General features: G+C 38.1%; 48 protein-coding genes and 6 pseudogenes (1 of these 54 running past the window's edge). 9 read left to right on the top strand and 45 right to left on the bottom strand.

Going from position 1 to position 57,671, the window contains the following annotated elements; genetic code table 11:
* The 3 genes in view from IC621_RS06760 to IC621_RS06750 are tightly spaced (at most 37 nt apart) and all read right to left on the bottom strand, a layout consistent with a single transcriptional unit that may run on beyond the window.
* Positions 1–415, bottom strand: the 5' portion of a protein-coding gene (locus IC621_RS06760) for an acyl-CoA carboxylase subunit beta (RefSeq protein WP_224752376.1). The gene continues 1,118 nt to the left of window position 1, outside the view; the window shows 415 of its 1,533 coding nt (coding positions 1–415); its start codon is at positions 413–415; its stop codon lies off the left edge, out of view.
* 37 nt (positions 416–452) lie between these two features.
* Positions 453–674, bottom strand: a complete 222-nt coding sequence (locus IC621_RS06755) for a biotin/lipoyl-binding carrier protein (RefSeq protein ID WP_191157000.1) — start codon at positions 672–674, stop codon at positions 453–455.
* 19 nt (positions 675–693) lie between these two features.
* Positions 694–2,034 carry an acetyl-CoA carboxylase biotin carboxylase subunit gene (locus IC621_RS06750; protein ID WP_191156998.1) on the bottom strand — a complete coding sequence of 447 codons (1,341 nt, stop codon included), beginning with the start codon at positions 2,032–2,034 and terminating at the stop codon, positions 694–696.
* Between the two features lie 272 nt (positions 2,035–2,306).
* On the opposite strand from IC621_RS06750, the gene IC621_RS06745 reads away from it, so the two are divergent.
* A complete protein-coding gene (locus IC621_RS06745) occupies positions 2,307–2,792 on the top strand; it encodes an N-acetyltransferase (protein WP_191156996.1) in 486 nt (161 codons plus the stop codon).
* A 137-nt stretch (positions 2,793–2,929) separates the two neighbouring features.
* On the opposite strand, the gene gerR is transcribed toward IC621_RS06745, so the two are convergent.
* The 5 genes from gerR to IC621_RS06720 all read right to left on the bottom strand — a co-directional run bounded on the left by gerR (position 2,930) and on the right by IC621_RS06720 (position 10,864).
* Positions 2,930–3,541, bottom strand: coding sequence for a sporulation-specific transcriptional regulator GerR (gene gerR, locus IC621_RS06740; protein ID WP_191156994.1), 612 nt, complete (start codon positions 3,539–3,541; stop codon positions 2,930–2,932).
* A gap of 391 nt (positions 3,542–3,932) precedes the next feature.
* Positions 3,933–8,906, bottom strand: coding sequence for a 5'-nucleotidase C-terminal domain-containing protein (locus IC621_RS06735; protein ID WP_191156992.1), 4,974 nt, complete (start codon positions 8,904–8,906; stop codon positions 3,933–3,935).
* Between the two features lie 163 nt (positions 8,907–9,069).
* A complete protein-coding gene (locus IC621_RS06730; RefSeq protein WP_224752365.1) occupies positions 9,070–9,837 on the bottom strand; it encodes an enoyl-CoA hydratase/isomerase family protein in 768 nt (255 codons plus the stop codon).
* Positions 9,838–10,091: 254 nt separating this feature from the next.
* Positions 10,092–10,265, bottom strand: a complete 174-nt coding sequence (gene rpmF, locus IC621_RS06725) for a 50S ribosomal protein L32 (protein WP_191156989.1) — start codon at positions 10,263–10,265, stop codon at positions 10,092–10,094.
* 74 nt (positions 10,266–10,339) lie between these two features.
* Positions 10,340–10,864, bottom strand: coding sequence for a YceD family protein (locus IC621_RS06720; RefSeq protein WP_191156987.1), 525 nt, complete (start codon positions 10,862–10,864; stop codon positions 10,340–10,342).
* A 139-nt stretch (positions 10,865–11,003) separates the two neighbouring features.
* Between IC621_RS06720 and IC621_RS06715 the strand changes: the two genes are divergently transcribed.
* A complete protein-coding gene (locus IC621_RS06715) occupies positions 11,004–12,233 on the top strand; it encodes a nucleotidyltransferase (protein ID WP_191156985.1) in 1,230 nt (409 codons plus the stop codon).
* A gap of 149 nt (positions 12,234–12,382) precedes the next feature.
* On the opposite strand, the gene IC621_RS06710 is transcribed toward IC621_RS06715, so the two are convergent.
* From IC621_RS06710 to IC621_RS06700, 3 genes are all read right to left on the bottom strand, one after another.
* Positions 12,383–12,925, bottom strand: a complete 543-nt coding sequence (locus IC621_RS06710; protein ID WP_191156982.1) for an NADPH-dependent FMN reductase — start codon at positions 12,923–12,925, stop codon at positions 12,383–12,385.
* Between the two features lie 335 nt (positions 12,926–13,260).
* A complete protein-coding gene (locus IC621_RS06705) occupies positions 13,261–14,298 on the bottom strand; it encodes a SepM family pheromone-processing serine protease (protein ID WP_191156980.1) in 1,038 nt (345 codons plus the stop codon).
* Positions 14,270–15,082, bottom strand: coding sequence for a patatin-like phospholipase family protein (locus IC621_RS06700; protein ID WP_191156979.1), 813 nt, complete (start codon positions 15,080–15,082; stop codon positions 14,270–14,272). The genes IC621_RS06705 and IC621_RS06700 overlap by 29 nt, the downstream gene beginning before the upstream one ends.
* 251 nt (positions 15,083–15,333) lie before the next feature.
* Here IC621_RS06700 and ylbJ point away from each other — a divergent pair, with 251 nt between their 5' ends.
* Complete coding sequence (gene ylbJ / locus IC621_RS06695; RefSeq protein WP_191156977.1) at positions 15,334–16,560, top strand: sporulation integral membrane protein YlbJ; 1,227 nt, start codon at positions 15,334–15,336, stop codon at positions 16,558–16,560.
* A gap of 202 nt (positions 16,561–16,762) precedes the next feature.
* Here ylbJ and IC621_RS06690 read toward each other — a convergent pair whose 3' ends face one another.
* The 9 genes and pseudogenes from IC621_RS06690 to IC621_RS06650 form a co-directional block, all read right to left on the bottom strand.
* Complete coding sequence (locus IC621_RS06690; protein ID WP_224752364.1) at positions 16,763–17,986, bottom strand: hypothetical protein; 1,224 nt, start codon at positions 17,984–17,986, stop codon at positions 16,763–16,765.
* 608 nt (positions 17,987–18,594) lie between these two features.
* Positions 18,595–19,803: a sialidase family protein gene (locus tag IC621_RS06685; protein WP_191156973.1), complete on the bottom strand. Its 1,209-nt coding sequence runs from the start codon at positions 19,801–19,803 to the stop codon at positions 18,595–18,597.
* Positions 19,804–19,819: 16 nt separating this feature from the next.
* On the bottom strand, positions 19,820–21,175 hold the full coding sequence (locus IC621_RS06680) for an Nramp family divalent metal transporter (RefSeq protein WP_191156971.1): 1,356 nt from the start codon (positions 21,173–21,175) through the stop codon (positions 19,820–19,822).
* A gap of 219 nt (positions 21,176–21,394) precedes the next feature.
* Entirely contained in the window at positions 21,395–22,714 is a 1,320-nt protein-coding gene (locus tag IC621_RS06675; RefSeq protein WP_191156969.1) for a four-carbon acid sugar kinase family protein, read from the bottom strand.
* Between the two features lie 773 nt (positions 22,715–23,487).
* Positions 23,488–23,600 (bottom strand): annotated as a pseudogene (locus IC621_RS06670) (transposase); the annotation flags it as partial.
* A 99-nt stretch (positions 23,601–23,699) separates the two neighbouring features.
* The gene (locus IC621_RS06665) at positions 23,700–24,920 is read right to left on the bottom strand and encodes a sugar efflux transporter (RefSeq protein ID WP_191156967.1); all 1,221 of its coding nucleotides are present in this window, start codon (positions 24,918–24,920) and stop codon (positions 23,700–23,702) included.
* Positions 24,921–25,104: 184 nt separating this feature from the next.
* The gene (locus tag IC621_RS06660) at positions 25,105–25,443 is read right to left on the bottom strand and encodes an ArsR/SmtB family transcription factor (RefSeq protein ID WP_191156965.1); all 339 of its coding nucleotides are present in this window, start codon (positions 25,441–25,443) and stop codon (positions 25,105–25,107) included.
* A gap of 408 nt (positions 25,444–25,851) precedes the next feature.
* Entirely contained in the window at positions 25,852–26,523 is a 672-nt protein-coding gene (locus tag IC621_RS06655) for a DUF4405 domain-containing protein (protein WP_224752363.1), read from the bottom strand.
* 217 nt (positions 26,524–26,740) lie between these two features.
* Positions 26,741–27,430, bottom strand: a complete 690-nt coding sequence (locus IC621_RS06650; RefSeq protein ID WP_191156963.1) for a cytochrome P460 family protein — start codon at positions 27,428–27,430, stop codon at positions 26,741–26,743.
* A 726-nt stretch (positions 27,431–28,156) separates the two neighbouring features.
* Between IC621_RS06650 and IC621_RS26980 the strand changes: the two are divergent.
* Positions 28,157–28,284, top strand: a pseudogene (locus IC621_RS26980) (AraC family transcriptional regulator); the annotation flags it as partial.
* Between the two features lie 195 nt (positions 28,285–28,479).
* Here the strand turns inward: IC621_RS26980 and IC621_RS06645 are convergent.
* The 4 genes and pseudogenes from IC621_RS06645 to IC621_RS06630 all read right to left on the bottom strand — a co-directional run bounded on the left by IC621_RS06645 (position 28,480) and on the right by IC621_RS06630 (position 31,935).
* Entirely contained in the window at positions 28,480–29,331 is an 852-nt protein-coding gene (locus tag IC621_RS06645; protein WP_191156961.1) for an aldo/keto reductase, read from the bottom strand.
* A gap of 70 nt (positions 29,332–29,401) precedes the next feature.
* Positions 29,402–30,080: pseudogene (locus tag IC621_RS06640) on the bottom strand (SDR family oxidoreductase).
* A gap of 99 nt (positions 30,081–30,179) precedes the next feature.
* Positions 30,180–30,761: an MFS transporter gene (locus IC621_RS06635; RefSeq protein ID WP_318153014.1), complete on the bottom strand. Its 582-nt coding sequence runs from the start codon at positions 30,759–30,761 to the stop codon at positions 30,180–30,182.
* 190 nt (positions 30,762–30,951) lie between these two features.
* Positions 30,952–31,935 (bottom strand): aldo/keto reductase, encoded by a 984-nt coding sequence (locus IC621_RS06630; protein ID WP_191156957.1) that lies wholly within the window; start codon positions 31,933–31,935, stop codon positions 30,952–30,954.
* 195 nt (positions 31,936–32,130) lie between these two features.
* Here IC621_RS06630 and IC621_RS06625 point away from each other — a divergent pair, with 195 nt between their 5' ends.
* Positions 32,131–33,048: an AraC family transcriptional regulator gene (locus tag IC621_RS06625; protein WP_191156955.1), complete on the top strand. Its 918-nt coding sequence runs from the start codon at positions 32,131–32,133 to the stop codon at positions 33,046–33,048.
* A 459-nt stretch (positions 33,049–33,507) separates the two neighbouring features.
* On the opposite strand, the gene IC621_RS06620 is transcribed toward IC621_RS06625, so the two are convergent.
* The 9 genes and pseudogenes from IC621_RS06620 to IC621_RS06585 form a co-directional block, all read right to left on the bottom strand.
* Positions 33,508–34,770: a SulP family inorganic anion transporter gene (locus IC621_RS06620; protein ID WP_191156953.1), complete on the bottom strand. Its 1,263-nt coding sequence runs from the start codon at positions 34,768–34,770 to the stop codon at positions 33,508–33,510.
* A gap of 178 nt (positions 34,771–34,948) precedes the next feature.
* Positions 34,949–35,317 (bottom strand): SulP family inorganic anion transporter, encoded by a 369-nt coding sequence (locus IC621_RS06615; protein ID WP_224752362.1) that lies wholly within the window; start codon positions 35,315–35,317, stop codon positions 34,949–34,951.
* A 38-nt stretch (positions 35,318–35,355) separates the two neighbouring features.
* A complete protein-coding gene (locus tag IC621_RS06610) occupies positions 35,356–35,952 on the bottom strand; it encodes a beta-class carbonic anhydrase (protein WP_191156951.1) in 597 nt (198 codons plus the stop codon).
* Positions 35,953–36,189: 237 nt separating this feature from the next.
* Positions 36,190–36,357 (bottom strand): hypothetical protein, encoded by a 168-nt coding sequence (locus tag IC621_RS06605; RefSeq protein ID WP_191156949.1) that lies wholly within the window; start codon positions 36,355–36,357, stop codon positions 36,190–36,192.
* 9 nt (positions 36,358–36,366) lie between these two features.
* Complete coding sequence (locus IC621_RS06600) at positions 36,367–36,711, bottom strand: PepSY domain-containing protein (protein ID WP_191156947.1); 345 nt, start codon at positions 36,709–36,711, stop codon at positions 36,367–36,369.
* A 47-nt stretch (positions 36,712–36,758) separates the two neighbouring features.
* Complete coding sequence (locus IC621_RS06595) at positions 36,759–38,105, bottom strand: sensor histidine kinase (RefSeq protein ID WP_191156945.1); 1,347 nt, start codon at positions 38,103–38,105, stop codon at positions 36,759–36,761.
* A 6-nt stretch (positions 38,106–38,111) separates the two neighbouring features.
* The gene (locus IC621_RS06590; protein ID WP_191157277.1) at positions 38,112–38,819 is read right to left on the bottom strand and encodes a response regulator transcription factor; all 708 of its coding nucleotides are present in this window, start codon (positions 38,817–38,819) and stop codon (positions 38,112–38,114) included.
* Positions 38,820–39,521: 702 nt separating this feature from the next.
* Positions 39,522–39,666 (bottom strand): annotated as a pseudogene (locus IC621_RS27150) (CAP domain-containing protein); the annotation flags it as partial.
* 37 nt (positions 39,667–39,703) lie between these two features.
* Positions 39,704–40,606, bottom strand: coding sequence for an AraC family transcriptional regulator (locus IC621_RS06585; protein WP_191156943.1), 903 nt, complete (start codon positions 40,604–40,606; stop codon positions 39,704–39,706).
* Positions 40,607–40,797: 191 nt separating this feature from the next.
* Between IC621_RS06585 and IC621_RS06580 the strand changes: the two genes are divergently transcribed.
* Positions 40,798–41,778 (top strand): aldo/keto reductase, encoded by a 981-nt coding sequence (locus IC621_RS06580; protein ID WP_191156941.1) that lies wholly within the window; start codon positions 40,798–40,800, stop codon positions 41,776–41,778.
* A 249-nt stretch (positions 41,779–42,027) separates the two neighbouring features.
* Here the strand turns inward: IC621_RS06580 and IC621_RS06575 are convergent, their stop codons facing one another.
* From IC621_RS06575 to IC621_RS06565, 3 genes are all read right to left on the bottom strand, one after another.
* Positions 42,028–43,254, bottom strand: a complete 1,227-nt coding sequence (locus IC621_RS06575) for a CAP domain-containing protein (RefSeq protein WP_191156939.1) — start codon at positions 43,252–43,254, stop codon at positions 42,028–42,030.
* 310 nt (positions 43,255–43,564) lie between these two features.
* Positions 43,565–43,747 carry an aspartyl-phosphate phosphatase Spo0E family protein gene (locus tag IC621_RS26975; protein ID WP_191156937.1) on the bottom strand — a complete coding sequence of 61 codons (183 nt, stop codon included), beginning with the start codon at positions 43,745–43,747 and terminating at the stop codon, positions 43,565–43,567.
* 38 nt (positions 43,748–43,785) lie between these two features.
* Complete coding sequence (locus IC621_RS06565) at positions 43,786–44,013, bottom strand: DUF2187 family protein (RefSeq protein ID WP_191156935.1); 228 nt, start codon at positions 44,011–44,013, stop codon at positions 43,786–43,788.
* A gap of 845 nt (positions 44,014–44,858) precedes the next feature.
* Between IC621_RS06565 and IC621_RS06560 the strand changes: the two genes are divergently transcribed.
* The gene (locus tag IC621_RS06560) at positions 44,859–45,503 is read left to right on the top strand and encodes an SDR family oxidoreductase (RefSeq protein WP_191156933.1); all 645 of its coding nucleotides are present in this window, start codon (positions 44,859–44,861) and stop codon (positions 45,501–45,503) included.
* A gap of 394 nt (positions 45,504–45,897) precedes the next feature.
* Here IC621_RS06560 and IC621_RS06555 read toward each other — a convergent pair whose 3' ends face one another.
* The 7 genes from IC621_RS06555 to IC621_RS06525 all read right to left on the bottom strand — a co-directional run bounded on the left by IC621_RS06555 (position 45,898) and on the right by IC621_RS06525 (position 53,912).
* The gene (locus IC621_RS06555; protein ID WP_191156932.1) at positions 45,898–47,055 is read right to left on the bottom strand and encodes an MFS transporter; all 1,158 of its coding nucleotides are present in this window, start codon (positions 47,053–47,055) and stop codon (positions 45,898–45,900) included.
* Positions 47,056–47,422: 367 nt separating this feature from the next.
* The gene (locus tag IC621_RS06550) at positions 47,423–49,357 is read right to left on the bottom strand and encodes a beta-glucoside-specific PTS transporter subunit IIABC (RefSeq protein WP_191156930.1); all 1,935 of its coding nucleotides are present in this window, start codon (positions 49,355–49,357) and stop codon (positions 47,423–47,425) included.
* 462 nt (positions 49,358–49,819) lie between these two features.
* Positions 49,820–50,560, bottom strand: a complete 741-nt coding sequence (locus IC621_RS06545; RefSeq protein WP_191156928.1) for a RibD family protein — start codon at positions 50,558–50,560, stop codon at positions 49,820–49,822.
* A gap of 156 nt (positions 50,561–50,716) precedes the next feature.
* Positions 50,717–51,472, bottom strand: coding sequence for an SDR family NAD(P)-dependent oxidoreductase (locus IC621_RS06540; protein WP_224752361.1), 756 nt, complete (start codon positions 51,470–51,472; stop codon positions 50,717–50,719).
* Positions 51,473–51,731: 259 nt separating this feature from the next.
* Positions 51,732–52,565, bottom strand: a complete 834-nt coding sequence (locus IC621_RS06535) for an SDR family NAD(P)-dependent oxidoreductase (RefSeq protein ID WP_224752360.1) — start codon at positions 52,563–52,565, stop codon at positions 51,732–51,734.
* A 282-nt stretch (positions 52,566–52,847) separates the two neighbouring features.
* Positions 52,848–53,594, bottom strand: a complete 747-nt coding sequence (locus IC621_RS06530; RefSeq protein WP_191156924.1) for an SDR family oxidoreductase — start codon at positions 53,592–53,594, stop codon at positions 52,848–52,850.
* Between the two features lie 24 nt (positions 53,595–53,618).
* Positions 53,619–53,912, bottom strand: coding sequence for a carboxymuconolactone decarboxylase family protein (locus tag IC621_RS06525; protein ID WP_224752359.1), 294 nt, complete (start codon positions 53,910–53,912; stop codon positions 53,619–53,621).
* A 247-nt stretch (positions 53,913–54,159) separates the two neighbouring features.
* On the opposite strand from IC621_RS06525, the pseudogene IC621_RS06520 reads away from it, so the two are divergent.
* Positions 54,160–54,237: pseudogene (locus IC621_RS06520) on the top strand (TetR/AcrR family transcriptional regulator); the annotation flags it as partial.
* 239 nt (positions 54,238–54,476) lie between these two features.
* Here the strand turns inward: IC621_RS06520 and IC621_RS06515 are convergent.
* Together IC621_RS06515 and IC621_RS06510 are read right to left on the bottom strand one after the other, a co-directional pair.
* Positions 54,477–55,928 (bottom strand): GMC oxidoreductase, encoded by a 1,452-nt coding sequence (locus tag IC621_RS06515; RefSeq protein WP_318153013.1) that lies wholly within the window; start codon positions 55,926–55,928, stop codon positions 54,477–54,479.
* Between the two features lie 241 nt (positions 55,929–56,169).
* The gene (locus IC621_RS06510) at positions 56,170–56,964 is read right to left on the bottom strand and encodes a sugar phosphate isomerase/epimerase family protein (RefSeq protein WP_191156920.1); all 795 of its coding nucleotides are present in this window, start codon (positions 56,962–56,964) and stop codon (positions 56,170–56,172) included.
* 90 nt (positions 56,965–57,054) lie between these two features.
* Between IC621_RS06510 and IC621_RS26370 the strand changes: the two are divergent.
* Positions 57,055–57,471: pseudogene (locus IC621_RS26370) on the top strand (IS3-like element ISBth8 family transposase); the annotation flags it as partial.
* Positions 57,472–57,671 lie beyond the last annotated feature (200 nt).

The raw sequence follows: 57,671 nt of genomic DNA, 5'->3' as shown, positions 1-57,671 counted from the left end.
CTCCGCGTCTATTTGGAAACATGTCAATTTGATCTGTTATTCTAGCCCCAGCCGAATCGACCAAGTATAAAAGAGGCAGCTTTAATTTTTCTGCCGTTTCTTGGATGCGAATGATTTTTTCAACTGTTCTCGCACCCCATGATCCCGCCTTAACAGTAGAATCATTTGCCATCACACAGACCTTTTGCCCATTTATATGACCTATAGCTGTAACAACACCATCAGCAGGCAATTCTTCCGCTTGGTTGTTTGCAAATTTTCCATCCTCTACGTATTGCCCTTGATCAAATAATCGATTTAATCGGTCTCTGACGAAAAGCTTGTTTTGCTGCTTTAATTTTTCGTGGTATTTATTAGGACCGCCCGCTTCAATTTTTTTTATTTTCTCCCGCAATTGCTGCTCGAGTTCTTTCATTTTCAACACTTTCTTCACCTGCCTTGTTAAGGATCTTTTAGGAGTTTGGCGCAACTGTGAAAAGGGTGTCTCCTTCATTTACAAAATCACCAATTGATACCTTTATTTCTTGAATCATTCCATCGCATTCACATTCAACTGGAATTTCCATTTTCATCGATTCTAATATGATGACTTCCTGACCTTTAGCCACTTGATCATTTTGATTTGCTAACACATTTAATACAGTTCCGGCCATACTCGCTTTCATTTCTTCCATTCACATTTCCCCCTTAATGTTACCCAACAATTGATTTATTTTGTAAAAACCCTGTATGATAATTTCCTTCTATAAAATCTTTATCTTTTAAAATGGATTTGAACAAAGGAACATTTGTCTTTATACCTTCAATTTTTACTTTATCGAAATAGGCTTTAGACTTTACGATTACTTCCCTGCGAGTATTTGCATGTATAATGACCTTTGCTATCAAAGGATCATAAAAAGGTGTAACAGTATTTCCAGCTTGATAAGCAGCATCTATAATCACTCCCTCTTCCTCTGGAGTATAGAAGACTTTCAGTTTCCCAGGTGAAGGAGTAAATGTTATGGGATCCTCTGCATAAAGCCTAAATTCCATTGCATGACCGTGTTTTGGAATTTCCTCTTGAGTTAACGGAAGCCTCTCCCCATTTGCAATTAATAACTGCCACTTTACAAGGTCTATTCCGGTGAGCATCTCAGTCACACGATGTTCAACCTGCAGTCTTGTATTCATTTCTAAAAAATAAAATTGTTCGTTTTCGTCGACAATAAACTCAATTGTCCCCGCATTTACATATTGCACATGCTTTGCTGCCTTGATCGCTGCATCAAACATTTTTTCCCTTGTTTCTGCAGAAAGAAATGGGGAAGGGGACTCTTCAATGACTTTTTGATTTCTTCTTTGTATTGAGCAATCTCTCTCAAACAAGTGCACCACGTTCCCTTCTTCATCTGAGAAGAGCTGCACTTCAATGTGTCTGCCATTTTCGATATATTTTTCAACAAACACTTCATCATTACCAAAATAGGCTTTTGCTCTATGTTTTGTTGATTGATAAACTTTCATTAATTCAACTTCATTTATACATTTTTGCATCCCGATTCCGCCGCCCCCGCCGCTTGCTTTCAGCATGACAGGGTAGCCAATTTCATTTGCCAGGCTGCATGCTTCTTCAATCGTTTGAATAGCGTCTTTGCTTCCAGGGACAGAAGGAACGCCTGCTTCTTCCATTGCTTTTCTAGCTGCTACTTTATCTCCCATTAATTCTATAATAGAGGCATTTGGACCAACAAAATGGATCCCCGCATTTTCTACCTTTCTTGCAAACTGTGCACTTTCTGATAAAAATCCATATCCCGGATGAATTGCATCTACCTTTTCCCTAGTTGCAACATTAATGATTTCTTCTGACTTCATGTAAGATTTAGGTACTGGCGGTTCACCTATACGATATGAGGATGTTGCTTCCTTAACATACGGCAATTCTTTGTCCGCATCAGAATAAATCGCTACAGTTTTAATTCCGAATTCATTGCATGTAGCAATAATTCTTTTCGAAATTTCTCCCCGATTCGCGATTAGAATTTTTTTCACGCGTCCCCCTCCTTATAACGCTTTATAGTAAGATCCCTTGTTTGCTGGAGATAAGGTCTAAGATTGAAGCGAAAGTAATGAAGACCTATCTTCTTTTACTTTCTTCAACAATATAATGAAATCCTGCATTTTTTGTAAGCGTTTGCTTATTTTCACTTTTTTAAATTCATGATAAAATATAATCAGTATTAAAAGATTTTATTAACATTTTGTCTTTTTTTTATTAAACGTTTACAATAATTATAAGTATTTTGCTTCAAGGAGGATTTTCCATGTTGAAAGTTGAAAAGCTTCTAATTAACTACAAAACATTAGAGGAGTTCAAAAAATTTAAGGAGTATGGTCTTCAAGAGCTATCCATGCATGAAGACCTGCAGGAAAATATTATTGAGAATGACAGTGAATCTCCATTTTACGGAATATATTTTGGGGATAAATTAGTAGCACGAATGAGTTTGTATCGGGTTGATAAGAAGCAGGACCGCTACTTTGATCCTCAGCAAGACTACTTGGAGCTATGGAAGCTTGAAGTTCTGCCTAACTATCAACGAAAGGGCTATGGGCAAGCTTTAGTAGAATTTGCAAAATCCTTTGCCTTACCAATTAAGACAAATCCAAGAATTAAATCAGCTGATTTCTGGTCAAAAATGGGTTTTGAAAATGTAAAATATGATGTAGAGCGTGACAAAGGGGAAAACCCGTTAGTTTGGTATCCTAACGGTGTAACAGAACAACACAACGAAACAGCTTCTGCCTAATTTTTAAGCGCAAGCAGCAAGTCAAAAGCTCTGCGCTTTTCGTGCAAACAAAGGCTGCTGACCTACTGGTCAATAGACAAATACAGTTTATTCAAACGCCAAATAGCAGAAAAACCGGTCGCACCTAGCGACCGGTTTTACTTTTCGATTCTTTCTAAATTACCATTTCGATCCATTTGGAATTTCACTTTTTTATTTCTTTCATCATCTTGTAAGACCACCATTTTTCTTGCCCTCTCCATAATTTCGATAAGAGCTTTATAGTCTTCCTCCACTACCCTAAGTTGGTTCATAAGGGATTGTTTTTCATGCTGCAAGGAGTCGATTTTCCTCTCCATTTCACCCAGTTTCTGAAGAAGAGTATGATTCTCATTCTGCAAATCTTTTAAACTAGTGGTATGGTCATAATGCTTTAAAAACTGGATGACCTCTTGCAAGGTCAATGCTTGAGACTCTTTTTCAGAGGATGGTAATGCCATATTCGTCTTATCAAATTCATCACCAGCTTCACCCTGATGTTTACGCAATTCTTTTCTTTGTTTTTTGGCAAGTTCTATTCCTGTTTTATATTGTTTTCTAACAAACGAATTCCAGCGGAACCCACAGGCTGCAGCGGTTCGCGATAATTTTCGTCCTACTTCTTCAAATGCGGCAAGCTGGGTCCCCGCTTCGCGAATATGTCTTAATACAACCTCAGCTAAAAGTAAATCCTCATCCTGTGTCCAAGCATCTTGACGAGTTGTTGTCATCATAGTCCCCCCAAAAAAGTCAATTTTGTAAATACATATGCGACTAATAGAGTAAGTAGACTATGTTCACCTTATAACTAAAAGTATTTATTATTTTCTAAGAAAAAATTTACATTTGATCCATCTAACTGCTGGAACAAACAATTATCAACCGGTCGCAATAAGTATATAGGTTACTTGGTGCCAGAAATTTGATCAGAATGAATGAAAGAACAATTTTTAAGAAGGATAGTGAACGAAAATCATAAAAATCGCACTAAAGTTGTATATTTCCTCAATCTTCTCGCAAAAAACAGAAGGCAACTAAGCCTATCTCGACAGCTATAAAAGGCCTTCTGTATTTAGCAGAAGGCCTTAATTTATTCCTTTTACAGCGAAACTAATAAATTTTTCACTTTACTGATTTCTTTTTTCTTATAATGGTTAGGATACCGCCTAAAAGAAGGAAAACCGTTCCCCATGCAAGGAAGTTGTATGAAGAGGTAGCAGTATTAGGCAGCTCATTATCTTGTTGATTTCCATTGTCGTTGGAATCGTCTGAATCTCCAAGCTGGCCATCATTGTCATTGCCATCGTCTGGATCCCCTGGCTCACCATCGTTGTCATTGCCATCGTTTGGATCACCTGGCTCGCCATCATTGTCGTTGCCATCGTTTGAATCCCCTGGCTCGCCATCATTGTCGTTGCCACCGTCTGGATCCCCTGGCTGGCCATCATTGTCGTTGCCACCGTCTGGATCCCCTGGCTGGCCATCATTGTCATTGCCATCGTCTGGATCCCCTGGCTCGCCATCATTGTCATCGTCTGGATTCTCTTTAGGTGTTTCTGCTGCAACAATTCGTCCTTCTATCTTCGGTGAAATGGTTCCTCGCTTTTTAATGTAATCCATCACAGCTTCATCAAGTGCAGGGTAGTCTCCAGTTACAGGATAATTTGCAAGAACAGTGTACTCGTCCCCTCCAGCTGCAAGGAAGTCATTAGTTGCTAACATATAAGTTGCATTCATATCAATTGGTTCACCGTTTATTTTAATGGAATGAACTCGCTCACCAGCCGGCTTTGATGCGTCAATTGCGAATGTCATTCCTCCGACGTGAGGGAATGCACCTTTAACCTCTGGATAAGCGCTGACCCCATTTTCTAAAGCTTCCTTAATGGCTGATCCAGGTACATCTATTGTTTGAATGTAGTTACCAAATGGAAGGACTGTAATAACTTCCCCCTTTGTAATGACACCTTCGTCAATTGATGCTCGAATTCCTCCGCCATTCGTTAGGACGACATCGGCACCTGTTACCTCTAACATCGAATCTGTAATTAGGTTACCTAGATTGGTTTCACCAGCACGAACATGCTCTCGTTCACCATCAAGCTTTACAGTCGTTGTTCCAATTTCCTCTGCTAAAATTTCTTTTTGAGCTTCTTCAATTTCTTTTATAACAGCTTCCACTGCCGGGTCCGGCTCAATATTTGCTGCGTCTTCTTTTGTAATAAGGGCTGCTTCTCTGCTAATTAACTCATTGTTTTCATCAAAAGTTAATTCAACAGTCCCAAGGTTTTTCAAATATTCTCCTGCACTCACGATTAATGTACCGCTATTTTCAATGTCATCAACTGTATGACTATGACCATCGACAATTAAATCAATCCCAGGTGCACCTTGTGCAACCTTTAAACTCGTATCTGTACTAGAGGCATCAGTCCCTAAATGGGTTAGCGCGATAATTGCATCAACATCCTGTGCCTGAAGCTCTTTCACCATTTTATTTGCGGCTTTGACAGGGTCTGTAAATTTAAGCCCTTCAACATTTTTCGGATGTGTTTTGTAATGTGTTTCAGGAGTTGACAGTCCGAAAATACCGAGCTTTACTCCGTTAACGTTTTTAATCGTATACGGATCAAGGACTAATTCACCTGTTTCCTCATAGATAACGTTCGCACTTAACACAGGGAAATCAGCCATTTCCTCTAACTCTAGTAAACGCTTGTAACCATAGTTGAAATCATGGTTTCCGGCAGCCATACTGTCATAGCCGATTTTGTTCATGATTTCAACGATGCTGCTTCCTTGTTCTAACGTAGCGAAAGTTGTGCCATGGAATGTATCACCGGCATCCAATAATAGAGAGTGCTCGTTTTCAGATTCAAATTGTTTAACCAATGTAGATAGTTTTGCAAAGCCCATTCCGTCAAATCCGCCTTCAAACACTCGGGCATGAGAATCATTCGTGTGTAAAATGTTAATTGTGTTTGGAGGTGTTAGGTCTACTTGAACTAAAATTGGGTCATGGTCACTTGCTCTGCCGTGTTCCTCCATAAATGGTGAATTAATATTCACGATATCTACTTCAGTGTACTTAGCAAGGCGATTGTTTACTAAAATATGATCAAGTGTTTGCGAATTCCCGCGGTAATTGTAAGTCCATCGTTCTTCCTCCGGCAATTGCTCAATCATGTTTTTCAGCTCTGATCCTTTTAACGCTTCAAGGGGCTTTGAGAATTCGAAATCATTCATATCACCAAGTACGACAACATTCGCATCTTTATTCTCAGCCATAATATTTTTAATAAAGCTGTTTACTTCTGTCATTAACTTGATACGTTCTGCTTCACTTCCTATTACAGGAGGCTGGTTTTGACCAAATAACGGTGAATCACCTGTTTTTGAATTGAAGTGGTTATTAATGACAATGACTTCTTCTCCGTTAAACTCAAATTCAGCTGCCAGCGATTTGCGAGTATCAGGAAATTTATCAGGTGCGATCCTTCCAGGGTTTAATGTTAAATCTCCATTCTCATAGTTTACTGCCTCTGTTGCTGAACCTTTTTCTCCATCTGCTAATGATACACGTTCGGGATTATATAAATAACCTACACGGATATTTCCACCCGGTGCTCCGCCGTCTTGTTTATCTTCTGGAGCAATATCTGTAAACTCATATGCAGGACCGCCTAGTTCTTTAATTTTATCAACGAGCACCTTGTATGTTTCATCAGCATTTGTAACACCGCTGTCTGTTCCGCCGTCATTATCTTGAACTTCAACCAACCCGATGATATCTGGTGTGTTTAAGTTTTCAATAATGGACTTTGCAATGTTTTCAACTTTAGAGGAAGGTGACTTTGCTGAAAAATTCTCCATATTGTATGTGGCAACAGATAGTTTATCTTCATCTTTTTCAATCGTTGTATTTTCTTGTTTTAATCCGCCGTCAATTAATTCTGGAAGCTCTTCACTTGTGTCACGGTACAATTTATATGTTCCATAATCATAGCTCATAACTCCCGTGATTGAGCCGTTGAACGAATCGCCTACCTTCGTTACAAAGTCTTCACCTGCTTGAACATAGACAATTTCAGGGTTTGGATCTTCCTTCGTTAATTTGTAACCGCCAATTTGTGTTAGCTCCTGGTCTGAGCCGTTATCTACAACAACAGCTATATCACCGTATTCCTGTGGACCGACCACCTTGGGACTGTTAAGCTGGGTACGCATTCCTTCCAAGCTCTCATAAAAATCAATAGCATCTTCTTCCGGATCAAATTCACCGAAAGAATCATTGTCAATGATTTGGGAAGGGATTACACGTCCGTCTTTTCCTAGAATAATAGGTTCAGGAAGCTCGTTTTCATTTGATAAAACCTCTACACTTGCAGCATTAATTTCTGTGAAAGCTAAATCTGTTTCAGCCTTTTCAGCATAGCCCTCAAGAAAATATTCTTTTACCTGACCTGCTACGTTTATATGGTCTCCTACTTTTGCACCATGGTTCCGTTTATAGATAAGCAGACCTTCAGATGTTTTTGGATTCTCATCTGGATTCGGTTCTTGAATATAGATATTTGCCCCATCTATATGTGTCACAATCCCGTCTATATTTGCTACTGTTTTTCCTTCGTATGGGGACGTATGGCCAGCTCCTTGAATATCATGGATTTCTAATTCATTTAAATCTTTTCCGATTTCATACGGAAATGAAGCAACATCACTATTTTCTAATCCCCCTTTTATTGCTACTGCTTTAATGGTTACTGCTTCTTTAATTTCTATAGGCTCAGAGTATTTTGCAGAGGAAGAAGACGGTTCAGATCCATCTGTCGTGTAATAGATTGCTGCACCTTCAGTAGAAGTGGTAAGCTCTACCTTTGTACCTTCAGCAACGAGCCCTGATTCAGGGGTTGCTGAAATGGAGGAGACCTTGCTGTTGTCTTCCATAACATCAGCAGAATTTCTTGGGACTAGTCTATATGAACCAAAACTATAATCTACAACACCAGCTACCGCATCATAGCTTTTATTAACCTCAACCAATTCTGAATCAATGATAAATGTTCCATTTTCGTCATGGGCTGTATGTTCTCCGTAACCATTTACTGAATCAATTTCAATATTCTTTATTTGGACGTATTCTCCTTCAACAGCTTCTGTTAAATCTGTAGAGGTAATGTCTTGGGGAGATGGAGTGCCGGCGTTTTTTTCAATGATAGTTACTTTATCTGAGGTAGCATTTAGCTGCGCCATGTCGTAATATTGAAAGGTTTCGCCTTCTGCACGAATTTTGTCGCCTACTTGCACCTTATTCTCAAGTCCGGCTCCTCTTACAATAATTCCAGCTGTATCATCTTGAATGTAGACATTAGCTTGTCCACCCGCTACAAAAATCGCAGTTACGGTACCTTCTACAGCTGCCTTTCCACCATTTGTAACACGAATATCTTGAATGGCTTTAACTGTAACTTCTTCTGCTGGGGGTTCTTCTGATGGAGGTTCTTCTGAAGCTTGATCATCAATTGTATGTAAACCAATATTAGTAAAAGTATCTTTCCCAAACTGCTCCCAATCTCCTAGAGTAAAAGTTTGATTACCTTTAAGTATAGAAGATTTTCTTACTAGAGTTAGATCCTTAATGATCTCCTCGTTACTTCCGACAGTATGAATAGTATCGATCACTTGATTATTTTTCTTTAAAACAAGAGCATCATCTCCGTTAAAGTTAGCGACTCCGCTCTTTGTATCCGCTTGTCCAGCTATCGTCTCATTCGCTTGAGCGTGGGCGATAACATATACATCGTTGTTTTCAAGTGTACCTTGCAGTTCCAACGTGCTCCCAGCTTCTGTCTTTCCATTGCTGTAAAGCTCAATAACATACCCATTTAAATCTACTGGTTTTCCGGTCACATTATAGATTTCAATAGCTTTGTTGTTACTTGAACCCTCTATGTACTCAGAAAAGAATAAATCCTCTCCTTTTTCTGTTACTGCCGCGGCAATTGAACTAGTAGCGCTTAAAAATGGAGTGACCAGCAATAAAAAGACGATAACCACAATAAAAGGCTTTTTTGCACGATTAGATAAAAACGACATTACACTTCCCCTTTCGTTTACAATGAATTTATTACCATTAATATTGTACTAAAAGAATATTTAGTAAATGTAAACATATTGTAAAATTATGAATTATTTTATCAAAAAATAGCAAATATATGAATGAGTTAACTGAAAATTAATAAAATTTAAGTCGAATTACTCATTTGGACTTTTTTATGAATTGATTGACTGCCTGGAGATGGCTTTCTCCTTCCCACAGCTGAGCACACGCCTCTATTTCAGCTAGCATTCTCTCTTTTAGTTTCGATTGCTCCCATTGTCTAATTTTAATCTTTTTATAAGCACTCAGAACTGATGAATATGGAACTAAATTTACATCAATTTGGTGATAGGCATGATCTCTAAAATTTTCTTGTGCGATTATTTGTTGAATAAATCCCCATTCTTTTGCAATCTCTGCATTTACTTTCTTAGCAGAAGTAAGGAGCTGCATAGCATTTGCGTGTTGAAGCTTTTCAAATAATAAAGTTCCCCCTCCCCACCCTGTCGTAATAGCTTGATTACCTTGGATAAATCCTATCATTATGTCTTTTTTTGCGATTCGAAAGTCACAAGCAATCGCCAATTCTGAGCCCCCTCCGACAGCTGCACCATTTAATAATGCATATGTCGGGAATGGAAGCATTGCTAAATCATAGAGAATGTTCCCCATTTTAGAAAGCATCTTGAATGCTTCTTCCTTTGTATGCAATTGATGAAAAGCAGCTAAATCTCCCCCTGAGCAAAACGCACGATCCCCCTCTCCCGTTATAATGACTGCCCTGGCTGATTTATTATCGGAAATGTCCTCCAGGAATAAGCTGAGTTCTTCCATGACATCAAAATCGATTGCATTTCGGATTGGTTCACGGGTGATTCGAAATTCGTAAATTCTATCTACGGGCTCAAGAATGGCTGTCTTCTTCAAATGACATTCCTCCATTTTGCATTTTATCAGTTTATGGTCTCTGAACTACTGCGACTGGTTGGATATCAATCACAATTTTATGATTCATTGCTTTTCGTACCATCATTTTATTTCTGAATTTAACTAATATGGAAGCGTATTCACAATCATGGCCAATAGGACATAAAAGCTAAAACACACCTATCAAAAACCTTTTGAACAACAAAAAAGCACAAGGATCCACCTTCCTTGCGCTTGTTCGTTTCAAGTCTAGATTATTTGCTTAGAACATCTTTACCTTTGTATGATCCACACGCTTTACAAACGCGATGAGCAAGTTTACTCTCACCACAGTTTGGGCATTCTACCATACCAGGTACTTGCAATTTGAAATGTGTACGACGTAGTCTTTTTCTCGTTTTAGAAGTTCTTCTAAAAGGTACAGCCATTATTCCCACCTCCTTACAGAGCTATTTACAACTATCCGTAAAAATTTTTTCACTGATTTTACAACTACATTGAGTTAGCTTTTTTTGTCATCATCAAAAAAGTCTGCGAGTCCTGCAAGTCTTGGATCGATCTTATTCTGGTTTTCTTCTTCAGAAACGACTTGCCAATCTTTTCCTTCTTGCGGTGCAGCATCTTCCTTGTGATCACTGTCATCACTAAAGACTTGCATCGGGATCTCAAGGAGGATGTTTTCTTTAATAATTGGGATTAAATCAACCAGATCTCCCTCGATATGATGAGTATCTTCTATATCCATTTCAAAATCATTTGAATTGAACAAAATGGTTTCAATTGTCTCAATTTCAAATGGATAATTTACATCAACTAATGTCCTGGCACAGGCCAAGATCAATGTTCCGGAAATTTTAAGATGGAAAGTTACTTTATTTGAACTAATGTCTGCTCGTCCGACTACTTTAACAGGAGAAATACCCTGAAGATCTGCATGAGCTTTTGTCAGCTCTGATAAATTTACCGTCTCGTCAAATTCCAGTCCTTTATTTTGAAGCTGATGTAATTGATTAATTGTCCATTCCATTTGTGATCACCTCAAGGCAACAAAGGTAATTATAGCTTTCTCGATATTATTTGTCAATATTTTTTCTTTACACTATAATTGAATCAAATTCACTTTAACTTTATCATGTTTTTAAGTTAAATCAAAATGGGGGAAACCTATGAAGGCGGTTGGAATCGTAGTTGAATATAACCCTTTCCATAATGGCCATTTATATCATCTCCAGCAATCCAAAGAGACTGCCGGCGCTGATATTGCCATTGCTGTCATGAGCGGGAATTTTCTGCAAAGAGGGGAGCCTGCGCTTGTTTCTAAATGGTCTAGAACGAAAATGGCTCTGCAAGGAGGGGTAGATATTGTGGTTGAGCTGCCCTATGCATTTGCCACCCAAAAAGCAGAAACGTTTGCAAATGGCGCCGTTTCGATTTTAGAAGCCCTTCATTGTGACAGTCTGTGTTTCGGCAGCGAGAGCGGTTCAACAGAATCTTTCCATGAGGTGATAGATTTTCTTGAATCAAATCAAGAGGAATATGACCGATTCGTGAAAGAATATTTGAAAAAGGGATACAGCTACCCTAAAGCCACTTCCCTTGCGTTTCATCAATTATCCGGCTCAGAGCAGTTGGTGGATCTGTCAAAACCTAATAATATTCTTGGAGTCCAATATGTAAAGGCAATAAAAGATCAAAAAGCAGCAATGGTTCCTAAAACCATTCAACGAATCTCAGCAGACTATCATGATGAAGAATTTTCTTCACAAAGTATTGCAAGCGCTACAAGTATTCGTAAATCAATCTTCACAAACAAGGAAACCAATGAGTTGAAACCGTTTGTTCCAAATACAACTTGGATTCATTTGAATCAATATTTATATGACTATAACCAGTTTCACCATTGGGAAACCTATTTTCCCTATTTAAAATACACGATCTTAACGATGAGTAAAGAGGAATTAAGGGGAATTTATGAAATGGAGGAAGGCCTTGAGAACAGGATATTTTCAAACATCTTACATAGTCCCTCCTTCCAAGCGTTCATGACATCCATTAAAACCAAGAGATATACGTGGACAAGATTGCAACGTTTAGCGGTACATATCTTAACTCGGACAACGAAGAATCAAATGAATGATGTTATACAAGCCTCTTACATACGACTGTTGGGATTGTCAAAGGGCGGACAAAAATATTTGAATCAAATGAAGAAAACAGTTCCTATCCCTATAGTTAGCAAATTGTCTTCATTTGAAGACCCGCTTATCACTTTGGATATCAAGGCGGCTTATGCTTATTCAATGGCCTATAATGAACCAGTTACCTCAGCGGAAATAAAAAATGAATTTTCCATTCCACCAATTCGTTTTGATGAATCTGAAAATATCTTTCTGTGAAACAAAAACAATAGGTGTATATTACAAAATTGTCTACTTTAACGGGTAACAGCCGCATTCTTAAGCAAAAAAATGCGGCTGTTTCAAATTAAGCTATTTTTGATTCTAACATAATAATCGCACATAAGTATAAAAAAATGAAGTGAACTTTACCGTAAAGTTTTTAATGCACCGCTCCATGCAATGGTTTGATCCAGCATGGCATGAACATTATCAAGGTGTAATGCAGCTGGTTTAAAAGTAGTGAAGTTTTCAAAATCTGTAAATATTGATAATGTTGGATGTACACGAACGTCCGCTACTAGTAATTCTCCTAAGATTCCCCGTAAATGTTCAGCTGCACGGGCTCCGCCTGTTGAACCATAACTTACAATACCCGCTGCCTTATTGTTCCATTCATCGCGTGCCGAATCAAGTGCATTTTTTAATGCTCCAGTAATGCTATGATTGTATTCTTGGACAATAAACACGAATCCATCTAAGGTAGAAAGTTTTTGTGGCCAAGCTTTTAATCCTGGTTCTTCACCAGTTCCTTCTCCAAAGAAAGGCAATTTGAAGTCTGCTATATCAACGATTTCATAATTTGCATCCTCACGTTTATCAGCAATTTCTTTTACCCAGTTTCCGACTTGAGGACTTAAACGTCCTTGCCGTGTACTTCCTAAGATAATTCCGATATTTAATTTTTTCACAGTTTTTCCTCCTCGTTAATTGATTAACAGACAGGGCGGCCCCAACTTTCATACCAAACAACCTTAATATTACATTTTTATACTTTTATTGGAAGTGCAAAATGTCCTAAATTTATTACGGTCTTTAATCTGCATCTTAAGAAATAAAAGGTAGAGTATAAAATCCTAAACTCAGTCGGCAACTGCTCTATAGAGGGAAATTTTCATATATGCGAATAGGCTGTGCTTGGATAAAAAATGGTGGACAACATTTATGTGAGGCTGCCTCTTTTTTGTACATACAAAAAAACCAGGACAGATAACAGTTTTAAGTTACCTGTCCTGGTCGGTTATTATCAGCTTTTCTTTTCTACTTTTTCAAGATAATCGACCGCATCTTCAAACGTATCTACAGGAACGATCTTCATATCTGTCTTGATATCCTCTGCAGTTTTCACTGCCATTTTATAGTTTGATTTGTCTCTTCCTTGCTCGTTTGGTGCAAAAAATATGTCTACCTCTGCACGATCTGCAGCGACAATTTTTTGTTCAATTCCGCCAATGGGACCGACTTTTCCATCAGGTGTAATTGTCCCCGTACCAGCTATTTTATAGCCTGAGGTTAAATCTTTTTCAATCAGCTGATTATATATTTCTAAAGACATCATTAATCCAGCTGATGGACCGCCAATATTATTTGTATCCAATTTAATATCTGGTTCAACCTTTACTTCTTTATCAGTTACAAGGGCAATCCCTATCCCAACTTTATCTGGATTGTCCGGAAAATCAGTAACAGGTAATGTTACTTCACTTCCTTCATTTTCTCTTTTAAACTTAATTGAGACACTGTCCCCTTCTTTTTTCTTACTAACTACGTCAATAAATTCTTCTGAAGTGGTAAAGGGTTTTCCGTCGACTTCGTAAATTCTGTCACCCACTTTTAATTGTTTTGATGCAGGCATTCCTTCAATAATACTTAGCACATAAACTCCGTTATAGGAAAGGTCCACTTGTTTATCTGCTTTTTTATAAGCTAGTGCAATAGCATCCTCCTGTGAAGCTTCCATCATGTGGAGCTGCCTCATCATATATTCATCATCACTCTCTTCAGCCTGCTTTATTTCGTTTTCAGGATGAATCGTATGATATTTATTAACATAAGCCCAAGCATATGAAAAAATATTTGCTCTGCCAAAGGAGACCGTCGTTAATGAGAAGCTTCCTTGTTCATTATAACCATCCTCCACCTCTACTATAGGACCTAGTTCAGTTGCAAGTCCTGGCTTTGTTACATAAAAAGGAAGTTTAATAAAACTTAATAAGATTGCAAGAACAACTGTTAAAAGGAGACCTTTCAGCAGTTTATTCGTTTGGCCCTTCTTTCTTGTCATTATGGTTCTCCTTCCAATTACTAATCAATTGTTTAATTTTATCTATGTGCAATTTTGCTTCTTTTTCACCAAGTTCAATGATTTCCTCTATATTTGTAAAAGCTCTGGAGCTGTACTTTTCTAAATAAGGCCTGATCATCACATCAGATGCAATCTCACGATGATGAACCAGTTCATCTTGCATAATATCAATGCTTTGCATGATAACATCAAAGATAGAGGTGATTTCCTCCATTTGCTTAACCCTAGATACATCTACGGCTATGACAATGTCTGCACCCATTTCTTTTACTACTGAAACAGGGACACGATCTACTACACCCCCATCCACCAAAAGGCGCCCATTAATCTTTTCCGGCACAAAAATACCAGGAATAGAAATACTGGCACGCACAGCTTCTGCAAGAGGACCTTTTTGAAAGACAACTTTTTTTCCGTCATACAGGTCTGTTGCAATAACAGCTAATGGAAGTTCAAGCTGTTCTATTGTTTTCCCATGAGTAAATAACCGAATAACCTCCTTGGCCCGGTTACCTGAAATAAAACCCATTTTCGGGACAGTAAAATCCAAATAAAATTTTCTTTTAAACGCTTTCGCTATTTGATAAAGGCTTTCTACACTTTGACCAGATGCATAAAAGGAACCTACAAGTGCTCCCATGCTGCTGCCGGCAATCATATGAACAGGTATATTTTCGTCCTCTAGAACTTTTAATACACCTAAGTGAGCAAACCCTCTTGCTCCACCTGATCCTAGCGCAAGTCCAACTTTCGGTTCAGTCAAAGCTGCTACCACCCTTTTCCCTTTGTTATATTTCAATCTTATGGTCTAAATTGACACCCTATTCTCGTATATTGAATAAAGGGTTGTACATATAAAGTGAAACACACATCTGCAGAAATTATTAAGGGCAGGCAGTAAGTTCACTAGAAGATATGGGATTAATGGTGATGGTATGCAGGGTGAAATGATAGCTTCTATTTTATCATTTTTACTGAGTGCCTGTACAGAAACGGAACCTAGGAGGCATCGAGTTGGATTTATCAAAAGCTAAAACTCTGTTTATTGCTGCTTTTATTATGATGTTAACATTCGCAATCATTACACATACAGAAGAATCTCTTGAAGCTTCTATAAGAGGGCTTGAGATGTGGTGGGAGGTCGTCTTTCCTTCATTGCTCCCTTTCTTTATCATATCAGAGTTATTAATCGGTTTTGGAGTTGTTACATTTATCGGAGTTTTATTAGAACCCCTTATGAGACCTTTATTTAGAGTTCCTGGTGTCGGAGGTTTTGCATGGGCGATGGGTATGGCTTCCGGTTTTCCTGCTGGAGCAAAATTAACAGCCAGATTAAGACAGGAAAAACAATTAACTGCCATTGAAGCCGAGAGATTGGCCTCCTTTACTAACTCTTCCAATCCGCTCTTTATCTTTGGTGCAGTTGCCGTAGGTTTTTTTCATAATCAAGCTTTAGGGCTTCTTCTTGCGGCAGCCCATTACTTAGGAAATGTATGTGTTGGATTAACTATGAGGTTTCACGGCCGGAAGCAAGAAATCAAGGAAGATCGTCACACTTCTTCCTATCAAATTCCTTCAATTATGAAAGCTATTCGGGAAATGCATCGGACACGCCTAAAAGAAAAACGCCCTCTTGGAAAAATACTCGGTGATGCTGTACTTTCCTCTATTCAAACATTGTTAATGGTTGGCGGTTTTATTATTCTTTTCTCTGTATTTAATAAACTGCTGGCAATCCTGAAGGTTACGGATGCTTTGTCCTATTTTTTGTCATTCTTATTCACTTTCTTTCATTTACATGAAGGGTTAACCATTCCGTTGCTTTCAGGAATATTTGAAATTACTCAAGGGAGTAAATTAACAAGTGCTACTGAAGCTTCCTTAATGCAGCAAGCAATCATAACGAGCTTTATCTTAGGATTCAGCGGTTTATCGGTTAATGCCCAGGTTGCAAGCATCCTTGCTGAAACCGATATTCGTTTTAAACCTTTTTTCTTTGCCCGTATTCTCCAAGGGATTTACTCTGCCATAATCGCCTTCCTTTTATGGCAGCCCCTTTATGATTCTTTGCAAGCAGAAAATCCGCAAGCTATTCCAGTTTTTTTCATAGCGGAAACACAACATTGGGTAATTGCATATTTCGGAAAAATGGTACAATACGGACCAATGATTACCTTGTCAGCTCTGATGCTCTATATCATTCTTTATGTTAAAAGAATGAAACAAGGGTTTCATTTATAAGAATAGCCTGGGTGATAACGGTGATTTTGCGGGACAACAGGAGCCTCTTTATTCTCAAGGGAAAACACTTAACACTTAAATTGTCTAACGGCCGCGTTTTGGGTAAAGCTGTTCTCTTTTGTTCGGTGCTTTTATGGATAATTGCAAGGTGAGCTGATTTTTTGCACCGAATCATAAATTTCATTTCAGACTATTTCATAAATCAAAGAAAACATTCCAATAAGAACAAATACACCATGACTCCTGCGATGTACAGACTGGTATAAGACATGTTCCATTGTGATACCTTGAAAGAACTTTCCTTAACGATATTCGACATTAGACCAATTGTGGCATTATATGGCCCAACCAAAAACGCTGATACTGCCCCTCCCAGCATCGCAACTGTTAGGATAAAAGGTGATATGCCTAACATAGTTGGATTTAAAGATTCTGCCATAAGGGCAACTGTGACTGCCGGGTGAAGTCCTATAAAAGCAAAAACAAGAGGGATTAGAGGCAAGAAAAGCAAAAAAGGCTCCACCCCGATTATCTCTTTAAGCTGACTAATCATCCCATTCAGCCAATCATTTGTTTGAGAAATTTTAATAGTCGATATAAAAAAACCAGCCGATAAATAAATAAAAAATTGATCTTTCATCTTTACAGAAAAAGAAGAGAAATGAGCAAGTAAACTCTTATTGAACTCATTTCGTTTCTTTAATAATAAGCACCAGGTAAAAGCAAAAGGAATGACTAATAATGATACTATAGTAAGAAAAGAATATGGCAGTTGAATTTCTGCTATAGTGATGACTAAATTAAAAATGAGAATGGCAAAGCCGATATGAAATATTCTTCTGAGGCGAGTGTTTCCGTATCTTTCCATAGTAGCAGCTGTTTCATTTTTGGTCTCACCATTTGGCAAATCAGCAATATTTTTATTTTTGTCTCTCTGTTTCCCCATATACCAGTCCAGTAATATTCCAAAGAAACTTAATGGTAAAATGTATGGAAGAATCGATATCCAATTGACTCCTGTAACACTAATGACAATTCCAACAATTGGAGTCACAGGAGCCCACATTAAAGGCATCGCGTAGCCATGAGTAATCGCTGAACTCATAAATCGTTTTGCATACTGAACTGGAAACCCTCCGAGTGCAGGTCTGATTGAATGATACACCATAGGTAATGTGGCAAGATTCATAAAGATACTGAAAAAATAGGAAATTCCAGATGTCATCATATAAAGATGCCCAAATGTTTTTACTTTTTTTTGAATGAGTGTTTGAATTTCATTCCTATAGTCCCCCAACATGATTGGTATGCCTAGTATCGGTAACAATGTAAACATGGTAACTAGATCGAGCATTGGACCAAAAGAAGTTATGTAATCATTCCAGGGCGCGTTGCTTTTCCATAAAAGGGATATCCCAATAATCAAAAAGATACTTCCCAATGCCTGCACGAATCCCTTAACCGAAAACATTGTTATTAACACGGAGACAAGACATAAAAATGATAACAAATTATCTATGTTTAGCTCAGAAAAAAGGATAGAGACTACATATAAAACAATCAATAATGGGTACAAAAACTTTAACATACCAACACCACACAATCTGTTTCCTCTAAACATATTGTTCAGATGGAAAGAGGATAACATAAAACTCCAATAACATGTTTTGAGGTTCTAGAGGGTTAAAAAATGATAGTCCATTATGATTAAATGAGGCCACTAGTTAAACCAACTAAGAGGCTAACCTCAGAAAATGACAATTCACAAATGTTCTTACAAAATACTAAGAATTAATTTCTTCTTAAATAATTAAGTTCTTTAAAGTTAATAAACTGATATAGGATGGAAAGCAACCTACAATTAATCATAGGTTGCTTTTCACTACAAACGCCTCATGTTGGCATAAAGAGTACCCGTTAAGTAGTTGTACTCTTCAAATAAAATTTTTTGTTTTTTTCTAAATGAAATAGGACCCACGTTTATCGAACACTTGCAAAATATAACTCTCCTAAACTTGGTAATAAGTTATTAGCTTATTGATCTTTCACCCAATCTTCAGAAATGGATACATATTTAATAGCCTGTCTGAAATAAGTGAAAGCAATATGGATTTTTCTATCTGGAGTTTGTTTTATAGTTGGATAAGAATATTCTCTATTTAGCTTATCCTTAGAGTTATTGGTCATAGCATATCCATCACCAACCTCAAGGTTTTTAATGAATGGCCATGTTCTTCCATTATCTTCAGAAACAGCAATTGTCATAGGTGCTCTTGGCGCCCCCCAGAAAGCCGTTCTAGCTTGAAGTTTCCTCTCCTCACCTCTATCAATCTCAATATTAGGAGAAGGAATCTCAATATCTCCTTCATCTTCAATCTCATCGTATAAAGAAGTTCTGCGTTCTGTGCAATTGTCAGCATTCATATTGTTGAATACTAAAGCTAAGTGACCATTATTTAATTTCGTAAATTGAATGGAAGAATTATTATTAGGTAATTCAGTTGGAGCAGGAGTACTCCATGTTCTTCCATTGTCAGTTGAAAAACTCTTGTAAATGTTATCAGCCCAACGACTGCGGAACAATGCTAGAAGTGTCCCATTGTCTAATTTTTCAATATTCATATGAACACAACCCAGGCTATGAGGAACTTCATATTCTTCCCATGTTTTCCCTTGGTCTTTTGAAACCTTCACAGCACTGACATCTTTATCTCCTGTCCATTTTTGCCCCGGTGATGTGAAGCAATACCAAATAGGTAAAAGCCATTCTCCGTTTTCTAAAACGATGATGGGCTGCCTAATAAAAGTTCCTGGTGTGTCAAACAAGGTTTGAATAGGACCCCATGTGTATCCATTGTCTTCTGAAATACGATATCTAACGATTGCTGTATCTTGATTGCCCGATTTTTGAGCTGTATATAACAGCCAAAGCCTGCCATCTGGTGCATGAAATAAAATGGGATTTTGCTCTGAGCGAGCTGGATCATCTGAAACTTTTACAGCCTTACTCCATTCCTTTTCCCCTTTATTCAATCTTGAAAGATAAATGTGTATATCAGACATACCTTCTTGAGTACCAGCAAACCAAACACATAATAAGTCACCGTTTTCTAATGGCAATAGATTAGCTGCATGATTTTGTACGAAATTAGAAGAAATATATGCCTCTACACGATAGTCAGCATTTTTGGTTAACTTTAATTTTCCATCATATTTAATAGTAGATTCTGATACATGATCCATCAAACATTTCCCCCTTTTAACCACCAATTAGAGATTGAACCAGCGGTTTTGCAATATTATAAACACTCCATAGTGCAAAGATTGACAGAATGCCTACAACGACAGTATCAAATAAATTGTGTGCTCGATCTCCATATATACTCTTTTTATTAATGATTAGCAACAAACCTATAGATATAACGGGCAAGAAAAAGATTAAACCTGCATTCGCCACCACCGTCAATTCTACAAATCCTGGCATCCCAGGGAATACCCAAATAATTGGCATAATTAACATGATAAAATAAATCACTTTAAAAGCAGGATCTTTTCGATAACTCCCGTCATACTTCTCTTTTCTTTTTGGTGAAGATGAATAGAAGCCATCAAAGGCTAGACGTATATATCCATCTGTTCCTCCAATAAATGTACTAAAAGTAGCAGCCCATATAGCCAAATAAAGAACGATCTCACCAGGCCGTCCTAAGACTTGACCCAGAATATTCCCAAGATCATCCACGCTGCTTACAGTCAATCCACGCGGATTCAGAATCTCAGCCCCAATCACCCATACTGCCAAATTAAGAATAATCATCATAATAGTAGCAAAGAGAAGATCATATTTTTGTACTTTTCTATGTTCAGGATTGATATATCCTTTTTGTTTCATCCATTCCGGATAAAGCAGGTTAGCAATTGATCCTCCAACAGCCCCTATTAATGAAATAACGACAATCATAGAATCAAAAGCGCCTTGTTTCTCTGGTATTTGGAACAAGAAAACGCCTTTTAAAGCTTCTGCAGGCTGAAAACCTGTGACAATCGCTATCCCTACTAAACATACTGTCATAATCGCCAAAATAACCTTTTGAACTAACTCTACTTGTTTGTAAATAGAACGTCCAGTAATTAACAAGGCAAGAAGGATATTGAGCACTGCCCATATAATTGGGTTACCAATACCAGTCAGGTGATATAGTGCATAAGAAGCACCTGACAAACAATAGGCAGCGCTTACATATCCATATAAAATAGATCCGCTTCCTAAAACACCGGGGTACATTGGATGAAGCTTTCCATAAGCTTGAATGATACTATATCTGTTTGGATTAAATAACTGGAACTTGGCTAACGTATTAACCAATGCAAAACGGACAAGTAATGCTGCCGCCAGGGCCCACATCAACGTATATCCATAATTTGCCCCCGCCACTGAAGCATCTACAAGATCACCGGCACCAAGCCAAGTCAACACGACAACAACTCCTGGACCGAATCCTTTCACATATCCCCAAAAATTAGTAGGAATAGGTGCACCTTCTTGTTTTGTGACAGATGGGGTTTCTTGCTTTACTACAGGTTCATCTTGCTTTAATACTTGTGATTCTTTCATCTCCTTCTCTCTCCCTTCATTTCAACATTTTTCTTGACTGCAGCAATTTAACTTCACACCTGAACACTCAAATCGGCATTTTACCTTTTTCTAGGGAGACATACTTAAAGTATACTCACGGTAAATATGCCCCCTTTTTAAGTAAAGTTTCTTTTTTCAAGGGAGCAGCAGAAACAGCCTGAATACTCCTTTGTTTCTGATTCCTTGTTTCAATTTCTATTAAAATATCAATTGTCTTACCATTATTTGGCCTTCATTATATTCTTTCCCTTGAAGTTTAAAGACAGCTTTCACCATGGCTTCCTTTGAACCGAAGCTTCCTGCTTTGGTTACAACTAGGATATTCCTATCTTTATTTAACCATCCAATCGGAATACCAGACTCAACTTCTCCAATCAATTGAAACTCATCCACATGTAACTGATGAAACACTTGTTGGGCTGTGTCTCCGCCTGTAAGAAAAAGCCCGCGTATATCAAATTGATGAATCAATTGGTTAGCAATCTCTCCTAAAACCTTTGAAATACGATTACTGATTTGAATTGCGTTTAATCCTTGCTTTTTTCCTAACTTTTGTGTTTGTTTCACTGTTTTTGAAGAATATAATGCAACATTCTTCCCTTTTTGAAAGGCAATTCTTGCCTCCTGAAGTAATCTCTTTAACTCACTTTCTTTTGAGACATTATCCAACATAACTTTTGTTGATGGCATCTCTATGCCAACGACATTAGAGGTTAACAATAGTTGATCTAATTGTTCCCTTCCGGTTTCACTAACACTCCCTATAACCAGCAACACTGGGTTTTCATTATTAGGGATGATGATCTCTGATTTCATTTGCTTTAATCCATAGGCCTTTGGTAAATGTTGAATTAACCCAGCTGACCCGACCCAAACGACCGAAAATTCAGTCTTTTTTACCAATTGAATCAGACATTCCAAATCTGATTCATTCGTTGAATCTACTGTGACATATGAAATGTTATGTTTCTTGAAGGTTTTTAGTCGTTCAACAACCCATGCATACCCTTGCTTGAGATCTTTATACGTAAGGTGCTCAACTTTTCTTTTTGCCTGATTTTGTATTAATCGAGTGACACAAGAATCACTAACAGGAGTTTTAGGGTCATTTCCCACTTCCGTTTCATGTAATTGTTTCTGATTCAAAAAATGTACCCCATTCACGATCTTACGGCCATTTTTTGGATAAGCTGGAGCAATAAATACGAAGTCAGGTTGAAACACATCATACATGGCGTTAATTTCCTGTCCAATGTTCCCTCTCATTGTTGAATCAATTTTCTTGTAAACCTCATCAAAGGATTCCTTTTTTATCTGCTCGCTGATGCCCTTTACTCGTAGATAGGCTTCTTCTTCCGAAACGGACCGACTATCGGTATTGAAAATAATAGCGTCTTTTTCTATTAATCCATTTCCATTAGGCTGCATCATGACGGATACGTCTAAACCATATGAAACTAACTGCGCTCCACAATCACTGGCACCTGTTAAATCATCTGATACAATTGCTATTTTCATAAAACTCCAACACCTTTATACTAGATAAGTATTTAACGATAAATGGCTTCCATGTCTACCAAACTCTACTCTTTAGGGTAATAATTCAACAGTCTTATGAAGCAGATACAGCCAAATCCTAAATGTCTTCTTCATTGACTCCATAGTCTTTTGGTTTAACGATATTTCCAAAGTATTTCGTCTATTCGGCAAGGGCGCTCTGCGACTTTTTCACTGCATGTTCTTTAGAATTGCTTTCACCAACCATAATCCCCCTTTGTTCGGCAACCTGGAATATTCGGCAATAATAGCATCCATATTAAACTCCATTAATACGCAATATTACCCTAACAATTTTATATTTTCCTCTTTTTCATCTACTGTTTGTTCTTTTGTAAAAGTGGACAACATCTCGGGAAAAATACCTTTTAAATCCATCCTATATTTCCTCCTCAGAGCAAATGTGATTAATTTTGAAACAATATTCAAATTTTAGTAGCGCTTACATTTTGAATTATAGAGGAGTGTGTTAATTTTAGCAACATATAATGATTAATAAAATTAAAAAAATACAGATAAAGTTTTATTGTTTGAAAATTAAACAATAAAACTTTATCTGTTTTGTGTAGTTTATAATCATTTTTTCAGTCCAATTTAGAACTGTTGCAATTATAAACAATAAAGTAAAATCTAGTTTCTTCCGACTTAGGATCTTATACACGATATGTTCAGTGCTAAGGCAACAAAAGAGCAAAACGATATCAATATAATAGCAATAAATATTATCAAGCTAATTTTCCCTTTAAGAATCCTTCAAATAGGATACACTGAGCTTTGGCGGTAGGCTCACTAACAAATGGACATGATCTTTACATGCAGGTGCTTCAATAATGCCCCCACCTTTTCTTACCCTACATCTTTTTTATTTTCCCATCCTATAAGAAAAACTAGCCCGAGAACATCTAATAACTCCCATTTAGAAATTTGAAAATATATAATTGACAGACTATGCTGACGGAGTGTGTTCTGTGGGTACTTCCATTTCCACATGGGATCTTGTTCTCCACAAGATAAAGAACGAGAAAATCACAAGTGCCAGACACACCCAATAAACATGCCGAAACCCTACAAACTGAGCAATGAAACCGCCTCCCATACTTCCCACTAACCTTCCAATAATGGACCCGTTGGTATAGATGGTTGTGGCCAGCCCCAGTGAATCAGGCAGCAGATCCGTAAAATAGCTTAGTCCATTGCCCATGACAATAGCGACAAACGTTGCCTGCAGAAGCTGCGCTGCGATCAGCTGCCAGGAATCAGTCGATACACTTAAAATGGTGTAATAGATAATAGCGATAAAGCAGCCGATAATCATCAGGGAATGGTTCGAAATCTTTCTGCCCAGGGCACCGAGCACAAGCATAATGGGAATTTCCAACCCAGCACAAATACTAACCACCAATCCGACATCCGTATGCGTGCCCTGAAGCTCATTCACAATAAACAACGGCGTGTTGATCATGTTAATGGCATTAACCGCAAACAAAAAGATAAAGGCGATAAACGGCTGCCTGATTTTCTTGCTTTTGAGCGAAGGAGAACCTATGCTTTTTCTCTTCATGGTATTGCTTTGAACCGCTTTTTGTTTTTGCAGAAACAGGAATACAAGAGATGCAATTATTAGATAAATAGCGGATGTCCCCAGAAAGAGTCCCTCATATCCAAAAGCTCCTAAAATGAATGTCCCGCCTAATGGTCCTACTAGGAATCCGAGAGATAAAAGAGAACGTAATGTAGACATTGCAAAAGTCTTGTCATTGGATTTGCTTGCATTTGCCGATTCCTGTGCGTAGGCGTAGATTTGCGGCATGGCAGCAGCCCCTATTCCATTAAAAAGACTGACCGCAATCAGCAGAATAAAGAAGTTATGAAACACCAAATACGAAACATAACCTAAAGCAGATGAAAGCATAGCTGTAATAATAAGCCATTTTCGGTTCATCCCGCTATCCGAACGTTTAGCAATAAGCGAGTTCACTACCACGCCGCTTAACAAAGTCAACGCCATGAAAATGCCAAAAGCTCCCTCGCTCATTCCAACATCTTCAGTTAAATACAGGGGTAAATACGGCAATGTAATAGAAATACCGGTACCGACCATCAGCAAACAAATGACGAATAAACTATATCCTTTGATTGCAAATAGTTTTTTTAACCGTGTATACAATTTTTTGTCCTCCTTAGAACTCATAAATATGGTTGCTGAACAACAGAAAAACACTATAAACCTTGAAGTAACTGGGGATTTTTACACGAAACAAAAGAAAAACACCCTTTCCTTTGGTAAAACCATTACACCAAGGAAGGAGCAATACTACATCGCATCCGGTATCTCTGCATCGTCTTTGCTTTTAAATTTCTTCGATTGAATCTCTTACTTTCATACAACATAGCAATCTTTTAAAATGTATTTGTTCTAACATATCTTCTATAAGTCCGTATAACTCATTTTTTTGATTCAATGAATAGTAAATCCATTGTCCTCTTCTATCTTCCTTAACAATACCTGCATCTTTTAATTTGCGAAGATGCTGGCTAATGGATGGCTGACTCATTTCAAACACTTGAAGAAATTCACATACACAACATTCTCGTTGTTTTAAAATGGCGACGATGGTTAAACGGGTTTTATCCCCTAATAATTTTAAAACGTTGGAAACTCGCTCCAATTCAACAGTTGAGTTTATCAATAAAAATACCTCCTCTATTAGTTATATAATTAAATAACAATTTACTTATATAAAACGTGGAATAACTTCTTTAAAATTCTGTTGAATTAAAGAAATTTAATTATTTCCTTATAGATAAAATAACCCTCAATTAATTTCAAGCCCTTTCATATTTAGATACCGTTCTTGATGTGTAGGATGAATAATCATCTCATTAATAGCTGCATCAGATGATTGTTATAATACAAAAGCAATGGCACGAGCAATGCTATTGCTTCAATCGCATCTCTGCCACTGCAGGAGGTCAGGAATACATCATTAAATGTTCTTCCTGTTTTCCTATCATTTTTTCTCTGTTATTTATTAATTATTATCTAATTTTTTGAGTTGCATGTGGGGTTCCGATTAGGGGATTTTATGAGCTGCTCTCTATAAGTCTCTAGCATTTTCCTGCTTCTGAACAAATTTCAGAGCATAATGAGTCCCACAGATATAAATTCCCATGATCGATAGGTAATCAATTAAAAATCCCATGGTGGATTCATCAGTGAGAAAAGAACCAAATGGATCATATATGAATAGCTTGGAACCCAAATTTCTCTCGAAGGAAGTCTGCACACCATAGACAACAATCAACACCGCAATGACACGCAATGCGATTGTGCGGATACGACTCGTACTGGTAATCCCTGTCATCTTTCTCATTGCATTGATAATCATTCCCCAAGACAGTCCTATATGAACAGCCATGAAGATAAATCCCCAATATGCAGTTAGAACATGTATCTGCCGTACAAACATGTCATTGTCTATAGAAAAAAAGGGAAGGATGTCACGGGAAATCGGCAAGGAACTTATTATCACCACAACCATAGATACAAGAAAAAGCAGATTGACCGCTATTTTCAGAATACGTGGTCCATTGTACTTTCCTTTAATAACCGTCTTATACCACCGTCGATTTAAAATATTGTGGACAATAAACAATCCAAACAAGCAAACTCCAATCAGTTCATGGATTGTATTTCCGGTAATATGGTAAGCCATTGCAACTAACATGAGAACAGTCATGACAAGGTCATTGACAAGCCTGATTAGCATATTTCGATTCAGTCTCCTCTTTTTATTTTAATTACTCACTTTCCAATGCAGCTATCGGGTAGGCAGCTATGCCATCCCGCAAAGATTCAGGAAACACCCTCTGCTAATAAATTGGAGGGTAGTCTCAGGCAAATAGCTACTGTTTCTGGGTGGTGTTTCCCTAAGGGACGTATTGTTGGTGATAACATACAAATCATCTTTAAATGGAACACATCCTTTAGTTCTTCTCCTGATGAAAATAAAACGACAACAGAACATTCTGGATCATCCCCTCTTTTTCCCCATCATCGATTATTTCATGATTATCGCCTATCGGTTTTACCTCCCAGTCCTCCGCATAAATACCTGCGAAGCGAGATTCTGTACTGCTGTCCTTCGAAACTGTAAGATCCTCATTCTTCATCTCATCAAACGTGTTTACGAAGTCATCCCGTTCCTGATTCGCGTGGCAGGAAAAGCAGCGACCGATGTCTTCCTCGTAATCCAACGACCTGTCGCCATTGAATTCCTGGTATAGCCAATCTCCGTTACGCGGGGTATCCGGGGGGTTCTGGTCCCCCCAGCCAGTGCGCTTTTCCATCACGAAGATTTCAGAAAGCTCTTCATCCCTATAGATCTCGAGAGTAACTACGGTGCCGCTCGGGATCGGCTGGCCGTTCTGCACCGCTTCGATCGCTTCCCGGCTCGTGTAAGCCTCCTCTCTGACATTTCCTCGATTCACAGTCGCGTAGTTCACGCCCTTATCATAGTTCTCTGGGAATTTGACAAGTTCACGGTCATACCCTGATGACTCCTTTTCGGCCGTGTCACCAGATGGCTCTTGTTGGGAAGTGTCATTGTTGCTGTTGCAAGCGGTAAGAGTAAGGACCATCATCAGTGCAAGACCTGGAAATAATAGTTTTATCATTAATGTTTTCCTCCTTCGAGTTTCGTACATGTATAGCCTCCAGCAAAGACAAAAGCCTTTTCTGCCTAATTCATATTCATGGCGGGAACTCGGAACATATTTTAGCCGCTCAGCTAAACCAAATCCAAAAAAATGTGATGCCATTCAGGCTACGAAAAAATCTCGTATTTCACAATAAGTAATGTCCCTAGCTTTTTAGACACTATTCCTTAAAGCTCCTTAGGTTAAAATTAGAAAATATACCTTTAACAACAAGGCATACATCTAAGCGAGAATTCCTTGATCTCATTGAAGGCCAAACCAAGCAGCCAAACCTTTGTTCGGTGCATTTTTTAATTGTGGCAAATTACTATTGGCAGTAAATCAGTACATGCCGCAATGGTAACTATTTTTTCTTGTTTAGCCCTAAAGGCTTGGTTTTAATTCCATATAAAAGTACGATAAAGCATCGGCATCCTTATTATGCAACAAATGAAAGAACGACCGTTATCCTATTCGTCCCAAATGTTTGCCTAATACTCTCACATTCACTTTCTCAGGAAGACAAATATGAATTATAATGGAACAAACATGAAACAAGAAGGAACTTATTGTCAGAACAATTCATGCAACAGCAGGATGAGCTCACCAAACTCATTGAGTGTTACTCGACTACTATTCCGTCTTTATTTTTCAGTCGTCACTCTAATGGGACCGGACCAAATTATGGAGTTCATAATCCTTCCATGTGCATTCCGGGTAGGCTACGACAGTCCATCGCAATTCAGCCCTAATATTCCCGAATGTTTGGTCTCCCACCAAGAGAAGATATAAAATGCCTGAGGGAGAAATATGACCAAAGGATAAACGCGTGAACCCCTGCTTAAAATAAAAATATAAAGGTTTTTGAGAGTGAGCCAACCAACTCAGGTCTAATAAAAAAGGGCTCCAAAGAGTCAAGTTCAACTAACTTTTTAGAGCCCTTATTAAAAATTATTCAGTTCTTATTAAATTACATATTCTTAGTTAGATTACTTTTACTTCCTTTGGTGTTGTGTTGTATAAAAGCATTAAATATCAAGTTTACGGTTACCGAGCCATTTTACAATTTCAGGATCGTTATGTGAAAAAAACAAGCTTTTTTTCGTATCTAACGTTGCTATCGCCTCCATATCCTCTTGGCTTAAATCAAAGTCAAAGATATTGAAGTTTTCGATGATTCTTTCCTTATGAACAGACTTTGGAATTACAACGACTCCTCTTTGTGTCAACCAACGTAAAATCACTTGAGCAACGGATTTATTATACCTTTCAGCAATTGATACTAAAACTTCATTTTGGAAGATATTATTTTTCCCTTCAGCAAAAGGCGCCCAGGACTCTATCTGAACATTGTTCTCATTCATAAGCTTCGCACTTTCTATTTGCTGGCAGAAAGGATGTGTTTCAACCTGGTTTACGGCAGGAATTACTTCATTATGAGCCATCAAATCTACCAAACGATCCATCTGGAAGTTACTAACTCCGATTGCCTTGATCTTTCCTTCACGATACAATTCTTCCATCGCACGCCAAGAACCATATACGTCGCCAAATGGCTGATGAATTAAATACAAATCCAAATAATCTAATTGCAATCTTTCCAAAGATTTTGCGAAAGCTTTCTTTGTATTCTCATAACCAGCATCCTGAACCCAGAGTTTTGTGGTAATAAACAATTCCTCCCTTGGCACACCACTCCCCTTGATTGCTCTGCCGACTGCTTCTTCATTTAGATAAGAGGCAGCCGTATCGATCAGACGATAGCCTGCCATAATAGCCTCATAAACGGCTTGTGCACATTCATTTTCATCTTGAATCTGAAAAACACCAAAGCCTAGTACAGGCATCTCAACACCATTGTTCAAAATTACTTTTTGCATATAAAGTCCTCCTGTTTTTTAAATAATCGGAACAAACTACTTACAATAAACAAAATTTATTGGTATTAAATTATCTCTCTTGATGGGTAGGACGAATAAGCATTTCATTAATTGCTACATCTGATGGTTGTTCATGGCAAAAGCAATCGCACCAGCAATACTCTCAGCATCTATCGCACCTTCATAAGCTTTATCGATTCCTGGTTTAAGATCCATATCTGTAATGGAATTCTCTTCTTTGCGAAGACCTTCTGTAATCGCACGTACAGCAAACTTTGTTCCAGCATAGACCGTACTTCCAGCTCCAACAACATGTCCAGCTACTGAAGACAAATTAATGACATGCCCTGATTTTTGTTCTCTCATGGATGGAAGCACAGCCGCAATCCCATAAAGTACGCCTTTAATTTGACGTCAATCATCTTATTCCAGTCTTCGATTCTTTTCTTATAAAGAAATGAATGTGGCATGACGCCAGCATTATTCACTAATACATCAATTTTTCCAAACTCTTGAAGCGCGTACTCAGCAAGCTCTTCCATTTGTTCATGTGACGTTACATCGGTTACTTTATAAATAGCTTTTCCACCATTTTTTTCGATTTCATTCTGTAACTGTTGTAAACGATCTTCACGACGAGCTGCCAAGACCAACTTCGCACCTTTAAAAGCAAGTACTTTAGCTGTCGCCTGTCCAATTCCACTAGAAGCACCTGTAATAATCACAGCTTTATCTTTTGTATTAGACATCATTTATATCTATCCTTTCTCTTAATAAATAGTAGATTATTAGTCCAGATGATTTGCCATCTAAAAGCAAATCATCTGCTTAATCTATTTTTTAAAACTTCACTGCTGTGCACTTGAGAGCTCACGGCTGTGTCTAAATGAAAACACTCCAATTAGTAGAGCAATCACGACTGATGTAGCTCCAACCCAACTGATCTCTAGTGTTGATGACCTTCCCGCAACAATACCTCCAATTCCAGCACCCGCGGCAAATCCAAGTTGTACAAAGGAACTGTTCAGACTAAGCATGATACCAGAGGCTTCTGGAGTCAGCGAGACTAGGTTAAAGTTTTGGGTAGGCCCGAACGTCCAAGCAGCGATTTCCCAAATCATGAGCAACGGGAGGGTAACCATTACCCATCCAAATCCAGAGACAGTGGACAGCAACACTAGCGAGATAATGTGGACAGCCATGGATCCCACTAGAGTGCGGACGATGCCGATCCGGTCTGCCAATAAGCCACCAACCTTAGAGCCAATCAAGCTCGCGACACCCATAGCTAAGAGAATCATACTCAATTTTTCTTTCATAGTCGGCATAACGGTGGTCAGAAAGGGTGTTATATACGTATTGAGCATTGAATAACTAATAAATACAAAGAAGGTTACACCAAGGGTGAGTGCGACTCTCGGATTCTTCAAGAGGGCAAGACGCTTGCCTAGAGAAACAGCCGCCTCGCTTTAAATAATAAGTGCAAGCTTTTTCACGATTTTCGTGATTTCCCTTGCACTTTTCATCATTTATACTCTTGTTTTAGACTGATAGCCTAAGCTTTTTCTTGTATTCAGTAGACATTCATTCTATGACTGTCTATTAACTAAAACGCTCGCTTTAGAGGCCGGTCCTTTTTTCAAGCTCCTCCGGATATCGGGCGCCCATCAAATCAATCTTCGAGGTTGCTGAATTTATATTACGTAAATCTTCAGACGTCAGTTCAATACTAGCCGCCCCCAAGTTCTCTTCAAGTCGATTCAATTTCCGTGTACCTGGGATCGGAACAATCCATGTTTTTTGAGCAAGCAGCCAAGCAAGTGCAATTTGAGCAAGAGTTGCATTTTTCTGTTCAGCTACCTCTTTAAGTACATCAACCAACACCTGATTTGCATCAAGAGCCTCTGAGGTAAAACGAGGAAGAATACTACGTAAATCGCTATTAGTAAAGGTTGTATTTGCGTTAAAACTTCCCGTTAAATATCCCTTGCCCAAAGGACTAAACGGAACAAAGCCTATGCCGAGCTCCTCCAGAGCAGGTAACAACTCCTCTTCGGGACGGCGCCACCACAGGGAGTATTCGCTCTGAACTGCGGTAAGTGGGTGAACCCCATGTGCACGACGGATCGTCTTTATTCCTGCCTCAGAAAGCCCCCAATACTTAACCTTACCCTCCTGGATCAGATCTTTTACTGTTCCGGCTACCTCCTCGATTGGCACTTCCGGATCAACCCGATGCTGATAGTATAGGTCAATGGCTTCAACTTTAAGGCGTTTGAGCGAGCCTTCGACTGATTGCCTAATGTGCTCCGGCTTACTGTCAACCACCTGCTTCCTATTCACCTCTTTAATACCAAATTTGGTAGCTAAAACCACCTCTCCCTTGAAAGGGGCAAGTGCTTCACCTACCAACTCCTCATTCACATATGGACCATAAATTTCGGCGGTGTCGAAGAAAGTAGTACCGCGGTCGATCGCCGCGTGAATCAGTGAAATCATCTCTTTCTTGTCGGATGCCGGACCATAACCATAACTCATTCCCATGCAACCGAGCCCGATAGAAGAAACTTCTAAGCCACTTTTTCCTAATTTACGCTTTTGCATGAATTATCTTCCTTCCTTTTGTATTATTTTCACTTGAAATTGTTATATTATTTATGCACATCCTTATTATGCAACAAATGAAGAAGTGACCGTTATCTCATTCGTCCCAAATGATTGCCTAATCCTCTCACAATCACTTACTCAAGTAGTCAAATATGCATTATAATGGAATAATCAAGGAACAAGGAGGAACTTATGTCTGAACAAATCTTTCAACAGCAGAAGGAGCTCGCCAAACTCATTGAGCATTATTCAGGCCAGAACGGTGTCCACACGACTGCTGTTCCATCTTTATTTTTCATGCGTCAATCTAATGTTAACAGACCAAAATACGGAGTTTACAAGCCTTCCTTATGCATTGTCGTTCAGGGTGAGAAGGAGATATTGCTGGCACAGGAGGGCTTTAGGTACGGTCCGGCCGATTACCTTGTTGCCTCCGTTGACTTGCCGGTTACCGGCCAAGTCATAAAAGCCTCCTCCGACGTACCGTATTTGGCTCTCAAACTTGAATTTACGCCGAGTCAAATCTTAGAGGTTTTAAGGGATTCTGATATACGAGTTGGTCCGAAAGAAAATACTAAGCGAGCTATGTATGTCAGCCGGATCGAGTTATCTCTGTTGGATGCGGTAATCAGGTTAGCTCGGTTGCTAGAAAATCCTAAGGATATCCAGGTACTTGCTCCTCTATTCACGAAGGAAATTCTCTATAGGGTTCTGCAAGGACAGCATGGGGGTACGCTGGAACAAATTGCAATAGAAGGAAGTTCTACCTATCGTATCAGGGACGTTATCGAACATATCATAAATAACTATGATAAGTCTTTTCGGATTGAGGAGCTTGCGGAAATAGCCAATATGAGTGTCTCTTCACTTCATCGATACTTTAAAGAAGTAACCGCTATGAGCCCTATTCAGTTCCAAAAACAACTGAGACTGCAGGAAGCCCGGCGCTTGTTATTATCCGAGTCAACAGATGCCACTGATGTCGCATTCCAGGTAGGCTACGAAAGTCCATCGCAATTTAGCCGTGAATATTCCCGAATGTTTGGTCTCCCACCAAGAGAAGATATAAAGCGTCTGAGGGCGAAAAATGACCAAAAGATAAATGCATGAATCCCTGCTCTAAAGAAAAATATAAAGGTTTTGAAGGTGAGCCAACCAACTGAATCTAATATAAAAAGGGCTCAAAACTTTTTAGAGCCCTTTTTATATTAGATTCAGTTCTTATCCAATTACATATTATTAGTTAGAGTATCTTCCAAAGGAATGATCTTTCTCTGCACCTGTTTCCATTTATATCATAAAAGCATTATCGTTTGATATTCCAGCTATCTCTTTGCTTATTTCAATTTCCACGAATAATTTCTCTTATATAGCGCCCTGAGAAAGGTACTGTCTCATCCTATTAATGAGCCTTTACTATCCCCATTAAATTTAACGTTAAAAAAGAGACGCCTCAACTGATTTGTTGAAACACCTCTCACATAGATTTTGACCATGGAGTGTCGGCAGGCAGAGATGCGGTAGCGTAACCACTAGCTTATCCGACTTGCATTGGTCATATGAACTCCGTTAACTGGCCTTCTTAAATTGATTTTGATTATCTTTCATTCTCTTCATAAGAAACAGTAAGGCAGAAAGACATAACCCTGCGCCAATTCCCATTGTTAAATTAGTAAAGACAGTCAACATAAAGGTCATCATTAAAACCAATGAATGTCCCGATCTTTCCTTTAGGATACTAGCAAATTGTTCCTTTTTGCTTATATGCCATGACACTACCATCAAAACCGGAGCTAGACTGGCAAGCGCAACATGTGAAGCATAGGGTGCAAGGAATAATAATACCAATAAAACGAATAAAGCATGCGTTATTCCTGCAATAGGCGACGAGGCACCATTTTTGATATTTGTTACAGTTCTTGCTATTTCCCCTGCTGCAGGCATTCCATAAAATAAAGGTGAAACTATGTTCACAATACCTTGACCAATTAGCTCTTTTTTACTGTTATGCTTTGAAGAAGTCATTTCATCAGCAACCCGAGCCGTTAACAAAGATTGCAAGCCTACAAGAATGGCAATAACAAAGGAAGATGGCAAGAGTACTAGAATTTTTTCAATGGTTACCTCGGGAAAATGAGGGATTGGAAATTGATTTGGGATTTGCCCATAAATCGAACCGATCGTTTCAATTTGATCCGGAAAGAAAAATGACGAAACTAGACTTGAGGCTATAATGCCAAGAAAATAGGAAATCCCTCCAATTTTAGGAAAAAAACGCGATAAAGTCAGAATAATCAGCAAACAAAGAAGGGCAGTGATGATACTATAGATGCCGACAAGGTGGATTTTTTCAAAGATCTCCTTTATATTCAAATGAAAATATTCAAATTTCTCTATTTTATGCAGCCCTAAAAAGTTTGGGATTTGACTACTGAAAATAATGACCGCAATACCAGACTGAAAACCTATAATGATTGACTTAGGAAAAAATTTGATTAAACTTCCCACCTTGCATATCGCAAAGATGATAAGTAAAATACCAGCCATAAACCCGGCAATTAATAGGTTTTCATATCCGAATTGCAAAACAATCCCTAGTAAAACCGGAACAAAAGCACCGGTAGGCCCTCCGATTTGAAATCTAGATCCCCCTAAAATGGCAATCAACAAACCGGCGACAATCGTTGTATAAAGTCCCGTGACAGGAGTTGATCCGGAAGCAATAGCAAACCCAAGTCCCAAAGGAATCGCGATGATACCGACAACGATTCCTGAAAGCACATCTTTTTTTAGATTATTTAAAGAATAATCTCTGAACGCTTCTAAATTCATAAATGTACTTACCCTCCCATTTGTAATATTTAAAAGTTATTATTCTAAATAAAACTGACTTGAGTTGAGATTCCAACAATTTAGTAAGGTCGGTAAAACGGTCAGAAGAGAAGTAACAATTAGCACCTGAGAATCGGCTGTTTTGGTTTTTAGCACATATGCCATTTTTTTCGTTAGCTCATATTCCATGCTGGCAGTAAACCCAATTGTAATAGGCGGGGGATGAATTTGATAAACTCCCAAGTTTGAAAACCCCCAGCAGAATAAAGATAATTCCTGCCATAAACCCGGCAATAAACAGGTTTTCATATCCAAATTGAATGACACCCCCAAAGAAGATAGGAACAAACTCTCCAGTCGGACCCGCAATTTGATATTTGGAACCGCCTAAGAGAAACAAGGATTCCGGCAATAATTTTCGTGTAGATTTCTTACTCCGGTTTAAATCCCAGAAGCAACAGCAATAGCCACCGCTAAAGGAATCACCCCAATCCCAACTACCAATCAGGCAACGAGGTCTTTCTGAAAATGGCCAAAATTGTTCCATAACACCTGCTAGAGGTAATCATTTATCACATCCTCCCTTTACACAGTGAGTTTTTCATTGTTTTCAAGATTAATTTCGCTATATCCATCTACAACGAGATCTAATTTACCCGTTTCAGGATGGATGACCAGACCATGAATGGCAATATTATCTGGTATTAAAGGGTGATTTTTGATCAAATGGACACTATTTGTGACACTCTCCTCTACACAATGAAAGCCTGACAGCCATGTTGATAAATCAATTCCGGCGTTCGAAAGGGCACCGATTTGACCTTCGCTAATTCCATTTTTCTTCGCAGCTTCAAGAATAGAAGAAGATTGAAGGCCAACCATTCCGCATCCGTGGTGTCCAATCACACACACTTCTTCAGCTTTCAATTCATAAATGGCTACAAGAATACTTCGCATAATGCTGCCAAAAGGGTGGAAGACAACAGCTCCAGCGTTTTTTATCATTTTTGCATCCCCATTCCTCAGGCCCATTGCTTTTGGAAGCAATTCCAATAAGCGAGTATCCATGCAAGTCAGGATGACTAGTTTTTTGTCTGGATATTTCGTGGTATGGAATTCTTGATATACTTTTTGATCTACAAAAGTATTGTTGTAATCTATGATTCTAGAAATAATAGACATTTATTTTTCCCCTTTCTATCCTTAGGCTTTTCTCACAATTTTTAAAATTTAATGTAAGCATCCTACAAAAAGCTATATGAAATGTAGATTCCCGAGCATCCTCCTTTTATTTAAGCTTTAATTCATCTTAAGACTCCTAAATTAGGGGAAAATAATAGGAAGATTAAAAAATGATAAGAATTTCGTTAGAAAATTAAAGAAAAAGGGAGAGCCCTATGACATCTTGGGCCTCTCCCTCTACTGTTTAGATTCAGTTCGTTTACTCAGGTTCTTCTTTTCTTTCACTTCACTTCTACTGGAAAGATCAATCATCCCACGATATGGAAAGACTTCTCCTGTATAGGCATTGATATTTATGCCTATCTCTTCTTTTTTGGAAAGTTTTACTTTTGACCAATTTTTCATCTTCTTTTCTCAAGAAGAAAAAGAGGCAATCTCTTCATTTTCAATATTTGCTGAATTTTCAGATACAATTTCTTTCAATTGTGTTAAATGCAAAATCTCTCCCGAATAAGCATCAACTTTTAACGTATATACCTTATTTTGACCTTCCAAATCTACTACGTACATTTTATTCTCCGCTATTTTACTAAACTTGATATCCTCGATCTTTCCTGGGTATTTTGTTTGAATGCTTCTTTTTATTTCTGCAGCAGTCAACATCCTTTGGTCTCTATCTGCAACGATTTGTTGAACTTCGGCAATAATGAACACTACGATTAGAAAGCTGAAAAGAAAAACAATTTTCTTTGGGTTCATACGGTTTCACCTATTCCCTTAAAAACATAAAATTTAATGAGAAACCATTAGTTATTCGGTAAAGTTACAGTAAAACTTGTACCTTCTCCCTCTTTGCTAACGACATTTATGTTTCCACCATGAGAATCCACAATCTGTTTTGCAATGGATAAACCCAGCCCAATTCCCCCAGTTTCCCGGTTTCTCGCTTTATCGACCCGATAGAAGCGATCAAAAATATGTGCGATATCTTCTTTTGGTATGCCAATTCCATGATCCTTCACAGTGAAAAAAACGTGATCTTTTTCATATCCAACATAAAGCTCAATTGGTGACATGCTGTATTTTAACGCATTATCTAGCAAGATAAACAATAGTTGCTTCATTTTTTGCTTATCTGCATTTGCTATAACTCTATCATATAGAGTGTGTACAGAAATGTGTTGGCCATAAGCATTTTTCATCAGTTTACTTGTCTCTTTACTAAGCGAAACAAAGTCCACTTTTTTTATATCTAAATTCCATTCTGCATCATGATTTGCAAGCATGAGCATTTGCTTTGTCATTTCATGCATCCTGACGGCTTCTGAATAGATGGCTTCCACAGATTCTTCTAATAGAGCTTGATCTTTCATCCCCCATCTTTTCAGCATACTTGCGTTGCTTTCAATAACAGTTAGCGGTGTTTTTAATTCATGGGAAGCATCAGATACGAACTGCTGTTGTTTTTCAAAGTTTTTTGCTAAGATATCCATCATTTTATTAAACGTACTTCCTAATTTGTATAATTCATCTTTTGATTGTGTTTTTAACTCAAGCTTTTTAAATATGCTCTTTCGTTGAATTTCCTCCATCGTTTCAATCATTGAATTGATTGGTTTTAAAATAATGTTGCCCAGCATTCTGCCAGCTAAAAATGAAGGAATCAGAACAATAAGTGAAGCGAAAGTTAACACAAGCTTCAAGATTTTTAAACTTTCATATGCAGATGCCATACTTGCCGTAACTTCTAACATCATAATATTTCCGTCGTGCCATATAATTGGAAAACTTGAAACAGCATACTGAATGCCATTGACTGATTTCAATTCAGCTGTTTGTGAGTTTTTAAATGTGGGTTTAAATTCTGTAAATTCCGATTCCTTTGTAATGGTCATAATGGAATGTGAATCTTCATTTACAACACGAATCATTCCATTCAATGGTAATCGCGAATTCAAAATTTCAGTTATATTCATGTCATTAGTAACAGGTTTCAATGCTCCAGCAATATGTTCAGCTTGTAAACGAACGTGATTTAATTTATCGTTCGTTGTAAGTGTGTAAAATAAAAAATAAATAGATGTATTAATCGCAAGGCTGATCAATAGCACTGAAACAGTTAAAAACAAATGGATTTTATTTCGGATATTCATAAAACATTACTCCTTTATGACATATCCAACTCTACGGACTGTATGGATAAGCGGAGAATGAAAGGAATCATCAATTTTCTTGCGCAAGTACATAATATATACATCTACGACGTTTGTACCTCCATAGTAATCAAAGCCCCAAACATGCGTTAATATCTGCTCTCGGTTTAGTACTTGGTTTTGATTCTGTATCAGAAAAATGAGCAAATCGAATTCTCGAGGAGTCAATTCAATATTTGTGGAATCACGTGTTACGATTCGTGTTTTTTTATCAACTTTTAAATCTGCAATCGTTAATATTTGTTCGTCTGCTTTTTTCTCCATCATTTGATTGATTCGTAAACACGCACGAATTCTTGCCAACAACTCTTCAATTTGAAACGGCTTTGTAATGTAATCGTTAGCACCATGATCAAGCCCACTCACTTTATCAGGAATAGAATCCCTTGCTGTCAATAAAATAATGGGTGTCATATCCCCTGACGCTCGAATTCTTCGAAGGACTTCCATCCCGTTTAACTTTGGTATCATAATATCCAGTAAAACAAGGTCCCATTGTTCGTTACTAAATTTTTCAAGCCCTGTTATGCCGGTTTCGGCTGTTTCAACCTTGTACCCTTCATGTTCAAGCTCTAATTTGATGATTCTCGCAATTTTTGTTTCATCTTCAATGATTAAAACTTTGTTAGGTACGGGTTCAAAATCTCCTATCATTTTCTGTGCGGCACTGAGTCCTTTTGGATTTGACATTTTATATCCCTCCTTTCATTTTGCGTTACTTCGATTTAGTTAAATTTCATACCCATAATTAAATAAAAATTGATACATTAATAAACAACTGTCTGTAATTATAAACAGAAACAAGATGCTTGCAATCGTCAAATGAACAAAATTTGTTCATTAATGAACAAATAAATTAATATTGTTAATTATCTTTAAAGAAGTTTGGTGACCTTCAAAATGTCAAGATGGACCAATTTTTAAAAGACCCTAATTTCCTTATTAGAGTAGGGAATTAGGGATTTACTTCTAGAAAATGTATCATCGTTAAATATCCGCGTTTTGCTTTTAGAACCTCCATTAAAACAAAAAATAGAGTTAATGTTGTTCTACACTAAGTGATTTAGGAGACTATGTACTCCTAATTATGCAACAAATGAAAAAGCTTCCGTTATCCCATTCGTATCAAATGATTGCCTAATCCTCTAACAACCAATTACGCAAACGACGAATATGCGATAGAATGAAACTTTCAAAGATGAAGGAAATCAGGAGAATCTCATATGCTTGAGCGAAAATACAAACATCAGCATGAACTTGCAAACACATTTAACGTTATTCAGGGAAGAACAGTGTTCAACCGACTGCTATTCCCTCTTTATTTTTCATCCGTAAATCTATTGTTACAGAACCAATTTATAAAGACAGGGAATCACTATAAAAATTTTGAGTATAATAGGGCTGTGATTCGTTATTAAATGCCACTCCAACCCCTAAATAATCATAATTTTCCTGAAGGATATTTTTTTCTGTGTCCTAAGGAATTCATCAGACCTTTATTTTACATTCAACTTTTCACTATTTGTGCACTTTCTCTGTTAAACGTAGTTCTCTCTCAGTCTGATTATATCTACTCTAGGTGGGAGGCCAAACATACGTGAATATTCTCGACTGAATTGTGATTGACTTTCGTAACCCACCCTGAATGCAACATCAGCTATATCTGTTGATTCAGCTAATAATAAGCGTCTTGCTTCCTGCAATCTCAGTTGTTTTTGAAACTGAATAGGACTCATAGCCGTTACCTCTTTAAAATGTCGATGGAGCGATGAAACACTCATATTCGCTATTTCAGCAAGTTCATCAATTCGAAAAGCCTCTTCAAAATGATTGATGATGTGGTCTATAACCTCTTTTATTCTAGTGGCATTACTACCTTCTAATACCATTTGTTCAAGCGCTTCACCATGTGGTCCTTGTAAAATCCAATAGATAATTTCTTTTGTAAATAAAGGAGCAAGAACAGGAATATGCTTTGGATTCTCTAATAATCTAGCTAATCTGAGTACTGCATCCAACAAAGATGATTCTACTTCGCATACAAACATTGCTCTATTTGTGTTCTTTCCTTGTCCAGATTGAATATCTGTTTCATTTATAACTTTTAAGACTTGGCTCGGTGTAAATTCAAGTTTGAGAGCTAGGTAGGGAGATTCTGGTGAGGCTTTAATTACTTGTCCTGTCACTGGCAAATCAACGGAGGCCACAATATAATTACCAGGACCGTACAAGAAACGTTCTTCTCCCAATAGTACCTCTTTCTCTCCTTGGAGGATAATACAAAAAGACGGCTCGCTTACTCTTGAAATAGGTTCAGTAATAATGGATTCACGGATGAGAAATAAAGATGGAATAGTTGTAGGGTGAACACCGTCCTGTTTTGAAAAGCACTCAATGAGATTAGCTAGTTCACTTTGCTGTTTGTAGATTTTCTCAGTCATAACTTATTCTCCTTTTTCTTCATCGTCGATTCATTATATCTGATATTCATTGATTGTGTAAGAGGGTTTGAGAGGATTAGGCAAAAACTTGGCAGGAATGGGATAAGGGTTTCTTTATTATTTATGACATAATGAATTGTAAATAGGTCACGATAAAACGTGGCTAATTAAGGAAAGAGAGGAACAATCGAATGGAGTATGTGAAACTTGGTAATACAGGCTTAGACGTATCTCGATTTTGTCTTGGATGTATGGGCTTTGGAGACGCAACTAAATGGCTTCACCAATGGGTACTTAACGAAGAGGACTCTCGATCCGTTATAAAAAAAGCCCTTGAGATAGGGATTAATTTTTTTGATACAGCAAATGTATACTCACTAGGAACAAGTGAGGAATATCTTGGACGAGCTCTGAAAGATTACGCTAATCGTGATGAAGTCGTAATAGCGACAAAAGTACACGGACAAATGCATCAAGGTCCAAATGGTTCGGGTCTTTCCCGAAAAGCAATCATGAGTGAAATTGATAAAAGTCTTAAGAGGTTGGAAACGGATTACGCAGATCTTTATATCATCCACCGTTGGGATTACAATACCCCTATTGAAGAAACGATGGAAGCATTGCATGATGTGGTGAAGGCTGGAAAAGTAAGATATATTGGTGCTTCTGCCATGTATGCTTGGCAGTTTCAAAAGGCTTTACAGGTGGCTGAAAAAAATGGTTGGACAAAGTTTGTCTCCATGCAGAACCACTTAAACCTAATCTACCGTGAAGAGGAACGAGAAATGTTACCTCTTTGTAAGGAGGAGAAAATTGGTGTGACTCCATATAGCCCTCTTGCATCAGGGAGATTAACGCGTGACTGGTCAGTAACAACACATAGATCTGAGACAGACCAGGTCCAAAAATCCAAGTATGATGCAACTGCTGATGCCGACAGATTAGTTGTAGAGCGAGTTGCATCTATTGCAGAAAAACATGGTGTTCCTCGCACACACATTGCACTTGCTTGGTTATTACAGAAAGAGACAGTAACAGCACCAATTATCGGTGCTACGAAAATATCCCATCTTGAAGACGCTGTAGGAGCTTTGTCAGTAAAGTTATCACCTGAAGAAATTGGATTCCTTGAAGAGCCATACGTACCGCATCGAATAGTAGGTCATAATTAATTTCGACATGTAAAAGAAACCCCAATTTTCCATAGGAAAATTGGGGTTTCTCATATTCTATAATCAATGACTAGACAATTCTCTCTAACAAATCACCCACTTTTTCTGCCATGACACGAGGTGGATAGCCATTCCATTTTTTAACCACCACTCATATGTACAGGAATTCGACTTTTTTATGATTGAATTTGCTAAGCGTACAAAATTTCCGTAAAGGGGGTGAGTTATGTCCATTTCAATACAATTTAATTAAGATTCTATAGAGAACAAGGAATCGCTATAAAAATTTTGAGTATAATAAGGCTGTGATTCGTTATTAAATGCCACTCCGACCCCTAAATATTCATAATTTTCCTGGAGGATATTTTTTCTGTGTCCTAAGGAATTCATCAGACCTTCATGGGCGAAGATGCTGCTGAACTGACCATATGCGAGGTTTTCACCAGCCGTCATAAAACGAACATTGTCTTCCCTCATACGATCAAATGGAGATTGGCCTTGTAAATTTGTATGGTCGAAATACTGATTTTCCGCCATATCTAAGCTATGATCCCGGGCCGTTTCTCTCACGTGATTATCCCATGTTAATATGGGCAGATCATGATTTACTCTTGAAGCGTTTGTTAAATCAAACAACTGATATTCAAAGCCTGCCTTTAGCTGTTGGCTTGATTTGGTATAAAGAGCTTTTTTGTTTTGTTCCAGATTTTCATCGATCACTTGAATGGCTGTTACCGTATTGTTTTCATGCTTATCATAAAAAACCGTGACATAGCTGTTGTCGCGCTGGAATACATCATATTCTCCATTACGATTAATCTCATAATTGATCAACCCTTTTCTCATGATTGATTCAGGGGTGCCGAGCTGTTCCTGGACCAATTGCTTAGGGCTTCCCAGTTTTATTCCCGCTGAAGAGGCAATCAAATCTTGATTGGTATAAAGGCCGCGAACAATATTATTTTCATCATAAGCAACCATGATGAAATTTTGGTAATTTTCATGATAGGCTTCCCAGCTGACACCATATTCATTTATTGAAGTCCGCTTCGGCTTTCCAATTTCCTGCTCGACATCAGCTCTTGACCCACCTAATTCAATATTATGAATCGAAAACATTTGCTCTTTAGGAGCTGTTAAATTTGGTGTTTCAACGTTTGAATCATTTGATTCTGACGGCTGATTTGGTGTTTCAATGTTCGAATCACTTGATTCTGACGGCTGATTTGGTGTTTCAACGTTCGATTCGTTTGATTCTAACAGCTGATTATTGAACGTCGTATATAGAGATTTTATTTGCTGATTTAAAGTATCAATCGCAAAATTGATATCTGGATTTTCTTTTACCGAATTGACTGTTGAACCGATGGAATCCGTTACAGATGAAGGAATAAATTGTTGAACTGGCTCCTCCCATAACGGCTTTGAAACATAACCGATTACCACAATCATTACTAATAGAATAAACCGTTTCATAACTACACTCTCCAATTTCAATTTATATTCGTACTTTTTATTTCTGAAATTTTTTTGAACCGAGACTGCTAACCGCTCAGGTGGAAATATAGTCTCCTTATAGGATTGATGGGCAGGGTTCTTGATATAGACCTATAATAATGTTTTATAAAAGGAATATAGAAAGGAAAAAATTCTTCTTATTTTTTATCTCTTCAAGATTTCTTCGATTGACTGCCCTATTTAGAGCTTACAACACCAATCCTGGAAATTGTACGTTTAGACACTACTTGGACACATTTTGCCGATTTCCATTACGTTAAGAAACCGGCTAAACATGCTCATTTTTCATAATTGACAATATGGCTGCATCTAATTCTTCTGATATCCTAAGAGTTTGAGAGTTGGTTATTCCCTTAGTCATTGCCGAGTGTATCATTTGTTTACGTTTTTGTTCAATTACTAGGTTATTTTCATTTTGAGGGATTATATTGAATGATTCTGCTTTTTTCACAATTCATCTCATTCCTTATGAAATTAAGTACTATACTCTTAATTTATGGTACCTTGGTTCATGATGATTTTATAATTACTATGGTTTACAACCGTTAAAATACTAGGTGATTCGATTTTATCAGCATCTTCCTCGCTTATTTCTATAATAGCAGAGCGGTCTAATGCTTTAATGATTTTCCCAATGACCTTTGTGTTATTTCTTATAAATGAAACTTGTAATCCCACAAGCAATTCACCCATTTTATTCATCTTCTTTCTTTTCATTTTAATTTAATGACCTTCTATCGATTTTATAAAGCTTGATGCTCGAGGTTTATGGATTCATCTGGATGATTTTTAGACGAACCTTCTTTTGTTTAATCTGAATTCTATTTTAGAGATGATAAATGAGAATAAAATAACAGAAAGATTAGAAATTAATGAGAATACAATAAACAAGAAGCAATAAGTTTATCGGAAACTCTTTTAATTCATGATTAATCTATATAATTGTTGATTTATCATTTCAGCTTTTCCTTGGATTTCAATGGTAAATTTATGATCTTTCCAATAATCCAAAGAAGATGTTATCCGTTCTGCCATGCCATGAGGTGATTAGTCATTCCATTTATTAACCGCCACTCTACAACCCTAAGTAAGCCGTTCCAATAAATTGAACAATAACATCATCTTCGCTTAGACAGTAATTTATTCCTTCTGTTATCTCCACTTCATTCTTGAACTCTAAAACTCAAGGAACCGGCTACGAAAATAAGGGGCTCCTTTACTTGTTACATGTCGAAAAGAATAAATAATGACTCATAAAGTATTCGAACTGATCAGAGTAGGACACAAAACTTTTTGAAAGATAATTAACAGGATTGATTAATTTGTTCAATAAGCAACAAATAGCATTCATCTAACAATTGAAAGCGCTCTTCTTCTGTCTATACTTATAGATAGATGTTAATTAATCAGTATTGATTTTTTACAGGCATTAATTCAAGAATGGTGATATATTAGTATTCTTGAACATGTAATGGCCATCCAATAGTCGAATACGTTTGCCATTTTGACCGATTGGGAATAACGTTAAAAGGAGTATTATTAAACAGAAAGGAAGAGGAATTATGAACGTACTTATTATAGGATCAAACGGCCAAATAGGCCAACACGTTGTGAGAAAAATACAAGATTCAAATGAGCATAACGCTATCGCTATGGTTCGAAAGAAAGAGCAAATGGCGCAATTTGAAGAGCAAGGAGCCAAAACAGTGCTCGTTGATCTGGAAGGGAGCATTGATGATATCGCGGGTGCAGCAAAGAGTGCGGATGCGGTTGTATTTACAGCAGGTTCAGGCGGCCATACGGGTGCAGATAAAACAATGATGATTGATTTGGACGGAGCCATTAAGTCAATGGAGGCGGCCAAACAAGCTGGGGTGAAACGTTTCGTCATTGTTAGTGCAATTGGTGTTCATCATCGTGACAAATGGATGAGTAATGCACCGTACTATAGTGCGGCCAAGTATTACGCAGATGTTTGGTTAGAGAAGAGCGGCCTTGATTATACAATTATCCGTCCAGGGGGCCTGGTCAACGATCCTGGAACTGGGAAAGTAAAAGTGGCGGTTGATCTTGAACGCGGGCAAATTCCTCGTGAAGATGTTGCATCAGCCATTGTTGCTTCACTGGACGATGTTCATACGATTGGTAAAGCCTTTGACATGATTGGTGGAGAAACGCCAATCGAAGAGGCGCTAAAAACGTTATAAAATGCTATTCCATCCACGAAATTAGGTGCGTTTCCTTATCTGGGTAATGTATCTAGTGGAAAAACCTTATATTGGCGTCCTTAGAAAAGATAAGTTAGAAGAACCAATTGAATTGCCTTCATTAATGAACATCTGTCTATAATTATAAAATAAAGATACAGGGTGCTTGCGATGGTTAAATGAACGCCATTTGTTTATTATTGGACAAATCAATCAGAATTGTTAATTATCTTTTGAATTGGGTTGTTTCTAACTCATCTATTTCCGTAAGCCCTCGTGAAGTCAAAAGGTTTCTAGACTTTTTCCGATTTCTCGTTAATGTTTGATCACGTTGTTAGAAATCCTGCGAATAAGTAGTCTAAACCGAAGAAATACCTGCATTTTTATAGTTTAGTTAAGCTGCTTCAACTTGTTTTAGTTTGTTTTTCAACAAACGTTTCACAAAAAAAGTGAACATCAACAATGAAAACGCGACCGACACGGCGCTGACCGTGAACAATACTTGGTAGCTCGTGTACTGGGAAACCCAGCCTAGCATGATCGCACCTAGCCCGATACCGAGATCGGTAGCAGTCGTAAAAGAAGCATTGGCTACCCCTGTACGGTCCGGGCGCACAAGACTTATCGTTGCTGCTTGAAGTGCCGGCTGTGCGGAACCGAAACCAATTCCGTACAGAACCGCCGAAAAAAGCACGCCGAACAATCCGGTCGAGAAGCTCAAGGCAATCAAGGCCGAAATCGTAATCACCAGGGCAGGTACAATTACAAATGTCTCACTGTACCGATCCGAAAGTTTCCCCGCAATTGGACGAATTAGTATAAGCGTGGCGGCATAGACCAAAAAGAACGTGCCGGAATTTACATCGATCGAGTCAGCGAAAAGCGGGACAAAGGTGGTAATGCCCCCATAAGCGATAAACAGAAAAAAAACTGATGCCGTGGCAGGCAAGACCGATTTTTCGAAAAATTCGATTCCCCTTCCGCCCAATTGCGGCCGGAAAGGCATTTTTGCTCCAAACGTCATGAGGAGTGCTGCAACAGAGAGGCAGGTAGCGAATAGAAACAAAGCATGATACGAGAAACTCTGTGTAACCAAGAGACCGAACATCGGGCCGACTGCCATAGCCAGGGTCATGGCCATGCCAGACCATCCCATGCCTTCGCCGCGGCGGTTAGAAGGAATCATATCCGTAATTGCCGTGAGAATGGCGGTTGTGGAAAGGGCCCATGTCATCCCATGCAATATTCTGAGCCCCATCAAAACAGCGATTCCGCCGACCCAGTCATACATATACATCGCCACAGCGAAAAGAAGCAGCCCCCAGACGATAAATGGACTCCTGCCGAACCGGTCCAGCAGCCCGCCAACAATCGGGCGAAAAATAACGGCTGACAGCATAAACGTTCCCATTGCCAGACCGACCTGCGATTCGTTGCCGCCCATCTCTTTGATAAATAAAGGAAGCGTTGGATACAGCATATAAAATGCGGTAAATAGGAAAAGCATCCCTAGGGTCATGAGAATAAACGACTTCGTCCATAGGCGTTCCACGTTTCATTCCTCCTCTGGTGAATAATTTAGTGTTATTCCTTCTTTCAATTTAAGTTTTACTTCTATTTAGTTAAATTTGATTCCTGTAAATATATATATTGGTACATTAATGAACATACGTCTACAATTATAAACTGAAACAGAATGCTTTCAATAGTTAAATGAATACATTTTGTTCATTAGTGAACAAATCAATAAAAAATGTTAATTATCTTTAAGGAAGTCTGATAACCATGAAATGGTTTTAATTGTGTGTGCTTCAATATTGAATTCCTCTCTTTCTAGTAATACACGGTCTCAGCATCAGGCGAAACCATATGTTGAGTTTGGTTTACACATTACGGAGATAAGTCACCTTGCAACAAAATTAAGCAATATTGTCTTTAGCGTGGATATCTAGGATCAACAAGGGCTCTTTTTCTCCTACATTTCCTTGCGTTGTTGTTGTGATTTCTGTATAAATGGCAGAATTCGTAACAATTACTGGTGTTGTCACATCATAGCCAGCTTCTTTAATTTTCTCAATATCAAATTCAACTAGTAAATCACCAGCATTTACTCTTTCACCTTGTTGTACGTAAGCAGTAAAATGTTTACCTTCCAATTGAACAGTATCCAAACCAATATGAATTAAAATTTCAGCACCTTTATCAGAAGTAATACCGATTGCATGTTTTGTTTTGAAAAGAGTTGTTACTACACCATTTACTGGTGATACTGCTCGTCCTTTTGTTGGAACAATGCCAACACCCTTACCCATTGCTTCGGAAGAGAAAACTTGATCTACGACTTTAGTAAGGTCGATAACTTCCCCATTGATTGGACTTAAAACTTCTTCTTTTTTGGTTTCTCGATTAACGTTTACTTCTTGAGTTTCAGTTGCAGCAACATCATTTGTATTCTTTACACCAAATAGGACTGTGAGAACACACGCTAAAACTAAGGCAACTGTAATCCCAATGATCATACCCCAGAATTCACCGTTTAGACCTTCTGATGGATTGATGTATGCCGGAAAAGCAAATATCCCGAGCGGTCCATAAAAATATGATCGTGCACCTAACACAGCAATAATAGCTCCACCAACACCACTAGCAATACAACTGATGATAAACGGTTTTTTAAGAGGCAATGTTACCCCGTAAATCCCTGGTTCTGTAACACCGCAGATTCCTGATATAAGTGCCGGAACACTTAATGTTTTCAGCTTTTTATTTCTTGTTTTTAAGAATACCCCAAGAACAGCACCTGTTTGTGCAAATGTTGCAGCAAAAGTCATTGCAAGAAATGCGTCAGAACCCATTGTTGCAATGTTGTTAATTTTAATTGGTCCAAGAGCCCAGTGAAAACCAAAGATGACAAAAACTTGCCAGAACCCACCGAGAATAAGCCCCGCAATGACAGGTACAGTTTCATAAACCCATAAGGTACCTGCGCCAATTAGCTGCCCAGTCCAAGTTGCAACTGGACCAATCATTAAAAATGTTAACGGTACGACAATTAATAGCGTGAAGAATGGCACTGCAAAGGATTTAATTACACTCGGAATTATTTTGTTCAACTGTTTTTCCACTTTTACTCCTACATAAACGGCTAATATAATTGGAATGACTGATGATGCATAATTCATTAAAATGACTGGTATACCTAAAAATGTTATTTGAATGGGCGATTCAAGAGCTGTTCCACTGAATAATGTAGTAACTGCTTCTCCTGCTCTGATTGCAGCAATACTAGGGTGAACTAATGCAGCACCAATTGCCATACCTGTAAATGGATTTAGGCCGAACTTTTTACTTGCTGTATATCCTAAAAAGATTGGCAGGAAGAAAAAGAAGCCATCGCCAATTGCAGTTAATAATTGGTATGTTCCTGATTCTCTTGTTAACCATTCTAAATGCACAAATAATGCATTAAAACCTTTGATGATCCCTGTTGCTGCTAAAAGTGCCAATACAGGGCTAAATATACTCGAAATAATATCGACCAAATTATTAAACAGACCATTTTTCTCTGGGCTATCATAGTCATTTGAGGTAACTGGCTTTGCAGACTCAAATCTTCCTTCAGCTACAACAGCCTTGTATACCTCTGGAACATGATTACCAATGACTACTTGGTATTGGCCACCGCTTTTCATGACAGTGACTACACCATCCATATTTTTCAACGCCTCTGTATGCGCTTTATTCTCGTCTTTCAATTTAAAGCGCAATCTCGTCACACAATGTATTACGCTCTTCACATTTTCTTTTCCACCGACTAACTCCAGTATTTCTTTTCCTAATTTTTCATACCTCAAGTCTATACACCTCCATTTTTTTAAAAAAGAAAAACCTAAACCACTAAAATTGAAGACATAAAAAGTCCACGATTTTAGCGATTTAGGTTTTGCCTGCATGACCAGTAACAATCCTGTATCACTTTATTAATTTTTTAATTTATTTCGTTATTAAATCAGCTACAGTCATGAAACTGTTTACATCTATGATTATAAACAGAAAGAAAGCATTTTCAATTGTCAAATTCATGCATCTTGTACATTAATGAACAAATAAAACATAATTGTTCATTATAATAAAAACTGGATTACCCTCTCAATGTCTACCTTTATCACATGGATATATTTTACAGGACGCTTGCAATTGTTAAATAAACGCGATTTGTTCATTGAAATATAATTGTTAAATTTCCTTTTAGAAAGTTTGGTGACCTCAAAATTTCTAAAGTGGATAGAAGAATACTTAAATCTCAAGCAACGGACTTATTTTTTCACGGTATATCGGAGCCAGACGCCATCCCCATTAACAGGTTCGACACTTTCGAGTGAAAATGCCACTGGCGCTTTTGGCGGCAAATAATCCGCTTTCTCAAACAGAGTCACTGTATTCGTTTCGCCATCAGTCAGTGGTGCCATTACGATACTCAATTCGTCTATCAGACCCTCCTGAAGAAATGACCAGTTCAGAAAACCGCCGCCCGACAACATCAGTACCTTGATACCAAATAAGGATTTTAGCTTTTCCGCTGCCAGCGCACAGTTCAAACTGTCCTCACCTGCAAAAATATAGGAAATCCCGTACTTTCGCAGATAGGCGATATATGCGTCAGATACCTTACCAGTGAGCACTTCAATGATGTGGGCCCTCGGTCTTGATAGGTAATCAACATAATTTTGTGTCCATCCCAGTCTGCCGGAAGGATCAACCGAAACAATATACATTTCTGCATTCGGATTTGCTACATAATCCGTCCGTGGATAAACAGATACGTTTTCCTCCAATTCCGGTTTGTGCCCCAAGGTAAAATAATCATCCATCGTTACACGGCCACACATCCACGCCTGCGGATGATAAGTTTCATTGGTGCGCTCATATTCCTCGTTAATAATTCTTGCTTCTGGTGTTTTCATAAACGGGCCAGTAATTTTACCATCTACAGCAGTCAACATGTGACAAACAATATAAGGACGGCTCGTGCCGCCTAAATCGTTTCTATTGCTCATAATAAAAACCTCCATAATATCATCAATGGATCTATAGTAGTTTCTAACAATTCGTTGCTGACAGCCCCTGGATAAACCTGGTATTTGCACCACTACTAATCGCTTCTTCTATACCTAAACCTTCAAAATGTAAAATACAATAAAACGAGAAGATAATTAAAGAAATGCCCCGTTACAAACCTGAAGTACCTGCCCAGTGACCGCTCTGGAATTATCACTAGCTAAATACAATGCAGCATACGCCTGATCGATTGGTTTAGTAGGAGGAAGGGATAAATTTGCATACTTTTCGGCATGTTCCATCATAAGACTACCACCTGGTAAATTTCCAGATGCCCATGCCTCTGCCATAGAGGTCTCAGTCACTCCTGGACTCAATGCGTTGCAACGAATCCTCGTTCCAGCAAAACGAATAGCAATATTTTTTGTGAGTGTATTTACAGCACCTTTAGTTGCGGTATAGGCAACGCCGCATATCGGTCTTTCACCGTTTACTGATGAAACATTGATAATCACACCTTCACCTCTAGGCATAAAATGCTGAACAGCCTCCCGGCAGTATCGGAATGTGGATACCAGATTGATATTTACGACCTCTAAGAAATGCTCGTCGGTTGTTTCTTCAATTGAACTCATATCACCATAACCAGCGTTATTTACAACAATGTCTACTTGTCCAAACTCTTTTATTGCAGTAGCAAAAACATTCTTACACCCTTCCGCTGAGTTAGCATCAGAGACGATGCCAATGGCATTGTTGCCTGCTGCCTTGATTCCAGCCACCGTTTCGTTCAGTTCATGCTTACCACGAGCAGTTAACACAACTGAAGCTCCTTCTTCGGCAAATAGCTCAGCAACCGCTTTGCCAATTCCTTTGCTAGCACCCGTAATAATAGCAGTTTTTCCTAACAATAATTTTTCCAACCTACATCTCCTCCTGACATAATGATAATTTTTTATAGTTTATAAATTTAAAATAACAACGTATTCTTTTTAATTAACCTACTTGAACTGTTGGACGAATAATCATTTTCATAGTTAAATCCAATAGTTGCACAATTGTAAATCAGATTACACGTCAATGAATGTCATCATCAATTGCCAATTTGTAAAAATCCATCTAATCCTTCTCTTGTCTATCAAGTCGAAACTTTTAAGATTTCGTCAATACTCAACTATTTTCCAAAAATTTCTTGGCAACCTCGGTGATATCCGCGTCACTCGTGCTAAGGGTGTAGGAAGAAATCCCACCATCTACCGGAATGACGACGCCATTGACATAGGCAGACAGGTCACTTGCGAGGAACAAGGCTGTGTTAGCTATGTCCTCAGGCTTGCCGTAGCGCCTCAAGGCTTGCTCTGAACCGAGATGTTCATCGATGTACTTGTTAAGCTCTTCAGCCTTTTGTTGTGGCACACCAAAGGCTTTCGCGATAAGCGGCGTCATGATGACCCCTGGCGCAATTCCGTTAGAACGGATACCATAAGTTCCTAGTTCCTTGGCAGCGTGCCGTATAATACCGACGACTGCATGTTTTGCTGTGGTGTAACTTACTGACGACCAACCGCCTTGAAGTGCGGCAACACTAGCCATTGTGATGATTGAACCGCCTGTTCCCTGCTCTCGAAATTGACGAGCGGCATGTTTGTGACCGTACAGCACTGAACGTGTGTCGAGTGCAAAGGTTTTGTCAAATCCATCTTTGCTGATATCGGTGATGGCTGAAGAATCACCGGTCGATCCGGCATTATTGCACATGATGTCAATTTTCCCGAAGTGATCAGTTCCTTGTTTAATCATAGAGACAACATCTTCTTCATTAGTTACATCGGTTTTAGTTGGTAAAACGCTTTCTCCAAATTCAGATTTTAAACCAGCAACACTTTCACTAATATCAGCAGCAACAACATTTGCACCTTCCTCAATAAAACGCTTTGCTATGGCATATCCAATACCTGATCCAGCACCTGTTACTACTGCGACTTTACCTTTTAAAATATCCATTATTAAATTCCCTCTTTTCAATTACACCTATGATTGCAATCTTTTATGCATAAACTTGATATATCACCCTTTGTAGTAGGTTCAGTACAAGAAGATGCAGTAATCCAAATCTAATTTTTTTTGAATAGCTGCAAAGAGCTCAGCCATAGTCTTTCCAGGTTGGTTATCCCTTTTGATAAATTAAGGCTTGTCTTTCTCACTCTATTTAATCTGTTTTCATAATGTTTTGATAAAAATACTGCCCCATAGTTGTAATAACTGGGGCAGATAAATAGATTATAATTAACCTTGTTGAACGGTTGGTCGAATAATCATTTCATTAATACCAACATCCGATGGTTGCTCAATTGCAAATGAGATCGCACGAGCAATGTTGTCTGCATCAATTGCCACCTTGTAAAATTCATCTAAACCTGCTTTCATTTCTGAATCTGAGGTAGTTTCCAACAGTTCGCTGCTGACAGCCCCTGGAGAAACATTTGTTACACGGATATTTGTACCGCTCATCGCTTCTTCTTGACGTAAACCTTCAGAGATTGCTCTTACTGCGTGTTTGGTACCGCAATAAACCGTTCCGCCTGGATAAATGTTATGTCCCGCTACCGAAGAAAGATTAATAATATGACCTGATTTACGTTCTCTCATAGATGGAAGAACAGCAGCAATAGCATATAGAACGCCTTTAATATTCACATCAATCATTTTATCCCATTCATCAACTTTCTTTTTGAAAAGAAAAGCTTGGGGCATAATTCCAGCATTATTCACTAAAACATCAATTTTTCCATACTTTTCAAGAGTATACGCAGCTAACTCTTCCATTTGTTCACGTGAACTGACATCTGCAACTTTATAAATAGCTTGCCCGCCATTATTTTGAATCTCTTCTTGTAATTTCTTTAGACGATCTTCACGACGAGCCGCTAATACCAACTTCGCACCTTTAGATGCAAGTTCTTTTGCGGTAGCTCCTCCAATCCCACTAGAAGCACCAGTAATGATTACAACTTTATTTTGAATATTTGACATTCTAATAACATCCTTTCGTTATTTTTATTTTTCTTTCGAAAACAATTCTTTAGCAACCATAATGGCTGACATTGCTTTTGGCCACCCAGCATAAAAAGCAAGATGGGTAATGACTTCAATAAGTTCTTCTTCCGAAAGACCGTTTTCTTTTGCTTTGTTTAAATGAAAGCCTAATTGCTGTGTATTCCCGCCCGTTATTAATGAAGATACAGTAATTAAACTGCGGTCACGTGGAGAAAGCTCCATACGCTCCCATACATCTGCAAATAAAACATCATCGTTTAATTGTACAAGTTTTGGAGCAAAATCTCCGATCAATTTCTGGGCAGGAGTAAGTTCTTTTGAATTTGAAATTTTATATCCCTTCTTTCATTTTAAGCTACTTCTATTATTTCGAAGTTAGTTAAATGCTCATAAAATAAACATCGATACTTTAATGGACACCTGTATATAATTATATACAAATACAGAATGCTTACAATGGTTAAATGAACACAATATGTTTATTAGTAAACAAATCAATTAAAATTGTTAATTAACTTTAAGAAAGTTTGGTGACTTAACAATGTCAAAAGTAGATAGAAGAATTGTAAAATCTCAAGAAGCGCTAAAAAAAGCTGTGATTGAACTGATGTCTGAAAAAACTGGGCTCATACTTCCGTCAAAACAGCCTAGCGAAAGCACTCAGGGAAAAAAGACCCTGATTTCCTGCATAGCGTAAGGAAATCAGGGTTTCCAATTCCAGAAAATGTCTTATGGTATAGTATCAGCGTTTTGCCTTCAGGACCCTATGCCCATCAAGCTAAGTTATTTCACTCCCCATAATTGTTTTCAGGTTTTTGTACCAGAACAAAATTTCTTCCTAAGCCTTCTATCTGAATCTCATTTGGATTGTCTGACAATATGATCTGCCATTCTGATTGCTAAAGCGACTGTGGAAAGAGTAGGGTTAGCGGCGGAAAGAGAAGGAAGAACGCTGTTATCGGCCACATAAAGTCCGGAAACTTCGTGAATTTGGCCGTAACGGTTCGTTGCGGAGGTAGAAGGGTCGTTACCCATCCGACATGTACAGGACTCATGAAAATCGCTTCCTGGCGGAAAAAAGGCAGGGACGGAATCCAAAATGACTCCCATAGCCGATGCGGATTGGATGATTCCCTGGGCCATTTGATTGATTACTTCCCTATCCCTGTCGCTGTAGGAAAAGTTGACTTGCATCATTGGAACCCCATATTCGTCTCGCTCGGAAGGGTCTAGGTAAATCCTGTTTTCGAATCGAGACTCTACTCTGCCGTAGGCTCCTTCTGACACAATCAGGTCCTCTAGGAGCTCCTTTTCTTCAAATTGCTGGTATGAAAAATATTGACCCGGTCCTACTATTTGAATTTGATATGGAGATTGACGTGTTTCAGGCTTCAAGATGGCCACGTTGCCGAGATTTTCCGCGAATTGCCTCCGACTGATTCGTCCTGTGCCTACTAAAAACGAATGATTGGTCAAATAGCGTCCAATCGCCGGCCCTTGGATGCCTGAATGAAGCAAAATACGTGGGGTTTCCAAAGCACTGGCTGATATTACCACGTTTTTAGCCAAGATATAGTGGGCTTTCTTGTCAGGCGAAAACGCTTTAACACCAATTACTTTTTCGTTCTCAACAAGAACTTGGGTAGTATAAGCGTTAACTGCAAGATCAAACGACTTGTTATTTATGGCGTAAGCAAGGAAGTTAATAGAACTAAACCAGGCATTGGAGTGAATTTCCCCTAAGTGAGAACCATTCATATCAATGCCAATCGGAAGATCAGTTGCTTCGGGAATGCCGTTTGCCAAAAGCCGATTCAAAAGAACTTGCTGCATCGACGATCCATTTGCATAAGCTGTATTGACGCCCATCACCTTCTCAGCCATTCGAAAATACACATCCATCTCATGGAGATTAACAGGCCATTTTTTGACTTCATAATGAGGGGGCCGCGGTGTGATAGCGGTCCAAAACAACGTTCTTCCACCAAGCGCAAACGTCAGTCTAGCCCCTGAAAATTCAGGCAGACGAGCCCCAACGTGAGTCGAATTATCAGGCCATAATTGATTGAACAAGCGAAAACTATTCATAGTAGGGATATTCCGTGCGTGCGAATGAAATAACTTATTTCCTTTTTCTAGTATTCCAATCCTCTTAGCACCATGATTCTTCCATAATTCGCATAATCTATAAAGCGTTGCTCCTCCACCTGCACCACTCCCAATGATTAGAACATCATAAGTCGCATTCGACATTTGTACCAATGATTTGGATGGAATCCAATTATTTGGATAAACCTGCAAGGTAAACACTCCCTTTTGTAACCCTCTATCTATTAAAATTTTATATCAAATTTACTACAGAATAGGTTTGGTTTTTATCTACTGTTAAAATAAGAAGCTTCAAAACATGAATGCACCCAAGGTCTCTTAAATAAGTGCATGATCGCTTTTTTATCCTTCTATATCAATTAGATAAAAATCAATCGTACTTTCTTTGTACTCAATCGTACGATTTACATACCATCCATTGTCTTTTTCTTTGATATACATTTCATCGACTCTCCAGCATTGAATGTAAATACTCTAAGCTTAACTGTGCACTTTCTAATGGAGACCGCTTAAAATCTTCCTGTTCAATAAAATAATAGTTCACTCCTACTTCACACAGTATTGAAAGAATGGATCGATAATTGATAATTCCCTTTCCTAATTCAGTTGTTTTTCCTTCCTTATCCATATCCTTCACATGAATAAGTGGAACGTTTCCTTTATATCGCTGCAAAATTTTTATTGGATCTAAGCCCATTTTTTTTACCCAGTAAAGGTCGAGTTCTAATTGTATTAGATTGCTTCCAACATCTCGTATAAATCGATCAAGTACAAACTCACCGCTTGAGAGTTGTTCAAATTCATGAGCGTGATTATGGTAGATTAACTGTATGTGATGGTGCTTTAATTGTTTAGCTATTCTTTCTATTGAAGTTATTAATTCTTGATATTTTTTTTGATCATAGAATGTATCTTTAGACACAGTAGGTATGACTATATATTGAATACCGACTTCTTTTGCATACTGTATCTCTTTCTTTAAATTCTTTTTTAAATTTTCTAGCAACACATGAGATGCTGGCGCCTTTAAACCAAATTGTTGTAAGTATTTTGCCATTAATGAAGATGGAATATTATTGTAGCCGGCGAATTCTACTGTTTTATGTCCCATCTCGGCTAACGTTTTTAACGTTCCCACAGTATTTTCTTTAAACTCGTCCTTTACTGTATAAAGCTGAATTCCAGGAGGTATTTTCCCCGATTCCCACATGCTTTTACCAAATTTGTAAAATTTCATAACCAAATTCACCTTATTAATTTGTCATCAAGATAGTTTATTGTATTAAAACTTTCGATAGAACCTAAATGAACCTCCCCCCTACGCATAGGAGTTAAAAATGATGCACAAATTGCGGATTGGGTGAAGAAATATCAAAATGGGGAGTCTTATGATGATCAACGAGGGAAATGGAACAAAAAGAATTTTACTAGTTTAGAAGATGAGAATTCTAATTTTAAGGCGCAGGTAGAATACCTAAAAAAGCGTAATCAAATCTACATGGGAAGGAGTGGTCATAAAAGCTCAAAGTCTTGAAATCATTGATTACCTAAGAAAGAAACATCCATTAAATTGGCTATTAAAAATAGCTGAAGGTATCAAGAGCTGGTTACTACAAATGGGAGTAAGACTCACTCTAAACGTTCCTTGCGCCTTGAGGAAAATCTATTGATAAAAGACCATATTTTAGCCATTCATAAATTGCATCCATATTTCAGATATAAACGAATGTCTCGTCCTTTCTCTTTATAAAGTCGCTTTATTTCCCAAAGGAGGAGTATGGGGGGTTGAGAAACGATAAACCGCAAAGCATCTTATAAAAAATGTATAAAAAAAACCAGCCCTGCATATTAAAATGTACCCTATAGAGTAGACATTAAAAAAAAGTCTACCTATAGGGTACTTTTTTGTATAATTAAGAAAAACATGGGGAATGGAGAAAGTTA

The sequence above is a fragment of the Metabacillus arenae genome (genome assembly GCF_014773385.1).
Classification (GTDB): domain Bacteria; phylum Bacillota; class Bacilli; order Bacillales; family Bacillaceae; genus Metabacillus_D; species Metabacillus_D arenae.
This window is presented reverse-complemented; position numbering and strand designations above follow the sequence as displayed.

Coding starts and splice junctions, on each gene's coding strand:
- IC621_RS06610 (WP_191156951.1), bottom strand. CDS start 35,952: ATGTCTATTATTTCTAGAATCATAGATTACAACAATACTTTTGTAGAT.
- IC621_RS06745 (WP_191156996.1), top strand. CDS start 2,307: ATGTTGAAAGTTGAAAAGCTTCTAATTAACTACAAAACATTAGAGGAG.
- IC621_RS06630 (WP_191156957.1), bottom strand. CDS start 31,935: ATGCAAAAGCGTAAATTAGGAAAAAGTGGCTTAGAAGTTTCTTCTATC.
- IC621_RS06755 (WP_191157000.1), bottom strand. CDS start 674: ATGGAAGAAATGAAAGCGAGTATGGCCGGAACTGTATTAAATGTGTTA.
- IC621_RS06575 (WP_191156939.1), bottom strand. CDS start 43,254: ATGAAACGGTTTATTCTATTAGTAATGATTGTGGTAATCGGTTATGTT.
- IC621_RS06705 (WP_191156980.1), bottom strand. CDS start 14,298: ATGACAAGAAAGAAGGGCCAAACGAATAAACTGCTGAAAGGTCTCCTT.
- IC621_RS06595 (WP_191156945.1), bottom strand. CDS start 38,105: ATGAATATCCGAAATAAAATCCATTTGTTTTTAACTGTTTCAGTGCTA.
- IC621_RS06675 (WP_191156969.1), bottom strand. CDS start 22,714: ATGAAAATAGCAATTGTATCAGATGATTTAACAGGTGCCAGTGATTGT.
- IC621_RS06715 (WP_191156985.1), top strand. CDS start 11,004: ATGAAGGCGGTTGGAATCGTAGTTGAATATAACCCTTTCCATAATGGC.
- IC621_RS06530 (WP_191156924.1), bottom strand. CDS start 53,594: ATGTCAAATATTCAAAATAAAGTTGTAATCATTACTGGTGCTTCTAGT.
- IC621_RS06585 (WP_191156943.1), bottom strand. CDS start 40,606: ATGACTGAGAAAATCTACAAACAGCAAAGTGAACTAGCTAATCTCATT.
- IC621_RS06605 (WP_191156949.1), bottom strand. CDS start 36,357: ATGAAAAATTGGTCAAAAGTAAAACTTTCCAAAAAAGAAGAGATAGGC.
- IC621_RS06645 (WP_191156961.1), bottom strand. CDS start 29,331: ATGCAAAAAGTAATTTTGAACAATGGTGTTGAGATGCCTGTACTAGGC.
- IC621_RS06625 (WP_191156955.1), top strand. CDS start 32,131: ATGTCTGAACAAATCTTTCAACAGCAGAAGGAGCTCGCCAAACTCATT.
- IC621_RS06615 (WP_224752362.1), bottom strand. CDS start 35,317: ATGGAACAATTTTGGCCATTTTCAGAAAGACCTCGTTGCCTGATTGGT.
- IC621_RS06650 (WP_191156963.1), bottom strand. CDS start 27,430: ATGATAAAACTATTATTTCCAGGTCTTGCACTGATGATGGTCCTTACT.
- IC621_RS06655 (WP_224752363.1), bottom strand. CDS start 26,523: ATGCTAATCAGGCTTGTCAATGACCTTGTCATGACTGTTCTCATGTTA.
- IC621_RS06565 (WP_191156935.1), bottom strand. CDS start 44,013: ATGAAAAGAAAGAAGATGAATAAAATGGGTGAATTGCTTGTGGGATTA.
- gerR (WP_191156994.1), bottom strand. CDS start 3,541: ATGACAACAACTCGTCAAGATGCTTGGACACAGGATGAGGATTTACTT.
- IC621_RS06735 (WP_191156992.1), bottom strand. CDS start 8,906: ATGTCGTTTTTATCTAATCGTGCAAAAAAGCCTTTTATTGTGGTTATC.
- IC621_RS06600 (WP_191156947.1), bottom strand. CDS start 36,711: ATGAACCCAAAGAAAATTGTTTTTCTTTTCAGCTTTCTAATCGTAGTG.
- IC621_RS06535 (WP_224752360.1), bottom strand. CDS start 52,565: ATGGATATTTTAAAAGGTAAAGTCGCAGTAGTAACAGGTGCTGGATCA.
- IC621_RS06620 (WP_191156953.1), bottom strand. CDS start 34,770: ATGAATTTAGAAGCGTTCAGAGATTATTCTTTAAATAATCTAAAAAAA.
- IC621_RS06680 (WP_191156971.1), bottom strand. CDS start 21,175: ATGAAAGAATCACAAGTATTAAAGCAAGATGAACCTGTAGTAAAGCAA.
- IC621_RS06720 (WP_191156987.1), bottom strand. CDS start 10,864: ATGGAATGGACAATTAATCAATTACATCAGCTTCAAAATAAAGGACTG.
- IC621_RS06545 (WP_191156928.1), bottom strand. CDS start 50,560: ATGAGCAATAGAAACGATTTAGGCGGCACGAGCCGTCCTTATATTGTT.
- IC621_RS06580 (WP_191156941.1), top strand. CDS start 40,798: ATGGAGTATGTGAAACTTGGTAATACAGGCTTAGACGTATCTCGATTT.
- rpmF (WP_191156989.1), bottom strand. CDS start 10,265: ATGGCTGTACCTTTTAGAAGAACTTCTAAAACGAGAAAAAGACTACGT.
- IC621_RS06685 (WP_191156973.1), bottom strand. CDS start 19,803: ATGGATCATGTATCAGAATCTACTATTAAATATGATGGAAAATTAAAG.
- IC621_RS06590 (WP_191157277.1), bottom strand. CDS start 38,819: ATGATAGGAGATTTTGAACCCGTACCTAACAAAGTTTTAATCATTGAA.
- IC621_RS06510 (WP_191156920.1), bottom strand. CDS start 56,964: ATGAAATTTTACAAATTTGGTAAAAGCATGTGGGAATCGGGGAAAATA.
- IC621_RS06560 (WP_191156933.1), top strand. CDS start 44,859: ATGAACGTACTTATTATAGGATCAAACGGCCAAATAGGCCAACACGTT.